33 protein-coding genes are annotated in these 49,643 nt (G+C 49.8%); 17 read left to right on the top strand and 16 right to left on the bottom strand.

What is annotated here, in order from left to right; genetic code table 11:
- The coding region (locus HGH92_RS33040) for a gliding motility-associated C-terminal domain-containing protein (RefSeq protein WP_168875100.1) at window positions 1–7,391 on the top strand (7,391 nt) is incomplete at its 5' end.
- Between the two features lie 132 nt (window positions 7,392–7,523).
- Entirely contained in the window at window positions 7,524–9,755 is a 2,232-nt protein-coding gene (locus HGH92_RS33035; RefSeq protein WP_168875099.1) for a family 20 glycosylhydrolase, read from the top strand.
- A gap of 62 nt (window positions 9,756–9,817) precedes the next feature.
- On the opposite strand, the gene HGH92_RS33030 is transcribed toward HGH92_RS33035, so the two are convergent.
- From HGH92_RS33030 to serA, 3 genes are all read right to left on the bottom strand, one after another.
- Entirely contained in the window at window positions 9,818–11,404 is a 1,587-nt protein-coding gene (locus tag HGH92_RS33030) for a S41 family peptidase (RefSeq protein WP_168875098.1), read from the bottom strand.
- A 26-nt stretch (window positions 11,405–11,430) separates the two neighbouring features.
- Window positions 11,431–12,219 (bottom strand): hypothetical protein, encoded by a 789-nt coding sequence (locus tag HGH92_RS33025; protein WP_168875097.1) that lies wholly within the window; start codon window positions 12,217–12,219, stop codon window positions 11,431–11,433.
- Window positions 12,220–12,441: 222 nt separating this feature from the next.
- Window positions 12,442–13,677 (bottom strand): phosphoglycerate dehydrogenase, encoded by a 1,236-nt coding sequence (gene serA / locus HGH92_RS33020; RefSeq protein WP_168875096.1) that lies wholly within the window; start codon window positions 13,675–13,677, stop codon window positions 12,442–12,444.
- A 322-nt stretch (window positions 13,678–13,999) separates the two neighbouring features.
- Here serA and HGH92_RS33015 point away from each other — a divergent pair, with 322 nt between their 5' ends.
- Window positions 14,000–15,211 carry a serine hydrolase domain-containing protein gene (locus HGH92_RS33015; protein WP_247655114.1) on the top strand — a complete coding sequence of 404 codons (1,212 nt, stop codon included), beginning with the start codon at window positions 14,000–14,002 and terminating at the stop codon, window positions 15,209–15,211.
- Window positions 15,212–15,303: 92 nt separating this feature from the next.
- Here HGH92_RS33015 and HGH92_RS33010 read toward each other — a convergent pair whose 3' ends face one another.
- Window positions 15,304–16,281, bottom strand: a complete 978-nt coding sequence (locus HGH92_RS33010) for a cation diffusion facilitator family transporter (RefSeq protein WP_168875095.1) — start codon at window positions 16,279–16,281, stop codon at window positions 15,304–15,306.
- 163 nt (window positions 16,282–16,444) lie between these two features.
- Between HGH92_RS33010 and HGH92_RS33005 the strand changes: the two genes are divergently transcribed.
- Entirely contained in the window at window positions 16,445–17,032 is a 588-nt protein-coding gene (locus HGH92_RS33005; RefSeq protein WP_168875094.1) for an HD domain-containing protein, read from the top strand.
- A 17-nt stretch (window positions 17,033–17,049) separates the two neighbouring features.
- Window positions 17,050–17,565 carry a hypothetical protein gene (locus HGH92_RS33000; protein ID WP_168875093.1) on the top strand — a complete coding sequence of 172 codons (516 nt, stop codon included), beginning with the start codon at window positions 17,050–17,052 and terminating at the stop codon, window positions 17,563–17,565.
- 163 nt (window positions 17,566–17,728) lie between these two features.
- On the opposite strand, the gene infC is transcribed toward HGH92_RS33000, so the two are convergent.
- The gene (gene infC, locus HGH92_RS32995) at window positions 17,729–18,388 is read right to left on the bottom strand and encodes a translation initiation factor IF-3 (protein ID WP_168875092.1); all 660 of its coding nucleotides are present in this window, start codon (window positions 18,386–18,388) and stop codon (window positions 17,729–17,731) included.
- Between the two features lie 167 nt (window positions 18,389–18,555).
- Window positions 18,556–20,496 carry a threonine--tRNA ligase gene (thrS, locus tag HGH92_RS32990; protein ID WP_168875091.1) on the bottom strand — a complete coding sequence of 647 codons (1,941 nt, stop codon included), beginning with the start codon at window positions 20,494–20,496 and terminating at the stop codon, window positions 18,556–18,558.
- Window positions 20,497–21,387: 891 nt separating this feature from the next.
- Between thrS and HGH92_RS32985 the strand changes: the two genes are divergently transcribed.
- Together HGH92_RS32985 and HGH92_RS32980 are read left to right on the top strand one after the other, a co-directional pair.
- Entirely contained in the window at window positions 21,388–21,738 is a 351-nt protein-coding gene (locus HGH92_RS32985) for a hypothetical protein (RefSeq protein WP_168875090.1), read from the top strand.
- A gap of 143 nt (window positions 21,739–21,881) precedes the next feature.
- The gene (locus HGH92_RS32980; RefSeq protein WP_168875089.1) at window positions 21,882–22,247 is read left to right on the top strand and encodes a hypothetical protein; all 366 of its coding nucleotides are present in this window, start codon (window positions 21,882–21,884) and stop codon (window positions 22,245–22,247) included.
- A gap of 3 nt (window positions 22,248–22,250) precedes the next feature.
- Here the strand turns inward: HGH92_RS32980 and HGH92_RS32975 are convergent, their stop codons facing one another.
- Together HGH92_RS32975 and HGH92_RS32970 are read right to left on the bottom strand one after the other, a co-directional pair.
- Complete coding sequence (locus HGH92_RS32975) at window positions 22,251–24,611, bottom strand: TonB-dependent receptor (protein ID WP_168875088.1); 2,361 nt, start codon at window positions 24,609–24,611, stop codon at window positions 22,251–22,253.
- A 43-nt stretch (window positions 24,612–24,654) separates the two neighbouring features.
- Window positions 24,655–25,245: a DUF3347 domain-containing protein gene (locus HGH92_RS32970; protein WP_168875087.1), complete on the bottom strand. Its 591-nt coding sequence runs from the start codon at window positions 25,243–25,245 to the stop codon at window positions 24,655–24,657.
- A gap of 218 nt (window positions 25,246–25,463) precedes the next feature.
- On the opposite strand from HGH92_RS32970, the gene HGH92_RS32965 reads away from it, so the two are divergent.
- The 6 genes from HGH92_RS32965 to HGH92_RS32940 all read left to right on the top strand — a co-directional run bounded on the left by HGH92_RS32965 (window position 25,464) and on the right by HGH92_RS32940 (window position 35,231).
- Window positions 25,464–27,428 carry an ABC-F family ATP-binding cassette domain-containing protein gene (locus HGH92_RS32965; RefSeq protein ID WP_168875086.1) on the top strand — a complete coding sequence of 655 codons (1,965 nt, stop codon included), beginning with the start codon at window positions 25,464–25,466 and terminating at the stop codon, window positions 27,426–27,428.
- 123 nt (window positions 27,429–27,551) lie between these two features.
- Complete coding sequence (locus HGH92_RS32960; protein ID WP_168875085.1) at window positions 27,552–28,238, top strand: response regulator transcription factor; 687 nt, start codon at window positions 27,552–27,554, stop codon at window positions 28,236–28,238.
- Between the two features lie 6 nt (window positions 28,239–28,244).
- A complete protein-coding gene (locus tag HGH92_RS32955) occupies window positions 28,245–29,615 on the top strand; it encodes a sensor histidine kinase (RefSeq protein WP_168875084.1) in 1,371 nt (456 codons plus the stop codon).
- Between the two features lie 98 nt (window positions 29,616–29,713).
- On the top strand, window positions 29,714–30,991 hold the full coding sequence (locus tag HGH92_RS32950; RefSeq protein WP_168875083.1) for a TolC family protein: 1,278 nt from the start codon (window positions 29,714–29,716) through the stop codon (window positions 30,989–30,991).
- 4 nt (window positions 30,992–30,995) lie between these two features.
- Entirely contained in the window at window positions 30,996–32,087 is a 1,092-nt protein-coding gene (locus tag HGH92_RS32945) for an efflux RND transporter periplasmic adaptor subunit (protein WP_168875082.1), read from the top strand.
- A 48-nt stretch (window positions 32,088–32,135) separates the two neighbouring features.
- Window positions 32,136–35,231, top strand: a complete 3,096-nt coding sequence (locus HGH92_RS32940) for an efflux RND transporter permease subunit (protein WP_168875081.1) — start codon at window positions 32,136–32,138, stop codon at window positions 35,229–35,231.
- Window positions 35,232–35,409: 178 nt separating this feature from the next.
- Here HGH92_RS32940 and HGH92_RS32935 read toward each other — a convergent pair whose 3' ends face one another.
- Together HGH92_RS32935 and HGH92_RS32930 are read right to left on the bottom strand one after the other, a co-directional pair.
- Window positions 35,410–36,426 carry a rhodanese-related sulfurtransferase gene (locus HGH92_RS32935; protein WP_168875080.1) on the bottom strand — a complete coding sequence of 339 codons (1,017 nt, stop codon included), beginning with the start codon at window positions 36,424–36,426 and terminating at the stop codon, window positions 35,410–35,412.
- A 211-nt stretch (window positions 36,427–36,637) separates the two neighbouring features.
- Complete coding sequence (locus tag HGH92_RS32930) at window positions 36,638–36,865, bottom strand: helix-turn-helix domain-containing protein (RefSeq protein WP_168875079.1); 228 nt, start codon at window positions 36,863–36,865, stop codon at window positions 36,638–36,640.
- 290 nt (window positions 36,866–37,155) lie between these two features.
- On the opposite strand from HGH92_RS32930, the gene HGH92_RS32925 reads away from it, so the two are divergent.
- Window positions 37,156–37,539 carry a response regulator gene (locus tag HGH92_RS32925; protein ID WP_168875078.1) on the top strand — a complete coding sequence of 128 codons (384 nt, stop codon included), beginning with the start codon at window positions 37,156–37,158 and terminating at the stop codon, window positions 37,537–37,539.
- Between the two features lie 114 nt (window positions 37,540–37,653).
- On the opposite strand, the gene HGH92_RS32920 is transcribed toward HGH92_RS32925, so the two are convergent.
- From HGH92_RS32920 to HGH92_RS32910, 3 genes are all read right to left on the bottom strand, one after another.
- Window positions 37,654–37,860 carry a hypothetical protein gene (locus tag HGH92_RS32920; RefSeq protein ID WP_168875077.1) on the bottom strand — a complete coding sequence of 69 codons (207 nt, stop codon included), beginning with the start codon at window positions 37,858–37,860 and terminating at the stop codon, window positions 37,654–37,656.
- 471 nt (window positions 37,861–38,331) lie between these two features.
- Window positions 38,332–40,851: a DUF5686 and carboxypeptidase regulatory-like domain-containing protein gene (locus tag HGH92_RS32915; protein WP_168875076.1), complete on the bottom strand. Its 2,520-nt coding sequence runs from the start codon at window positions 40,849–40,851 to the stop codon at window positions 38,332–38,334.
- 78 nt (window positions 40,852–40,929) lie between these two features.
- Entirely contained in the window at window positions 40,930–41,286 is a 357-nt protein-coding gene (locus tag HGH92_RS32910; protein WP_168875075.1) for a hypothetical protein, read from the bottom strand.
- A gap of 142 nt (window positions 41,287–41,428) precedes the next feature.
- On the opposite strand from HGH92_RS32910, the gene HGH92_RS32905 reads away from it, so the two are divergent.
- On the top strand, window positions 41,429–41,836 hold the full coding sequence (locus tag HGH92_RS32905; protein ID WP_168875074.1) for a DoxX family membrane protein: 408 nt from the start codon (window positions 41,429–41,431) through the stop codon (window positions 41,834–41,836).
- 72 nt (window positions 41,837–41,908) lie between these two features.
- On the opposite strand, the gene HGH92_RS32900 is transcribed toward HGH92_RS32905, so the two are convergent.
- Together HGH92_RS32900 and HGH92_RS32895 are read right to left on the bottom strand one after the other, a co-directional pair.
- The gene (locus HGH92_RS32900; RefSeq protein WP_168875073.1) at window positions 41,909–43,096 is read right to left on the bottom strand and encodes an O-succinylhomoserine sulfhydrylase; all 1,188 of its coding nucleotides are present in this window, start codon (window positions 43,094–43,096) and stop codon (window positions 41,909–41,911) included.
- Window positions 43,097–43,120: 24 nt separating this feature from the next.
- Window positions 43,121–43,540, bottom strand: coding sequence for an OsmC family protein (locus HGH92_RS32895; RefSeq protein ID WP_168875072.1), 420 nt, complete (start codon window positions 43,538–43,540; stop codon window positions 43,121–43,123).
- A 192-nt stretch (window positions 43,541–43,732) separates the two neighbouring features.
- On the opposite strand from HGH92_RS32895, the gene metX reads away from it, so the two are divergent.
- A complete protein-coding gene (gene metX / locus HGH92_RS32890; protein WP_211092817.1) occupies window positions 43,733–44,746 on the top strand; it encodes a homoserine O-acetyltransferase MetX in 1,014 nt (337 codons plus the stop codon).
- A gap of 97 nt (window positions 44,747–44,843) precedes the next feature.
- Complete coding sequence (locus HGH92_RS32885) at window positions 44,844–47,717, top strand: TonB-dependent receptor (protein WP_168875071.1); 2,874 nt, start codon at window positions 44,844–44,846, stop codon at window positions 47,715–47,717.
- A gap of 72 nt (window positions 47,718–47,789) precedes the next feature.
- Here HGH92_RS32885 and HGH92_RS32880 read toward each other — a convergent pair whose 3' ends face one another.
- Window positions 47,790–49,361 carry a reverse transcriptase domain-containing protein gene (locus HGH92_RS32880; protein ID WP_168875070.1) on the bottom strand — a complete coding sequence of 524 codons (1,572 nt, stop codon included), beginning with the start codon at window positions 49,359–49,361 and terminating at the stop codon, window positions 47,790–47,792.
- Between the last annotated feature and the right edge of the window lie 282 nt (window positions 49,362–49,643).

The raw sequence follows: 49,643 nt of genomic DNA, 5'->3' as shown, positions 1-49,643 counted from the left end.
AGATCTGCGAAGGCCAGGCCACTACACTCAGCATCGACAACAGCAATACCGGTTACACTATCAAGTGGACACTTGATGGTACCGCCCTCCCTGCTGCTGACGGCAAAGTATCCTTCTCTCACACGCCTACCAAAGTTGGTGATAACGTATATGCGGTAACCGTGACCAACGGCGCTTGTACCGTAACCGACAACGTGACCGTGAAAGTGAGGTCTATGCCGACTGCTGATGCCGGTGATCCGGAAATTAAACAATGTGCTAAGGGCAACTTCACCGTAACAGGTAACCAGCCTGCCGCCGATCAGAAAGGCGTGTGGACTTTTGTAGGTGCTGACCTCGGTGCACAAATCACCAATCCAAACAACTACACCACCACTGTAACAGGCGTGCCTGCGGGTAAATCCGTGACACTGCAATGGACAGTGACCAATACCTTCAAGTCTTCCTGTACCGCTTCTGATCAGATCATCCTGACCAACACCGAAGCACTCACAGAAAGCAAAGCAGGCAGCGATATCACCCAGTGCGGTAATAACGTCTTCCAGCTGAATGCCAACGCACCGAAACCTACCGAAACAGGTACATGGTCCGGTACCGGCGTATCCTTCAGCAATCCAAATGCTCCGGATGCGATCGCAACACTGACCACCAGCACGCCGCAGACGGTAACGGTAACATGGACGATCAGCAATGGCGTGTGCGACAACAGCACCTCCACTATTAAATTGGTCCTCAATGCCGCACCAACGGTAGCCGTAGCTGCTGTGCCGCCGGTATGTAACGCAGACGGTTCTTTCAACCTGGTACTGTCCAACCCGACCGGTAACATTACCAAATACTCTATCAAAGCAGCTGCTACCAACGCGCTGCCTGGCTTCACTGACATCGTGGACGCTGCCTGGACCGGTGCTGGTACTATCAAGGTTACCTACCCTGCTACCACAGCAGCTGGCACCTACGATTTCGTACTGACCGTTCAGGACGCCAACAACGCAGGTTGCGTATTCACTAAAAACTTCTCTGTGAAAATTGATGGCAAGCCGAACGTGAAGATCACCGCTAACCCGGATGAGATCTGCGAAGGCCAGGCCACTACCCTCAGCATCGACAACAGCAATACCGGTTACACTATCAAGTGGACTCTTGATGGTACCGCCCTCCCTGCTGCTGACGGCAAAGTATCCTTCTCTCACACGCCTACCAAAGTTGGTGATAACGTATATGCGGTAACCGTGACCAACGGCGCTTGTACCGTAACCGACAACGTGACCGTGAAAGTGAGGTCTATGCCGACTGCTGATGCCGGTGATCCCGAAATTAAACAATGCGCTAAGGGCAACTTCACCGTAACAGGTAACCAGCCCGCCGTCGATCAGAAAGGCGTGTGGACTTTTGTAGGAGCTGACCTCGGTGCACAAATCACCAATCCAAACAACTACACTACCACTGTAACAGGCGTGCCTGCGGGTAAATCCGTGACACTGCAATGGACAGTGACCAACACCTTCAAGTCTTCCTGTACCGCTTCTGATCAGATCATCCTGACCAACACCGAAGCGCTCACAGAAAGCAAAGCAGGCAGCGATATCACCCAGTGCGGTAATAACGTCTTCCAGCTGCACGCCAACGCACCGAAACCTACCGAAACAGGTACATGGTCCGGTACCGGCGTGTCCTTCAGCAATCCAAATGCTCCGGATGCTATCGCAACACTGACCACCAGCACGCCGCAGACAGTAACGGTAACATGGACTATCAGCAATGGCGTGTGCGACAACAGCACCTCCACTATTAAATTGGTCCTCAATGCCGCACCAACGGTAGACGTAGCAGCTGTGCCGCCGGTATGTAACGCAGACGGTTCTTTCAACCTGGTACTGTCTAACCCGACCGGTAACATTACCAAGTACTCTATCAAAGCTGCTGCTACCAACGCCCTGCCTGGCTTCACTGACATCGTGGACGCTGCATGGACCGGTGCTGGTACTATCAAGGTAACCTACCCTGCTACCACAGCAGCTGGCACCTACGATTTCGTACTGACCGTTCAGGACGCCAACAATGCAGGTTGCGTATTCACTAAAAACTTCTCTGTGAAAATCATGCAGCCTTCCACACCGCCTACCGGCATCAGTGTGAATGCAGCTGAGATTTGCGACAAAGGAGACGTAGTGTTGACTATCCAGGGTGGCAGCCTTGGCACAGATGAAAACGGTGCCACCAATGCTACCTGGAAATGGTATATCAACGGCTGCCCGGGAACTGCCGGCAGCACAGCGGTAACTCCTGATGCCATCAGCGCAGACGGCCGGACCGCAACCTTTAAAAATGTATCTGTCACCACTACATGGTTTGTACGTGCTGAAAGCACCGGCGCCTGCGGTAACACTGCCTGCGCTTCTGCCAAAGTAATTGTGTACGAACTACCTGCCAAAGCAAATGCAGGAGAAGACAAAACTTTCTGTAACATTACAACAGACCTGAAGCTGGAAGGTAATGATCCGAAAGCTGCCGGCGCAACCGGTACCTGGACGACCAACAACCCGAAAGCCATCATCCGCAATCCGAACCAGCCGGTAACGAACGTATACCTGCCGATAGGAGAAACGGCCACCTTCACCTGGACCATCACCAACGGTGTCTGCGCAGTGACCAGCGACGATGTAGTGCTGACCAACTACGAAACGCCTGCCGTTGCCAATGCCGGTGCTGATCAGGAACATTGTGATGATGAAAACTTCACCCTTGACGGTAACGCACCTACGCAGTTTGGCGCTTCCGGTACATGGACAGCCTCTACTACTACCGGTGTTACCATCGATCAGCCAAACAACGCTAAAACCAAAGTGACCGTGAAAGCCGGTACCACTGTAACCTTCACCTGGACCATCACCAATGGTACCTGCGCGGCTACCTCAGACAACGTGGTTGTCACCAACTACGCTACCGCAGCAGACGCCAATGCCGGTCCGGACCAGGAAGCATGTAACCAGGCAGGCGACTTCGTGATGAGCGCCAATGCGCCAAGCGTACCAACTGCTACAGGAATGTGGAAAGACATCAGCCGTATACCGGGAAGAGCGGTGATCAAACAACCGACCAACCCGCTGACCGCTGTAACAGTGCCCGTTGGCGACACCGTGGTACTGGAATGGACCATCACCAACGGTACATGTAAAACCACTTCCAGCAGAGTAACTATTATTAACTACAAAGCAGCTGCCGTTGCCTACGCCGGTGCTGACCAGGAAAAATGTAATACCAATGCCGACTTTGTAATGGACGCCAATCAACCCGGCTCCTCCAGTGCAACAGGCACCTGGACAGATATCAGCCGTGTACCAGGCAGAGCTACTATCTACGAGCCGAATAACCCGGCCACTAAAGTGAAAGTGCCCGTAGGCGATACCGTTATCCTTCAATGGACCATCGCCAACGGCAAATGTGCCAGCTCCTCCAGCCAGGTGACACTGATCAACTATGCGAAAGCACTCGATGCCAACGCAGGCCCCGATCAGGAAGCTTGTAACCAGTTGATGGACTTCACCCTCGCAGCTGACGCTCCAAGCGTACCGAGCGCAACAGGTTTCTGGTCTATCATCAAAGGAACAGCTGTCATCAGGTCTATCAACAGCCCTGTGTCAAAAGTGAAAGTAAATCCGGGCGATACCGTAACCCTGCGCTGGACCATCACCAACGGTGTATGTAGCTCCACCTGGGACGATGTGACCCTGATCAACTACCTGACACCGGTAGCTGCTAACGCCGGCCCTGACCAGGAACATTGCAACGACGCTACCTTCATTATGAATGCCAGCGATCCGGGCGTACCAGGCGCCAAAGGCGTATGGGTAGTCACCAGCAACAACGCTTCGCTGATCACTATCAGCAACGCCACTGACAGAAAAGCAACCATTACCGTACCTGCCGGTGAAACAGCACAGCTGACATGGGTAGTAAGCAACGGTAAATGTGCTGCCACCAGCTCCAGTGTTACACTGATCAACCGTAAACCGATTCTGGGCAATACCATCCTGGCGGACCAAACGGTATGTATGACTGAAACGCCAGGCGCTATCCGTGGCAACGCCCTCTCCGGAGGTAACGGCACCTACACTTACGTATGGCAACAAAGCACTGCCGGTGCAGCCGGACCGTTCACCAACATTCCGGGCGCTACCACTGATACCTATCAGCCAGGTCAGCTGTCCGCAGATATCTGGTACAGAAGACTGGTATCCTCTGGTGCATGTATCAACAACATCAGCAACGTGGTGAAAATCACCGTTGTCAATAAAGCACCGTTCGCAGTGTCTGAACCTCCTGCTATCACTACTGAATGTGTACAGGGTAAAGACTACACTGCCCTCTTCGGTAAACCGGTGTTCAGCCACGCACCTTATGATGACGTGTCCCTGAGTGTGACCTATAATGATGTGACCACCGTCACTTCACCATGTCTCACGACCATCACCCGTACATGGACTGCCATCGACAGATGCGGCCTGTCTGCCAAAGCGTCTCAGACTATCACCATCGTGGACACCAAAGCACCGGTGTTCATCACCCCTGCTCCGGCCAACATTACTGTTGACTGTGACAAGGTGCCTGCGAAAGTAGATCTGATCGCAAAAGACGACTGTTCCGGCAACATCACTATCCCTGTGGTGGAAGTACGGAAAGACATCCCGGGCGCCTGCGGCAATAACTACCAGCTGATCCGCACCTGGACAGCGAAAGATGCCTGCAACACCGGCGTGACACTGACACAGATCATCACCGTGAAAGACATGACTGCTCCGGTATTCACTATGCAGCCACCAGCTGACGCTACTGTGGATTGCGATAAAGTACCGGCCGGCATCAACCTGACCGCTACTGATAACTGTACTCCAGGCATCATCACCGTTGCCTCCAGAGACTCTATCGTTCGCAAGGCAGGCATGTGCAACAGCAACTACACCATCTTCCGCAAATGGACAGCATTGGATGAATGTGGCAACGGTAGCACTGTACAACAGATCATCCGCGTACAGGACACCACCAGACCAGTATTCTCCATGCCTGCGCCAAAAGACACTGTGGTAGATTGTGATAAAGTACCGGCATGGCCAGTGATCTCCGCTACAGACAACTGCTCCGGTAGCATCCAGGTGATCACCAGCTCCAAAACACAAAGAACACCGGGAGATTGCGCCGGTAACTACCTGGAAATCCGTACCTGGACAGCGACTGACGATTGCGGCAACAAAGCCACCATGCAGCAGACCATCCGCGTACAGGATACTACTAAACCGGTATTCACCGTACTGCCTCCAAGAGACACCACGGTGAACTGCGATGCTATCCCCGCCCCTGTTACCAATGTGACAGCTACGGACAACTGCAGCACCAACGGCAGCGGTCTGACCGTAACACGTCAAACTATTACAGAAACCATCGCTGGCGCATGCGGCAACAACTACCGCATCATCAGAACATGGACCGCGAAAGACGCTTGCGGTAACATCGCAACGGTAAAACAGGTAGTAACCGTACAGGATACCACCAGACCAGTGATCATGCCTGCCCCGGCAGATGTGACCATCTACTGTCAGGACCCGATCCCGGCGCCGGTGACCTTAACCGCCACCGACAACTGTGACCCGGCCTTCCCGAAAAAAGCAGTATACAGCGAGGATCCGTTTGTGAAAGACATCTGTAACGGCTATACGATCGTTAGAAGATGGAGCATCACAGACGCCTGCGGTAACAAAGCCAACGATGTTATCCAACGCATCATCATCAAACCTTGTCCGAAACCGCAGCTGAACGCTACCCTGCCGGCCAACTGCTCCGATAACCCGAGAGTAGCCCTGCAACCGGTAGGCAACGTGAACCTGCCAACCTTTACCCTGGTGGCGGTAACACCTGCCAACGCAGTAACAGGCCTGCCGTTGACACAACGCAGCAATCAGTTCAACCTGAACGGTGCGACTTCTGCCTCCTTCATCATGACGGACGGTAAAACAGGTTGCTCTTCCGATACCATGACTTACCAGCTGAATTACATTCAGAAACCGGTAGTCGACCTCGGCAAAGACACCACCATCTGCGGCGGCAACAGCCTCGTACTCGATGCAGGCGCTTCCAACTTTGCCTACACCATCAAATGGTCTACCGGTGAAACAACACAACGGATCAAGATCACCAAGGCAGGCACTTACTGGGTTAACGTCAGCAACGGCCAGTGTATCACCAGCGATACCATTAAAGTAGGGCTCATCCCCACTCCGCTGGTAACCATTCCGGACACCACCATCTGCCGTGGCCAATCCGTGAAACTGGACGCTTATGTAGACGGCGCCACTTATCTCTGGAGCACCGGTGCTACCACCTCTTCTATCCTTGTCAGCACACAGGAACAATTCTGGGTGAAAGTGATGAAGAGCGCCTGTATCACTATCGACACCGTGAAAGTGAGCGTAAATCCGCCACCGGACATCACCCTGAGCCGCGACACTGCGATCTGCCCTGACCAGTCCATCATGCTCACCGTTACTTCCAACGGCGGCCGCATCAAATGGCAGACAGGCGAAACCAGCAACTCCATCATCGTCAATAAACCTGGCGGTTACTGGGTGGCTGTAAGCAGAGACAACTGCGTGGTAAAAGATACCGTTAACGTAAGAATGAAACCGGGTATCCAGGTAGACCTCGGCCCTGACAGGAACATCTGCCCTGACGGCACCGTTACCTTCAACGGCACCAACACAGACGCAATATCCTACCTCTGGAACGATGGCGACACCAACCCTGTCAAACAGGTAAGCCAGGCCGGCAAATACAAACTGGCCGTGATGGACCGCTTCTGCCAACGGGTATATCTCGACAGCGTGAACGTAAACATCACCGGTGTACCGAAAATCAACCTGGGCAACGATACCGTGATGTGTATAGGCGAAACCCTGACACTCCGCGCTGAGGGCAACGGCATCACCAGCGTTCGCTGGGATAACGGCAGCACCTCGCCCACCCTGCAGGTTACCAATGGTGGCACTTACACAGTGACCGTGTTCAATGATTGCGGCAGCGCAACAGACGACATCAGAGTCAACTTCACACAGTGCGAACCGAAACCGCAGTTCCCGAACGCCTTCTCACCAAATGGTGACGGACGGAACGATGTGTTCAGACCAATAGTACGCGGACCTATGTTCGACTACGAACTGCGGATCTTCAACCGTTGGGGCGAACTGATCTTCATCTCCTCCGACAGCCACAAAGGATGGGACGGTAAGTTCAAGGGCAGCCCGGTAGATATCGGCACCTACGTATGGTGGCTCACCTACAAAAAAGTAGCCGGCGGCGCTTCCAATGTTATCAAAGGCGAAGTGACCGTGGTAAGATAAAAGTGTAATCGAATACTCCTGTTGCAGAAAGCATAAGGCCTCCGGGCTTTATGCTTTCTGCTTTTAAGACACCCCGCCATTCCCTTTTTTGTAATTCTTTCCCTATCATTGTCCTTTAATTTTATCAGGCTTATGTTTAAGTATTGTGTCAGTGTGTTGTTGTTGACAGCATGCAGTGTGCTGCCAGGGAAAGCGCAGTATACCGGTAACCTCGACCTGGTCCCACGTCCCACACAGGTGACGGCAGGTACCGGCTTTTTTCATCTCAACGGCCAGGGACTTATTTTCCCGGGAAAAGATTTCCGTCAGGCCACACAGCTGCTGAAAGAAATGGGCGCCTTCCCCGCCAATGGAAAAACCCGTTCCACCATTATCTTCAGAAAGGCGAACGCCCACGCTATACTCCATCCCGACGGATACCGCATCCGGATCTCTCCCACAGCGGTAACCATCGATGCCCGCAGCAATGCCGGCGCTATCAACGCCGCGCTGGCCATCGTACAACTCAGCTGGCTGCAGCCAGACCGCTCGCTGCTGCCCTGCGCAGACATCGCAGACCAACCACGCTTCGGATACCGCGGCGTACATCTCGACGTGTCCCGCAACTTTTTCCCGGCGACATACATCAAACGATTTATCGATCTGATGGCGCTTTACCGGATAAACACTTTCCACTGGCATCTCACCGACGGAGCCGGCTGGCGGCTGGAAATCAAAAAGTATCCGGCACTGACCCAACAGGCTGCATGGCGCACCGCCGGCAACTGGAAAGACTGGAGAAAAGGCGACCGCCGCTATTCCCATGAAGGCGACCCTAACGCCTACGGCGGATATTATACACAACAGGAAGCAAAGGAAATCGTGGCCTATGCCGCAACCAGGGGAATCACCGTGGTGCCGGAAATAGAAATGCCCGGCCACTCAGAAGAAGTGCTGGCCATGTACCCTGAGTTCTCCTGCTCCGGTATCCCTTATAAAAATTCAGAGTTCTGCCTCGGTAATGACTCAACATTTTATTTTCTCCAGAACATACTGGACGAAGTAATAGCCATCTTCCCTTCCAAATACATTCATATCGGCGGCGATGAAGCTTCCACCAAAGCGTGGAAACAATGCCCCAGGTGCCAGCAGCGCATCCACACGGAACATCTTAAAGACGAAAAAGAATTACAGAGCTACGCCATCCGCCGGATGGAAAAATTCCTGATCTCCCGCCATCGCAAACTGCTCGGCTGGGACGAGATACTGGAAGGCGGCCTTGCTCCGGAGGCTACCGTCATGTCATGGCGCGGTGAAAGCGGCGGTATCGCGGCAGCGAAAGCCGGCCACGACGTGGTCATGACGCCCGGCGCCTATTGTTATTTCGACAGCTATCAGGCCGATCCCGTTACACAACCGGAAGCTATCAGCGGATTCCTTCCGTTGGAAAAAGTGTATAGTTATGAACCGGTGCCCCGGGAGCTGGACAGCACGGCAGCAAAACATGTATTGGGCGCACAAGCCAATATCTGGACGGAATACATCCCTAATTCCTACCACCTGGAATACATGTCCTATCCCAGGGTGATAGCATTATCCGAGGTCGTTTGGTCAGATACGCTGCATAAAAACTGGGAAGACTTCCATCGGCGGATACAGTCCCACTACCTCTTACTGCAACGGCTAAACGTAAACTATTACCGACCCTCCTACGCGGTGAACATCCATCCGGAAATCAATACCGCACAGCATGAAGCGGCCATCACTTTCAGCACGGAACAATATCAGCCACAGATACGTTACACGCTGGACGGCTCCACGCCTACTCCACAGTCAACGTTGTACAACGGCCGCTTTATGGTAAAAGGCTCCGCTGTGGTAACGGCTGCCATCTTCCAGGACACAGTGCTGCAAGGCAAACCAGCGGTGCTGGCAGTAGACGATCATATCGCACTGGGCAAAAAAGTGATCTATAACAGACCCTACAACGAAAAATACGCAGCACAGCGCGAGGCCACTTTAGTGAACGGATACAAAGGTTCGCTGACCTACGGAGACGGCCAGTGGCAAGGGTTTCTGGGCGACATGGACGTCACGGTGGACCTGGGAAAAGTAACGCCGCTGCATAGCCTGTCCCTCAATTTTATGCAACTGACCGGACCCGGCGTTTATATCCCGGCATGGGTGGAAGTGCAGCTATCAGATGATGGTCAAAACTTCCGGACGGTACAACAGGTCAACAATGATGTCCCGGTCACCTTGTCTACACTGGCTTTTAAAGATTTTAAATTCAATCTCAACCAGCAGCAGGCACGTTACGTGCGCATCCACGCGAAGAACGAACAACGTGGATTTATGTTCACCGACGAGATCATCATCTACTGATAAAAAAAATCCCCGCAAAGCACTGTCAGCGGCTTTGCGGGGATATATAATTTTAATCTTTCTTAGTGGCTGGCGCGAATAATGCGGCTGCGTTCATAGTCCACCATGCCGTTAAAACCATTCACCGGTTTCAATGACGGGATCGCCTGACGCAGGTCACTCAGTTCGGTACTGGCCACGCGGGCGCCGGATGTATAACTGCCGGTGGTCAGATAATTGACGATTGCTATCAGATTAGCGTCTTTCTGTGTATTTCCCCAGGCCACGTCCACGTAATCGTTGGCAGGTGCATCCACGTTGATACCTGTAAAATATCCTCCCACGCCATTGGCATTTTTTGTCTCGAAGTTAATAGCATAAAGGTCTGCCAGGTATTTCTTATTATGATTCTGGTCATAAACAGAAATATTAAAATCGATAAAACCGACCGGTTTACCATATGTTTTAGATCCCACCAGTTTTACAGGCATATACGGTTTCAGGTTGTTCAGCGTCAGCTCACTGGCCGATGCTGTGTTACCGGTTGTAATGAAAAACACATTGTCCAGATTGAGTTTGCTGGTAGCGGCTGCGAATTTGGTGGTGGTGGTCAGATTAACTTCCGATATATGCGCCATCAGTTTGTCATTGAAGATGGTGTTGTACATCAGCTGACCGGCTGCTGCAGGCGGAGCGATCGCATTGTCGAGATATTCCGCTGTAGACACCGCGCCTCCCCCATTGTAGCGGAAATCCACCACCAGGTTGTTAATTCCCTGCGATGCAAATTTGGCGAACAGCTGGTCCAGCACCGTCCGGGTATAGGTGTCCTGGCCGTTACTATTGATAATGCTGGAGAAAGTATACATGGAGAAATATCCCACTTTCTTCGCGATGTTATTTTTATCGATCACCGTAAACACCGTGTCAAACACTACCGGATTGATACTATAGCTGGTAGTGGTGAGGGTTTTGGTGATAGTGCTGCCATCGGGCCGTTTGAACCCGAGCGTTACCGAAGTACTGTTGAAGATAGCGTTGTACAACGACTGCAGGAAGGGCTGACTGGTGGATATATTGCTGTTACCGTTCACCGAAATGATTTCCCATCCGCGGGTAACACCGATTTGTCCGGCCGGGCCGTTCTTGTCGGCGTACAATATAAATATGCGGGCGTTGTTGCTGTTGTCCAGTGCCACGCCATAATCCAGTCCGTAATCGCCGTTGTTGGTGGCAGCAAAGGTCTGTGCAGAGATGCCGTTCATCAGTTTGTTGGTCAGCACGCCATTGCGGTCCAGGAAGCTGTAATGATCATACGGCTGTGTGGTGGCCGGATTAATGGCATATGATTTCATGACGGACAGCAGGCTGTCGGCATTGGCATATTTAGTGTCCAGCGGGTTGAGGGCCGGCACCTGGGAATACCAGTAGTAGGTAGGCAATCCGGCAGATGCGTTGCGGCCGCCGTCTGCATAGGAGACTTGCATGATCTGGTACGTCAGGTACTTCAGGGAATCTTCATACGCCGATGCAGGCTTACTGGTGGTGTCTATACCCGACGGTGTGGGCTGCGATCCCTTGTTGTCTTTGCGGCACGCCGTCCATAAAAGCACACAGGCAGCGCCGGCAAGGGCTATCCTGGCTCCTGAGGTAAACAGATTTCTATGCATAATAACGGTTAAGACTAATTGAAATGTTACGGATGTGCCGCCAATGTCTGTCTCGTCCAGAATTCTGTTGAAAAGAACAGCATCATTTTCATGCGGGTCTCTTCATCCGGCATCGCTGGCGCACCGCCATCCTTACTTGCTTTGGCTTGTTTCTCCCGCAGGATTTTCTCCTGTTCACGACGTTCGGTCGCGCTCAGGGAGTTTACTTTAAAACGGTAAGCTACCGGTTTATCGTATCCGGCAGGGATGCCTGCCACAGAAAGTGGTACGGCCAATTCGCAGACCAGGTTGCCTGCCGCGTCAAAAGCAGCCGCAGTACGGATGCCATTGGTATTATTGACCGGTATGTTACCGTCTGTTACACCGGTAAGCCCTTCCACCCTGATCTCTTTCACATTTGCAAGGGCCTGTCTTCTCCACTCCTCCGCCAGCTTCTGGCGGGATTCCTGAGGTACGTCGGGGGCATTATTGATTTCCCCTACCAGCGGGAAAGTGATCATGGCGCCTCCCTTCTTTTTCCCTGTGGGATTGATGGAGACACTCAACCCGGATCGCAAAATACGTTGCTGGCTTATCTTATCAGGCACGCTCACGATCAGGAACAGGGTGTCCTTGTTATTGGCGATCGTATAAAAGAGTTTGGTATCGTTGTTATAAAACTGCAGTGGCTTGGGCCATTCTGTTGCCTGGCCATCGATGTGGATGTTCTCAGGGGCCCATTTATTAGGCTCACTGTCCTGCGCGTTTACATTTACCTGCCATAGCAGTGCGGCTGTTAGTGCTACCCCTGCCATGCGTACGTTGATACTGTTCATGCTTTTGTTTTGATTGCTGTTTACGCTTGCAAGGATAACAAACAAATCTGAAACAATTTACATAAAAAGCGGGGAAGGCAGGAAAAAGAATCGATGAAACGGTCAGTCGGGAAGACAGAACCGGTATTTGGGGATTTAAAGATTTTGTTATTTGATTATTTACAGGCTGCCACGGAAAGGTAGCCCATAAATAACCAAATAACAAAATGGGAAAATATTCAATTAATAGAGCAGTCTGGCTTTGATCGTATGTTTCACGTCTTTCAGCAATGCCAGGGCTTCCTGGGACAGCTGCCGGTCTACATCGAGTACTACATAACCAATCTGATCATTGGTTTTAAGGTACTGTCCGAGGATATTGATTTTATTTTCAGACAGGGCGGTGTTGATGGCAGACAGTACGCCCGGCACGTTCTGGTGTACGTGCAGGATACGATGGGTGTTTTCTATTGGCGGCACGCTGATGGCAGGCACGGTATGAGACCCAAAGCTGGCGCCTTTCTCGAGATAGTTGAGCAGTTTGGCGCTTACGTCCAGGCCGATGTTATGCTGCGCTTCTTCCGTACTGCCACCGATATGCGGTGTCAGGATCACGTTGGACAATTTCTGCAGCGGGGTGCTGAACGCAGCACCGTTTTTTTCCGGCTCTACAGGAAACACGTCTACTGCGGCACCGGACAGCTGACCGCTTTCCAGCGCTTCTTTCAGGGCTTCGAGGTCAACTACTTCTCCCCTGGCGTAGTTCAGGAAGATGGCGCCTTTTTTCACGTAGGAAAGGGTTTCCCGGTTGATCATCATCTCGGTGGACCTGTTGGAAGGCACATGGAGGGAGATGATGTCCGCCTGTTCAAACAGCTCTTTCAGGGAGCGCTGCTGTACAGCGTTGCCCAGCGGCAATTTGGTTTCTGCGTCATAATACATCACGTTCATGCCCATTCCTTCGGCCAGCACGCTCACCTGGCTACCGATGTTGCCATAGCCGACGATACCGAGCGTTTTACCTCTCAGCTCATAACTGCCCTTGGCTTCTTTCATCCAGATGCCGTTATGCGCGGCCGCATTTTTATCAACGATACGACGGATCAATACAATAGACAACCCAATCACCAGTTCAGCTACAGAACGGGTGTTGGAATAAGGGGCGTTGAAAACGGCCACACCATGTTCTGTGGCTGCTTTAAGGTCTACCTGGTTGGTACCGATACAAAAACAACCGATGGCCTGCAGCTTTTTTGCAGCCTCCAGCACTTTGCGGGTGACTTGTGTTTTGGAACGGATACCTAATAAATGAACATCCTTGATTTCGTTGATCAGATCTGCCTCACTGAGCGCTCCGGCCACTTTGCGTACCGAATAGCCCGCAGCGGTGAATTCTGCCACAGCGGCGTCACTGATATTCTCCAACAATAAAATGCTGATCTTTTCTTTCGGATAACTTGTAGACTTTACCTGTTCCATAATATTATTAAGAATTATATGTATATTTTATCCTTGCAATTGGCTTAATAATTGCGGTTACGCGGGACAACAAACAAGGCACAAACCTACTCTATGTTGGGGAATAATCAAATACTGCCATAGTCAAATTCGATTTTTATCAAAAAAACAGGTATCTACCCCTCGTTTTTTTGATGATTTAATAATCAACGGGCTTAAAAATATATTAAAAGCGGGTTGGATGCCTGGTAATATTTGGTACACATTGACAATGAGTATAATTTTAACGCCTTGAAAATATTGAGAGAGAATAAGCATTAAGTAAGTCAGTGAATCACCTCTAATGAAGCGATTGAAAGCAGTAAGCATCATCTTATCTATCACGGGAATTGCCATTATCTCCAGCTGCCAGGGCAATGCAGCACGCAAGGAAGCGAACAGAAAAAAAGCCATATCAGACAGCACGCTGTATACGCTTAATTTAACAGAAGCACAGCGGGAAGCCGTTCTTAAAGCACCGCGCACCGTACAATTACAACGGGAACTGAATGCATTTTATACCGGGAAACTCTTGCGCAGCGGCTTTAACGGCGCTATCCTGGTAGCTAAAAAAGGTGTTATCATTTTTGAACAATACCATGGTTTGGAAAACTACCGAACTAAAACACCGGTAGTAGACAGCTCCGCCTTTCAATTGGCATCAGTCTCCAAAACCTTTACCGGCGCGGCTGTGCTGTGGCTGGCAGAAAAAAAGAAACTGAGCCTCGAAGATTCCATTCAGAAATTCTTCCCCGAATTCCCCTACAAAGGGATCAATGTACGCATGCTGCTGAACCACCGCAGCGGCCTGCCCAACTATCTTTATTTCTGCGACAGCCTCTGGAAAGACCAGGCAGCTTTTATCACTAACGATCAGGTGATCCGCCTGATGGAACAACACAAGCCGCCCATCCAGCACTTGCCCGACACACACTTCCAGTATTGCAATACCAACTATCTCCTGCTCGCCTCCATTATAGAAAAGGCCACCGGGCAGAAATACGCCGACTTCATGCAGCAAACTTTTTTTAAGCCGCTGCAGATGGTCAATACTTTTGTTTATGACCCGGCTTCAGCGACACGGCGTCATCAGACCCAAAGCCATAAATACAATGGCCAGGCTGAACCAGATACATACTTCGATGGCGTAATGGGCGACAAAGGCATTTACAGCACTGCCCGTGACATGCTCAAATGGGACCAGGCGTTGTATTCCGGCCAACTGCTGGATTCTGCCACGCTGAAAGCCGCCTATACCCCCTACAGCCATGAAAAACCCGGCATCCGCAATTACGGCCTGGGATGGCGTTTGATGGTATATCCTGACAGCACCAAAAACATTGTGTACCACAATGGCTGGTGGCATGGTAATAACACCGTGTTTTATCGCTTTGTACAAGACACTACTACCCTGATCATCCTGGGCAACAAATACAACCGCGGTATTTACCAGGCGGTGAAGCCTATCCGCGAAATGATGGGCCATGGCGATGGTGAAGAAGCCGGTGCAGAATAGATCACGTAGTATAAAATGTATATAAACCAAGGGGCGAAGATCAGTAATGACCTTCGCCCCTTGGTTATTTTATGTTGATGGATATTCGTCGTTTACCCGTGTTTGCGGTTCGGCAGCACGTTGTCCCGCGTCCACGTGATTTCTCCGGTAAAAGCATGTTTCCTCACAGGGCATGCTTCCTTCAGGCAGTAATGGCAACAGGTGGGAATGCAGGGGTCCATATGAATAAAGAATTCCACCTCGCTCCCTTCAAATCCTTTATTGACGAGCACTTCCACCCGCTTCATTTCATCATGTGCTTCCGTCAGCGTGAGGTAATAGGGCATGGTAATATGACAATCGATATGGTAATTGTTGCCGTATTGTTGCACCCGCATGTTGTGAATGTCGATCCAATTGGGCACCCTTTCGGCGGAGAGAATGGCAATTACCTTGTCCACCACCTGCATGTCTGTTTCATCCATCAGGCCGGAAATAGAACGCCGCATGAGCTGATACCCGTTGGTGAGGATAAGGACGCCCATCAATACGGAAACGGCCGGGTCCAGCCAGTTCCAGCCGGTGAAATGGATTACGCCCAGCGCGATGATCAGGCCTACGCTGCTGTATACGTCGGTCATGATATGCTGACCGTTACCCCGCAGGGTGATAGAACCCAGCTTGCGGCCGGAACGGATCAGGTACAGCCCCAGCAGCAGGTTGGCCAGTGTGGTAGAACCCAGCAGCCATAAGCCGCTGCTCATTTCGTGCAGTTCCTTCGGTGAAATAAAATACTGTGCGGCTTTAACAAGGATGAGCACCCCCGCAAAGAAAATCATGGCGCCTTCAAAACCGATGGAGAAAAACTCTACCTTGCCATGCCCGTAAGGGTGATTGGCATCTTTGGGTTTACCGGACAGGTAGATGCTGTAACTCGCAAAACCTCCCGCCACCACGTTAATAATAGACTCCATAGCATCAGAAAGAATGGCCACGGAATGGGTCAGATAGTAAGCCAGGAATTTGGCCATGGTCAGGATGAAACTAACGACAAGCGACACCAGGATGACGCGTAATTCTCTTCTTAGCAAGTAGATCAGATTGTATGGGTGTGAAAGTACAAAGGTACGGTTATTACCGTATTGCTCCCACTGCGGCAGCAGTGAAAATTAATATTCCCGTAACACCGGCCCGCCAAATTTTTACGAAATTAATAGGCTGAAATTTGCCCCCTAACGTAAACCCATAAACGAAATGAACAGTAGAGAAATCCGGGCCAATGCTGTGGTAGACGAACTTTTTGGTTTGTACGAGCAATACGGCCACCATGCCTACGGAGAACAGGTGACTATGCTGATGCACATGATGCAATCCGCCCTCATAGCCGAACAGACCGGTTCAGATGATGAAATGATACTGGCCGCTTTTCTGCACGACATCGGCCATTTCTTTGAAAATGACGACCAGATGGACATCTATGGCGCGCAGGCACACGATACCATAGGGTACCGTTATCTTACTTCCTGCGGGTTTCCCCCAAGAATGGGCCAGTTGGTGGCCAGCCATGTGGCTGCCAAAAGGTATCTCACGTGGACAGACAGCGCCTACTATGATACGCTCTCAGAAGCGAGCAAGGAAACTTTGCGGTACCAGGGCGGCCCCATGACAGCTTCCGAAGCAAAAGTCTTCCGTGCCGATCCGTTATTCGAACAATACATCCAGTTAAGGATCTGGGACGATATGGGCAAAGATCCGGACACTCCGGTGCTTCAGCCCGACCTGGACAGAATGCGTATGCGTATGCAGCGTTACCTGCTGGCATATGGACAACTGGGAGATTAATTCTATATTGCCGTAGTATGAAACTCAGAGAAGAAATACTATCGGCCCACAGCAAGGAACATTCCCTCTATATCGCCGGCTGGATTGGCGGTGATGCCAAACGGTTCTCGCAGCTGATGCAGCTGTTTCTGGAGGATGAATACCGGGTGGTGCAACGAAGCGCCTGGATCATCAGCCTGGTGGCAGAAAAACACTCCGAGCTAATGACTCCGCACCTGCCGGAAATGGTGGCCCGTATGGAGACAGCCGGGCTGCCCTCCGCTGTAAAACGAAATGTGCTGCGGGTGATGCAGCACATGCCCCTCCCGCCCGAGCTGCATGGCCCGGTAATGAACGCCTGTTTTCAGTACCTGGAAGACCCGAAAGAAATGATTGCCATTAAGGCCTTTTCCATGACCATACTATCTAATCTCGCACAGGCCTACCCTGACATCAAGAATGAAATACGCATACTGCTGGAAGACCTGCTGGAGCATGACCCTTCTCCCGGTATTCGTTCACGGGCCAAAAAGGTAATGAAGGATATCAGTTGAGAAACGGGCATCGCTTTCAGGGGGTTATGGACAGCACTTTAAACTACGTACAGCTGTCGTACGAGCGCTATCTGCAATGCTGCCGCAGCCGTATTTATCCAACAAAAAAGCGGCACAGCAGGTAGATGATACCTGCTGGTGCCGCTGTATAAATTTGATACCGTTAAGCTTTGTCTTCGGGTTTGCTTTCAGCAACGCGAGGCTCTTTCGGCTCTCTTGGTTCTTTAGGTTCCTTTTCTTTTTTCTTGGCAGCTTTTGGTGCGAAGATGGCGATCATGCGTTTACCTTCCATGGTAGGCATGCTTTCCAGGCCACCTACTTCAGCCAGCCTTTCAGCGAACTTCAGCAGGATCAGCTCTCCACGCTCCTTAAACATGATAGCACGGCCCTTGAACTGTACATAGGTTTTCACCTTGTTACCTTCTTTCAGGAAGTTCTCCGCATGTTTAGCTTTAAAGTCAAAGTCATGATCGTCGGTGTTAGGCGTAAAGCGGATTTCTTTCACCTCGCTTTTGTGCGCCTTCGCCTTCATTTCCTTTTCCTTCTTTTTCTTTTCGTAAAGGAATTTATTGTAGTCGATGATACGGCATACGGGGGGCGCAGCATTAGGGGATATTTCCACGAGGTCGAGGCCTTGTTCCTCGGCCATACGCAGGGCGTCCTCCGTTCTGTAAACGCCGACCTCCACATTTTCACCTACCAGTCTGACCTCAGGAACACGGATCATTCTGTTGGTCCGGTGTTCTTGTTGTTGTTCCCTGCGGAAATTCGGGTTTCTGCCCCGATTATTACCGCCAAAATTTGGTCTGGGTTTTTGTTGCATTAAAAAAATTAAGATTTATTAATTATTGTTCATAGTCCATGGTCCATATCCCACACATGGACCAAAAACAACTTCTACAAAAATAAGGGGAAAATTCCGTGCAATTAACATACCTGAATTCAGGAATGTTCATTGTTTTATATACTTCTTTTCCACATTTAAGTATGTTACTCGATTGGCTTGCGGTTGATCACCTCTTCATTAACCAGTGCAGTAAACTGTTCCAGGGTCATGGTTCCGAGGTCACCTTTGGCTTGCCGGCGAACAGCCACGATATTATCGGCTGCTTCTTTTTCACCGAGAACGAGCATATATGGTACTTTAGCGAGTTCCGTATCGCGGATTTTCTTACCTATTTTTTCGCTTCTGTCGTCAATCTCAGCGCGAATTTCCGCTTTTTTCAGCAATTCTGCTACTTTTTCTGCATAGGCCTGGGTTTTCTCGCTGATGGGCAGGATTTTCACCTGGGTAGGTGCCAGCCATAGCGGGAATTTACCTGCGCAGTGCTCGATCAGCACGGCGATGAACCTTTCCAGGGAGCCAAACGGTGCGCGGTGGATCATTACCGGACGGTGACGCTGATTATCGGCGCCGATGTATTCCAGTTCAAAACGTTCCGGCAAGTTGTAGTCTACCTGGATGGTGCCCAGCTGCCATTTACGGCCAAGGGCGTCTTTTACCATGAAGTCCAGTTTCGGGCCGTAGAAGGCAGCCTCACCGTATTCGATCACGGTGTTCAGTCCTTTCTCCGCCGCAGATTCAATGATCGCCTGCTCCGCCAGGTTCCAGTTCTCTTCCGTACCGATGTACTTGCTGCGGTCTTCCTTGTCGCGCAGGGAAATCTGGGCAGTATATTCGGTAAAGCTGAGGCTGTTGAACACGTACATTACCAGATCAATCACTTTCTGGAATTCTTCCTTCACCTGGTCAGGACGGCAGAACAGGTGCGCATCGTCCTGAGTAAACCCTCTTACGCGGGTAAGGCCGTGCAGTTCACCGTGCTGCTCGTAGCGGTATACGGTGCCGAATTCAGCGAAACGTACCGGCAGGTCTTTGTAAGACTTCGGAGACCCTTTGTACAATTCGCAGTGGTGTGGACAGTTCATGGGCTTCAGCATGAACTCCTCGCCTTCTTCCGGTGTGTGGATAGGCTGGAAACTGTCTTTGCCATATTTTTCGTAGTGACCGGAAGTCACGTACAGGTTTTTGTTACCGATGTGCGGCGTTACTACCGGCAGGTAGCCGCTGGCCAGCTGTGCTTCCTGGAGGAAACGTTGCAGGCGTTCACGCAGCATGGCGCCTTTAGGCAACCACATAGGAAGGCCCAGTCCCACTTTCTCAGAGAACATGAACAGTTCCAGTTCCTTGCCCAGTTTGCGGTGGTCGCGTTTTTTCGCTTCTTCGATCAGGGTCAGGTATTCGTCCAGCTCTTTCTGGTTAGGGAACGTGATACCATAGATGCGGGTGAGCATCTTGTTTTTCTCATTACCACGCCAGTAAGCCCCTGCGATGCTGGTCAGCTTAATGGACTTGATAAAGCCCGTGTTCGGGATGTGCGGGCCACGGCACAGGTCTGTAAAACCGCCCTGGGTATAGAAGGTGATGCTTCCATCGGGCAGTTCATTGATGGTTTCTATTTTGTAGGGATCGCCTTTTTCAGTGAAATAAGCCAGTGCGTCGGCTTTGCTCACGTCTTTGCGAACGTATTCGCTGTTCTTTTTGGACAGCTCTACCATCTTGGCTTCTATCGCTTTCAGGTCCTCTTCGGAGATGGTGCGGTCGCCCAGATCAATATCGTAATAAAAACCGTTTTCAATAGAGGGACCGTAACCCAGTTTCACACCGGGATACAGTGCTTCCAGGGCCTCGGCCATCAGGTGCGCGGAAGAGTGCCACATGGTGGATTTACCATCTGTATCCGTCCACGTCAGGAGCTGCAATGTAGCATCCGTTGTAACCGGGCGTGTAGCGTCCACTACCTGCCCATTAACTTTTGCAGCCAATACTTTACGTGCCAATCCTTCGCTGATGGATTTGGCAATGTCCAATGCAGTTACTCCTGATTCATACTGACGAACTGCGCCATCCGGAAAAGTGATATTTATCATACGTTTTACTGTTAGCGTCATACTTTTTCATATGCGCTATATTTCCTTTATAAAATGTTTGCGAAGTTAAGAAATAGTTTGTTAGCTTTTTGCTTAGTCCGCCAGCGAATTCCAAGGAATTTAAAAATAATGGTCCGCGCAGCGGTGGGGTATCAGTCCGGAAAGTCAACAAAGTCTACAAATATAATGAATTAATGCCACTTTACAAAGCTGTTGACAGGCGAATTATCAGGAAGTTGACAAAATCGTTATTGCGGATCGGGGGTTGGTGAGAATTCGCGGACCATACGGCGGAGAAGCTGCCGATGACAGAAATAGTCTTTAAATACAGCCACCATGGCAGCATAATTGCATTTTTCCCAGCTGTGATACATGCCTTCCCTACCCCGTTTTTATCTTCCCAAAACAAGATTTTAAAAAATTGTTGTGCAAAAAATTGGACGTCGAAACGAGAGACAGTAATTTTGGATTATCAATTAAAAATATTCATTCTGTATAATTAATCATTAAAATATGATTTATATTCCTAAACCAGAACGTAAGTCCATATTTGCCGGCGAACACCCGTATCACTTACATATTAAGAGAAGAGTTGAAAATGCTCCCTTCCACAGCCCGCGAACTCCTGTTGGAAATGGACAATGTACTAAACGAGCGACTTCAGGAAATAATACGTTATGAAGATGCATTGCATAACGAGATAAAGCGTCTTGAAAGTCAAATAGACCGCGTTGATCGGGAAGTTTTCAGAGATTTCGGAGGAATTACCTGGCGAATTGTCTATTGGATTATAATATTTGGTATACCAGCGTTTTTATTCTTGCTGGTATTGTTGGGCAACGCTAAACATTAGAAGAAGGCGATTATTTTACCACCATAAATACTTAACATATGTCTGTAAATAATATCAAAGTCTACGACATTCTAAGAAAAGACCTCCACCTGGGAGATAAAAAAGCACAGGAACTTATATCCGAAATGGATGCAATCTATGGTAAGGAATTATTAAAAACTGACGTAAAGGAACTTTCCACCAAACTTGATAAAGTAGATACCAAAATGGATGAGGTTAAAAAAGACCTTGTTAGTTATCAAACGAAATTAGGTAGCCTACAAACCCAAATGCAAACAGACTTTAAAGAAATTTGCTCCAAAATAGGTAATACAGGGCTGATACAATATGTGACCATTACAGGCACTATTCTGGGCATCATTTGGACCTACATCAAATTTTTTAAATAAATTCAAAACTGACAACCGCAGGTCATCACACGATAACTATCAACACCTGCTTACCCATGACTTTCAGGGACTCATCCGCCATCTTTCCTCCCAAATCAATCCATACAAATGGAGAATTCACAATCTTAATAAAAACATGTACTATGCTCGCAAGTAACGACGAAATCTATTATATCTTCAGGAAAGATCTTCATCTCAGCGAAGAAAAAACCAGGGCACTATTATTGAACATGGATATTGCCATTGGTGAAACGCTCGCTAAAAATTTCATAGCCCCAACCAATGTTTCAAAAAGCTACTTGAAATTGGACAAGGTAGCCCACAGTCAGCATTCCATAAAAGAAGAAGTAGAAGAACTAAAAGAGGAGGTAAATCAGCTAAAAAAAGAAATAAAACGATTTGTGGGAACCGTCTGTACAAGAACAGGATATTTCATAGTCGGCACCGTTGGCATTCTAATAATTTTGAATATTGTCCTCAATATTGTTATAGTTACCTACAAAAAATAACCCTCAAAACTGAAAATTATACGTCACCGCGGGAATAATCGGAAACAACGACACTTGCTTGGCCTTGACTTTCAGCGATCCATCCACCGCCTTTCCCTCCTGGTCGAAATAAATGAAATATGGATTTTTTCTGCTATATACGTTATAGATCGAGAAAGCCCAGCTGCCCCGGAACCGCCTGTTCTCCCGCTTAGGCTTCGGTGTATAGATAGCAGATAAATCCAGCCGGTTATAAGGCGCCATACGATAAGAATTGATCTTACCATATCCCTGCACCAACGCTCCTTCCATAAAATAGAACTGCTCAGGCATCGTGGTGGTATTACCCGTACCATAGATGAACACGCCGGAGAAAGTCCACCGTTTATTTAATTCATACGTCGCTACGGCCACGAGGTCATGCCTCCGGTCGTATTTCGCCGGGAAACGCTTGCCTTCGTTCAGCATCGGGAACTGCCGCCAGGTCCACGCCAGCGTGTATCCCAGCCAGCCGGTCAACGCGCCTTTTTTCTTATTCACAAAAAGCTCCAGCCCATAAGCCTGCCCCCTGCCGAAAACAAAATCCAGTTCCGGATCGGACAACGACGGCGTATAGCCCTCCCGGTATTCTACCTGGTGGTACATTTCCTTATAGTAAACTTCCGCAGAGGCTTCGTAGGTATTATTTTTAAAATTACGGAAATAACCGGCGGAGTATTGCCACGATTCCTGCGGCCTCACCCGGTAAGTACTGGGTACCCACACGTCCGTCGGCAACGTGGTGCCGGCATTGGACACCAAATGTATAAACTGGTAATTGCGCGTAAACGATGCCTTGACAGCGTTGTCATTATTCCAGGAGTAGCGCAGGATCAGGCGTGGCTCAAAACCTCCGTAATGGGTGACCGGTCGGCCGCGGCCATATTTAACACTGTCCGTCTTCTGACCGGCCGCATCGCGGATATAACGGGTATAAGGCCCTATCTGCATAAAACCACTGAAACGCACACCGGCATTAAGTTGCAGATGAGGTGATATCTCCCAGTCGTCCATCAGGTAAGCCCCCACTTCATGCGCATATTTCTTGTAGGCGTTTTCCGGTGGGGCAAATACCGTAGAGTCCTGCCCTCCGCTGACAGTGCTCGGCGTAAACACATGGTAAATATAGTTGCCGCCAAATTTAATGTGGTGGCGGGGATTGGCATAATAATCAAAGTCCAGTTTGGCATTGCCGTCGCTGATGCCGGATGACAGGCGGAGGTTAAAATTATTCTGGAGCGCGCTGAACTGGAATTTATAATCGTTATAAATAAGGGACAGGTTCGCAAACAATTTGCTGTTGAACACATGGTTCCAGCGCAAAGTGGCCGTACTGTTGCCCCATGGGATCTTCACCATGAACTTGCGGTTATCGCTTGAAAAGCTGAAAACATCCCGGCCAAAGTAACCGCTGAGATATAACCGGTCTTTATCAGACAGGATGTAATTCACTTTCATGTTCAGGTCATAGAAATAATAGCCGGTGCCTTTGTAGGATGAATTATTGACAAAGGGTTTGGTGAGCAGATCGATATACGTACGGCGGGCTGAAACGATAAAAGAAGCCTTGTCTTTTTTAAGCGGCCCCTGTAGTGACAACCGTGAAGCAATCAGCCCTATCCCACCCTCTCCCTGGAAGTTTTTGTTGTTGCCTTCCTTCATATTTACATCCACAACGGAAGACAGCCGGCCGCCGTAATTGGCCGGCATCCCACCCTTGATCAGCGTTGTATTTTTGATCGCGTCTGCATTAAACACCGAGAAAAAACCAAACAGGTGGCCCGTATTATATACCGGCGCCTCGTCCAGCAGGATCAGGTTCTGGTCAGGTCCGCCGCCACGTACATAAAACCCGGCATTGCCTTCCCCGGCGGCCTGCACACCGGGCATCAGCTGCAACGCCTTCAGGATATCTGTCTCCCCCATCAGTGCGGGGAGCTTTTTTACCTGCTGTGCAGACATTTCCACCCGGCCCATGTCAGTGCTTTTCACATTGGCATGCTGCTGCTGGGCCGTCACCACGACTTCTTTTGCCTGATAGGACCGCGGCAGCAGCTCCACATAACGTATAGTGTTGCCTGTTAGGGTCAGCTCAAGCGGTTTACTTTCATAACCCACAAAAGAAAAAATGATGGTGTAAGTGCCCGGCGACAAAGTGAGGGAATAAAAACCATAAGCGTTGGTCTGGATACCGGTGCTGGTGCCTTGTACGTGTACCGTAGCGCCGGGGAGCGATTCGCCGTTGGTACTGTCGCGCACATAGCCACTGACAGTAAAATGCTGTGCCCTGGCAGACAAGCATAGAAGGGTCATCAGGAAAGTAACTACATATCTGAAGAATTGCATATTACTGTCTATTGTCGTCCGGCAATAGACAGTAATTTACAATTTACTGATAACTTAAAGTGTCTTTTGTTTCTCCACAATGCAACATTTTATTACCGAAGTAAGGGTTTAAAATGTCCGGTTTGTCGCTTAACCAGTAAGCACCTTTGTCATCAAAGGCCATTGGGCAATATTGGTGATAGACGGTTTTGCCTTTGAGCCCGGTATTTTTTACGAGGTCGAACAACATATCAGAAACCATCTGGAAGGAAGAACGTTTGCCTTCCAGGTCCTGTTCACCCTCGAAGCCCGCCAGTTCAGCGCTGATACTGCCGGTGGTGCCGGTAATAATGCTTAGGTGGCTGCTGTCCATCTGAAGGGTATTCACCGGCAGGCTGTCCATATGCAGCTTCAGGGAAGCCGCCGCAGTATTGGCCGCAAGGCTGTCTGCCTTTACCAGTGCGTCTGACAGCTGGTAGTAAGCCTGCATGACCAACTGAAGGGAATCATAATATTGCTGGCTGTAGGGCGCCTGTAAAGAGGCCGCCGGTTTAGCTGCCGCCTCTTCGCCGGATTTGGTGGGTGACGGCTGACAACCAAACAAAGCTGCCACTATGCATAATGTTCCTACGGGAACGCCTGATCTGAAATTCATGGGCATTTATTTTCTTCGTCCGCAAAAGTAATAATAATCAGTGGGCACAGAAACAGCGATCAAAACGTTAAAATCTAATTTTCATTAGAATTTTATAATCTACAATTAATTATTTATCAATAGTTAATATATACATAAAATACAAAAGCATAGGAAACATTAAAATGACATAAGTTCTGGTTACCTTTGCACGTTTTTTATCCAATTTTTGAACAACTATGTTAATCGCATTACAGGACATTACATTTGAGTTTGGGTCCAGGGTCATCCTGGAAAATTCCTCCTGGCATATTGAGCCGGGAGACCGCGTTGGCCTTATCGGATTGAATGGAACAGGCAAATCCACCCTGCTGCGTATTATCAACGGCGAATATTCCGTTTCCAAAGGAAGCGTTAACAAAAGCAAAAACCTGACGATCGGTTTTTTTAACCAGGACCTGCTGAGCTTTGAAACCGATGAATCTATCCTCACCGTAGGTATGATGGCCTTCGGCAAAGCGCTGGAACTGGAAAAGGAAATAGACAGGCTTACCAAAGAACTGGAACACGACCAGACAGAAGAGCTGCTGCACCAGTTCAGCGACGCCCTCCACGAATTTGAAGCGCTGGACGGCTATAACATGAAACACAAAACGGCACAGGTATTGGAAGGCCTCGGCTTTACCACCGCCGACCTGGACCGTCCCTATAGCGAATTCTCCGGTGGATGGCGCATGCGCGTGCTCCTCGCCCGCCTCATCCTCCAGCAGCCGGACGTGCTCATGCTCGATGAACCGACGAACCACCTTGACCTTCCGTCCATCGAATGGCTGGAACGTTACCTCGTTGGCTACAATGGTGCCGTGATCATCGTATCGCACGACCGTTATTTCCTTGACCGCATGGTAAACGGCATCGTGGAAGTGTACCAGCAGCAACTGCACCACTACTCCGGCTCCTATGCCGACTATGAAGTGGAAAAGGAACTGCGCCGCGAAATGCAGCAGCGTGCCTACGACAACCAGCAGGACTATATCCGTCAGCAGGAAAGATTTATCGAACGTTTTAAGGCCAAAGCCTCTAAGGCCGCACAGGCACAGAGCATCGCCAAAAGACTGGATAAACTGGAACGTGTGGAACAGGTGGACAGTGGCCCGTCTAAAATCAAGATTAACTTCTCCATCGATAAAACACCGGGTAAAATCCTGTGTACGCTGAACAACATCAGCAAAGCCTATGGCGATAACCAGATCCTGAAAAACACCAGCGCTGAAATCAACCGCGGCGACAAAATAGCCCTGATTGGTGCCAACGGTAAGGGTAAATCCACCCTGCTGCGCATCATCTTCGGCATGGAGCCCATGGAAGGCGAAAGAGTGCCGGGCCACAACGTGGTGACCAGCTTCTATGCCCAGCACCAGCTGGAATCGCTCGACCTGAACAGCGAAATCCTGGACGAGCTGAAAAATTTCGGCTCCGGCCGCACCGAGCTGGAATTACGCCAGTTGCTCGGCTGCTTCCTCTTTACCGGCGATGACGTATTCAAAAAAATCCGTATCCTTTCCGGTGGTGAAAAAGCCAGGGTGGCGCTCGCCAAAACGATAATCAGTCAGGCCAACTTCCTCATGCTCGATGAGCCCACGAACCACCTCGACATGAACTCCGTGCAGATGCTGATCGACGCGCTCGACAAATATGAAGGCAGCTTTGTACTCGTATCGCACGACCGTTATTTTGTAAGCCAGACAGCCAACAAAATCTGGGAAATCGTGGATGGCGAAATCAAGGAGTTTAAAGGTACCTACACCGAATATGAAGAGTGGAAAAAGAGAATGGCTGCCCAACAGGCGCCCGCTCCCGTAAAAGCCGCCGCCGACAAGAAAGAAACCAAACAGGCCGCCCCCGCCAGCAATAATAATGCTGCCGCCTCCAAAGGCGCCATCAACAAAGAAGTGCAACGCGAACTGCAAAAACAACAAAAACAGTTTTCACAGGTAGAGGGACAACTGGCCAGCCTTAAAGAACGTAAAGCCCGCCTGGAAGCCAGCTTAGGCGACCCGGCCACCTATAACGACCGAACTAAATTTGCCCAGGTGGAAAGCGAATACCAGGAAGTGCAAAAATTTATCGATAGGGCCAACGAACAATACGAACAGCTCTTCGAGAAAATCATGCAACTGGAAGCCAACCTGGTAACCAATTAGAAATTACGAATGACGAATTACGAATGAAGGGATTCCTTATATAGCGGTTGCTTAGTACCCTTTGGAAAAGAGGCCCTCAATTCGTAATTCGTCATTCGTAATTAGTCATTTCAAAAGTCCTATATGCAGAAAATACTGGTGGTAGAAGATGAGGTCAAAGTAGCCAATGCCGTAAAAAAAGGCCTTGAAGAAAACGGCTTCGAGGTAGATGTGGCCTACGACGGCCGCATGGGCAAAAGCCTCGCTGCCAGCAATAACTACGACCTTGTCATTCTCGATCTGAACCTCCCCCATCACAACGGCTATGAACTGTGCGAAGTCATCCGCCGGAAAAACAACCGTGTGCCTGTCATCATGCTCACCGCACTGGGTGGCGTGGAAGATAAAATGCAGGCGTTTGAGCTGGGGGCGGACGACTACCTGGTAAAGCCCTTTGATTTCCGTGAGCTGCTGGCACGTATCCGCGTGTTCCTAAAGCGCGCCGGCTCTGAAGCGCCGCACAGCACCCAATACAAAATCACCATCGCCGATCTGGAAATAGACAGGGAGAAGAAGGAAGTCTCCCGCGGCGGCAAAAAAATTGCCCTCACCGCCAAAGAATACCAGCTGCTCGATTTTCTGGCGCTGCATAAAGGCAAAGTGATCTCCAAACTCACCATCGCGGAAAAAGTGTGGGACATTGACTTTGACACCGGCACCAACGTGATCGAAGTATATATGAACTTCCTCCGTAAAAAGATCGACAAGGATTTCGAGCAAAAACTGTTGCATACCAAAACCGGCATGGGATATTACCTCTCCGAAGAGTAATCCTGCATGAAGATCAAATATAAAATAGCGCTGTATTATACGCTGTCGGCCTCCCTGATGCTGATCGCCTTTGCCGTGCTGGCCTATTATTTCTCTTCCAAATCCAGGCGTGCCGAATACCTCGAAAGGCTGGAATACCGCGCCCGCTCCATCGCCAATGTGATCATCGAAGACGGCAATGTAAAAGTGGACCTGTTACGAAAACTGGACCGCACCACTTTCCAGGACCTTTATAAAGAGACAATCCTCGTATACGATCCCAACTACGACCTGCTTTACAGCAACCTTAAAGACACCACCATCCGCACGCACCGCAGCCTGTTGGATTATATCAAACAAAACAAACTATACAGCAATATTAAAAGCAGCGGTGAACAGGTAGGCGTGTACTATACCGAAGGCGATGTGTCCGTGATCGTGATCGTATCCTCCTTTGACAAATACGGTTTCCAGAACCTCCAAAACCTCCGCCAGATATTGCTGATAGAGCTGATCACCGCTGTGGCGATACTGGTGGGCGTTGGCTATTTCTTCGCCCGCAAAATGATGGAGCCTATCGACAAACTGGTACAGCAGGTAGATAACATCAACGCCAGCAACATGCAGGACGCACAGGTAGCCGTGAAAGGGAAAGATGAAATTGCCACGCTGGGCTCCAACTTCAACACCATGTTGCAGCGTCTCAGTGACTCCTTTGACCTGCAAAAAAGTTTCGTGAGCAATGCCTCCCATGAGCTGCGTACCCCGCTGGCAGCTATTATCAGCCAATTGCAGGTGACACTTTCCAAGGAGCGTACCAAAGAGGAATACCAGTCACTGCTGATTTCCGTACTGGAAGACGCGGAAAACCTGTCTGACCTGTCGAATGGACTACTGCAGCTGGCACAGTCAGAACTTAACCAGGAGCAGTTTGTATTCAACAGCGTCCGCATCGACGAGCTGCTGATGGACATGGCCAACCTGATACGGCTGAAACACAAGGCGCCCGCCAAAGTGGATATCCAGTTCGTCAAAGTACCGGACATCGACCTGCTGGTCACCTGTTTCGGGAACGAGAGCCTGCTGAAAGTGCTTTTCCTGAACCTGATAGACAACGCCTGCAAATTTTCTCCCGACAAAAGCGCGCATGTGTCTATCGATTTCTTCACCCAGTATATCACGGTGCAGATCAGAAACCAGGGCGCTCCGATCCCTTCCGGAGAGATCAATAAAATCTTCGAGCCCTTCTACCGCGGCGATAATGCCCATCAAACCCGCGGCCATGGCCTTGGCTTGTCGATCTGTAAAAAGATCGTGCAGATACATAACGGCCATATCACGGTAACTTCCACTGCTGAAGAGGGTACTACCTTCACCGTGATACTCCCCCACCTCTGAACAAATCTGCCATTTACTCATTTTTAATGCGTTTTTAATTTGTCTTAAAGCCGTCTTTAATCTCACTTGGGGAGCTTTGTGTCATAAAAATAGGCAATATGCGAACCAAGACGAAACTGATTCTGTCAGTATGCGTTGCCAGCCTGGGCTTTACTCAACCTATAAAAGCACAAGCTCCGACCCGGACGGTTACCTTACAGGCCGTCGAGGATTCTTTCCTGGTCAGGAACTATGTACTGTTGGCACAACGTTATCAAATCGACGCGTCCAAAGCACTGGTGCGTCAGGCAAAAATGTGGAACAATCCCTCCTTCAGCACGGTATTGGGCTTCGGTAGCACCGATAAGTTCCAGCCTTTTAAGGTAGGCTCCGGAGGTGAAACACAGTATACCATTGACCAGCTGATACAGCTGGCGGGCAAACGCAACAAGAATGTGCAGCTGGCGGCCACCGCCACTAAAATGAACGAGGCCACCTTCGACGAACTGGTGCGCACGCTCCGCCTGCAGCTGCGTGAGAACTTCTACACGCTCTACTACCGGCGCCAGACCGGCAAAGTGCTCAAAGAACAACTGGAAAACCTGCAACGTATCGTTGACGCCTATGTGACCGCCGATAAAAAAGGCAGTGTGGCCCATTCCGACCTGATACGCTTACAAGCCTTACAGGTAGGCATCGAGAACGATTATGCCGACCTGAAACAGGAAGAACTGGAAGCACAGAAGAACCTGCAACAGCTGCTGCACACCCAGGATTTTTATGACGCCGTGGTAACACCCGCCGACCTCACCGCTTACCGGCTGGACCATGTGGAATTATCGTCCCTGCTGGACAGTGTGGCCACTAATCGTCCGGACGTACGCATCGCCGCCACCCAATACCAGACAGCAGAACTGAACTACCGCCTGCAAAAAGCGATGGCCGTGCCTGACCTGCACGTAGGCGCCACCTATGATAAAAAAGGCAGCTACATCGATAACTTCGTGGGCCTCACGCTGGGAATAGACCTGCCGCTGTGGAACCGCAACCAGGGCAATATCCGGGCGGCACAGCTGCAAATAGGCGCCGGCAAACAACAACTGCAACAACAACAGTCCGTTGCCCAGACAGAAGTGATCAACGCCTATCAGCGTATCGTAGCGCTGGAAAAGCGTTACAAAAGCTTCGACCTGCACCAGTTCCAGGATGAGTTTGACACCCTGATTGCTGAAGTCGCCAAAAACTTCAGCAAAGGCAATATCTCCCTGTTACAATTCATCGACTATTTCAACAGCTATAGCGACAACGCTAAAAACATCAACAAGTTTTTATCCAACCGGGTCAACGCTTATGAAGAACTTAATTACGCCACAGGACAAGAATTATTTAAAAACTAAGCACATGAAACAGCCTATATTGATCGTTGGCTTTTCGCTGCTGGCAGCAGTTATCTGGAGTGGATGCAAACACACACAGGCAGAAGATTCAGAGAAGAGCACATTTGTACTCAGCGATACCATGTTAAAAAATATCCGCATCGATACCGCCCATATGGTGCCCGTGATGAACGAAGTGCGGCTCTCCGGCAAGGTAGCCCCCAATGGCGGCAAGGTACTTAAAGTATACCCGCTGGTGAGTGGTTATGTGGAAGATATCAAAGTGCAGCTGGGCGACTATGTGCAGAAAGGCCAGGTACTGGCCGTGATACACAGTGCCGAGATCGCAGACTATGAAAAACAACTGGCACAGGCCCGCTCCGACCGCGGCGTGGCAGAGAAAAACCTGAAAGTGGCGCAGGACCTGTATGACAGCCGCCTGAGCACAGAAAAAGACGTGGTGAACGCCAGAGGCGAAGTACAGAAAAACAACGCGGAAATCAACCGTCTCAACGACCTCTTTAAAATATACCGCAAAGGTAAAGGCGCTACCTACCTGGTGACAGCCCCCATCTCCGGATATATTATTGAAAAGAACATCAATAATAACATGGAGATCCGTACAGACAACAGCGCCAATATCTTCACCATCTCCGAACTGGACGATGTATGGGTAATGGCCAACGTGTTTGAAACAGATATCGCCAAAATCAAGGAAGGCTATGAAGCAGACGTGGTGACCGTAAGTTACCCCGATGAGCCCTTCCATGGCAAAATAGACAAGATCAATAATTTCCTGGACCCTGCCACCAAAACCATGCAGGTACGTATCCGGATCGACAACAAAAACATGTTGCTTAAACCGGAAATGTTTGCCACGGTATACGTGAAGTACACCGACCACGATGAGAAAATCGCCGTGCCTTCCGCCGCCGTCATCTTTGACAACAGCAAAAATTATGTACTGGTGTTCAAAGACAAATTCAACATCGCGGTAAGGCAGGTGGAAGTGGCCAAAACCTCCGGTGACCTGACTTACCTCAGCTCCGGCCTGCAGGCAGACGAAAAAGTGATCTCTAAAAATCAGCTGCTGATTTACGACGCGCTGAAAGACTAAGCTATGTCATGGCATGAAACACCAGCCTGGCCCTAAAGAAGAGGAATTATGAATAAATTCATCAGAAATATTGTCGCTTTTTCGCTCAAAAACAAACTCTTTGTTTTTATCGGCGTGGTCGTACTGATCATCGCAGGCGTGTTCTCGTTCCTGCACACGCCTATTGAAGCGTTTCCCGACGTTACCAATACACAAATCGTCATTGTTACCAAATGGAACGGCCGCAGCGCCCAGGAAGTGGAGCGTTTCGTGACCCTGCCCATCGAAGTGTCTATGAACGCCGTACAACGCAAGACCAGCGTACGTTCCGTAACCATGTTTGGTCTCTCCGTTGTAAAAATCATTTTTGAAGATGACGTAGAAGACTTTTTCGCGCGCCAGCAGGTAAACAATATGCTGGCAGGCATTGGCCTGCCCGAAGGCGCGGAACCGGAAGTACAGCCGCCCTACGGCCCTACCGGCGAGATCTTCCGCTACTATCTCAAAAGCAACAAACGCGATTCCCGCGACCTGCTGACCTGGCAGAACTGGGTCATAGACCGGCAGATACGCAGCGTGCCCGGCGTGGCAGACGTAGTGGCCTTCGGCGGACAGGAAAAGATCTATGAAATCTCCGCTGATCCGGTACGCCTCGCCAAATACGACATCACGCCGCTGGAACTCTACCAGGTGGTGACCAAAAGCAACGTCAACGTAGGCGGCGACGTGATCGAGAAAAACGGCCAGGCTTACGTGGTACGTGGTATCGGCCTGCTTAACAGCATCTCCGATATCCAGAACATCATTGTACAGAATATCAACGGCGTACCGCTACTGGTAAAAGACCTCGCTAACGTACATGAGTCTTCCGCCCCAAGGGTAGGACAAGTGGGCCTTGATAAAGCCGACGACCTGGTGGAAGGCATCGTGGTGATGCGTAAAGGCGAAAACCCGTCTGAAGTGCTCAAACGCCTGAAAGATAAACTGAAGGAGCTCAACGAAACCGTGCTGCCGGACGACATCAAAATGGAAACCTTCTACGATCGTGACAACCTGATGGAGTTCTGTACCCATACGGTGATGCACAACCTCGCGGAAGGGATCATTTTCGTGACCGTGATCGTGTTTATTTTCATGGCCGACTGGCGCACCACGGTGATCGTGTCGATCATCATCCCGCTGGCGCTGCTCTTTGCCTTCATGTGCCTGCGCATAAAAGGTATGAGCGCTAACCTGCTCTCTATGGGCGCCATCGACTTTGGTATCATCATAGACGGCGCCGTGGTAATGGTGGAAGGCATCTTTGTGATGCTGGACCACAAAGCCCATAAATACGGTATGGAGCGGTTCAATAAGATGGCCAAGCTGGGATGGATCAAACAGACCGGCGGCGAACTGGCCAAAGCCATCTTCTTCTCCAAACTGATCATTATAATCTCCCTGATACCAATCTTCTCCTTCCAGAAAGTAGAAGGTAAAATGTTCTCTCCGCTGGCGTGGACACTGGGCTTCGCGCTGTTGGGCGCATTGCTGTTCACCCTAACGTTGGTGCCTGTACTCTGTTCTATCCTGCTCAACAAAAACGTGAAGGAGAAAAACAACTTCGTGGTGAACTTCTTCGACCGCATTGTCACCAACGGGTTCAACTGGACCTACCGCAATAAACGCCTGAGCCTCACCTGCGCCCTGGCCTTTATGGTGGTGACCTTTATGTCGGCCAAGTTCCTCGGTACAGAGTTCCTGCCCCAGCTCAATGAAGGTTCTCTCTGGGTTACTACCGAGCTGCCTATGAGCATGTCGCTGACAGAGAGCACCCGCATGGCCCACAGCATCCGTGAAGACCTGGGCGGTTTCCCTGAAGTGAAAAGAGTGCTGTCGCAGGTAGGCCGTTCCAATGACGGAACCGACCCCAACGGCTTCTACTTTGTGCAATACCAGGTGGACCTGCTGCCTAAAGATGAATGGAAACGCAAGATCACGCAGGATGAACTGATTTCGCAGATGGAAAGCCGGTTAAAAAAGTACCCGGGCATTATCCTCAACTTCTCCCAGCCTATCAGCGACAACGTATCAGAAGCTGTGGCCGGTTTTAAAGCCGCCAATGGCGTGAAAATATACGGCGCAGACCTGTCCCAGCTGGAATCATTGTCACAACAGGTGATCACACAGCTGAAAACAGTACCTGGCATCAAGGACCTTGGCGTAATACGGAATATCGGTCAACCAGAGATGAGTATTGACCTGGACAACAACAAGATGGCCCAGTACGGCGTATCTACCGGCGACGCACAAGCCGTAATTGAAATGGCGATTGGTGGTAAAACCGCTACGCAATTGTACGAAGGCGAGAAAAAATTCGATATCCGTATCCGTTATGACGCCAACTACCGCAAAAATGAAGAAGACCTGGCCAATCTGATGGTGCCTACTATCAATAACAACAAAGTTCCGCTGAAAGAAATCGCGGAGATCAGGACCATTACCGGCCCGGCGTTTATTTACCGCGATCTTAATAAACGTTTCATCGGTATTAAGTTTTCCGTGCGTGACCGTGACCTTGGCTCTACCATTAGCGAAGCGCAGCAAAAAATTAATAAAGTCATCAAACTGCCTAAAGGGTATAGTGTAGGGTGGACCGGTGAGTTTGAAAATCAGGTACGCGCCACCCAAAGACTCGGTCAGGTAGTGCCTATCAGCCTTGTCGCCATCTTCATGGTGCTGTTTATTATGCTGGGTAACGTGAAAGATGCCGGACTGGTTTTAATGAATGTTCCTTTTGCACTAATAGGGGGAATTCTCGCTTTGCACGTTACAGGTATGAACTTCGGTATTTCTGCCGGCGTAGGTTTTATTGCCCTGTTTGGTATCTGTATCCAGAATGGTGTTATTCTGATTTCAGTATTCCATAAAAACCTGCAGGCTAAACTCGATCTGAACGAGGCAATTAAGCTGGGTGTTCAGAGCCGTATCCGGCCGGTGGTGATGACCGCGTTGATGGCTGCTATCGGCCTTGTGCCCGCAGCACTTTCACATGGTATTGGTTCCGAAACACAGAAGCCGTTGGCCATAGTGGTGATTGGAGGTTTGATTACCGCGACCGTATTGACATTGCTGGTGTTCCCGATTATTTTTTACCGGGCATATAAAAACAATACAGCCATATAAAGATATTATATCGCCTTCCGGCGGATGATCGACCGGGAGCAGATTAAATTTTAGTTCGCATATAGGTTGATAGAATGGTTATGAAAAAGGAAAAGGCCGGACGACGGTCCGGCCCATACTGATTTTATAATTATATCTACTCCGCCCTGCCGAGAAGAAACAACGCGGGGCGGATTTTTTATTTTATTCTTTTCCTGCGGGATTTGTTGAACATAAGTCCTTTGTCGACTCCTTTGCGCAAGGCAGCTTTTTCTTCTTCCGGCAATGCATGTACGTCTTTACAGGCATCACTGCAGCAGCCATTATATTTTGCGGCGCAGGACTCGCACTGAATAAATAAAAGGTGACAGCCGTCATTTAAACAGTTGGTGTGGGTATCACAAGGTTCCCCACATTGATGACATTGGCTAATAATATCCTCACTTATTCTTTCTCCCAGGCGGTCATCAAACACAAAATTTTTGCCTTTAAACTTAATGGGCAGTCCTTGTTGTTTGGCTTTGTTCGTGTATTCGATAATGCCCCCTTCGAGGTGGAAAACATTTTTGAATCCGTGGTGCAACATATACGCAGATGCTTTCTCACAGCGGATTCCCCCGGTACAATACATGATGATGTTTTTGTCTTTCTGGTCTTTCAGCATGTCTACCGCCATAGGTAGCTGATCGCGGAAAGTATCAGAAGGCACTTCGATGGCACCGTCAAAATGTCCGACTTCATATTCGTAGTGGTTACGCATGTCCACGATCACCGTTTCCGGGTCGTCCGTCAGTTTGTTGAACGACTGTGCATCTACGTACCTGCCCCGGTTGGCCATGTCGAAGGTGGGATCATCAATACCATCGGCCACAATTTTTTCCCGTACTTTGATTTTAAGCACGAAGAAAGATTTTCCATCGTCGTCCACGGCGATGTTCAGACGGATGCCATTCAGAAAGCTGACCGCGTAAAGCGTTTCGCGAAATGCCTCAAAATGATGTTCCGGTACGCTGATCTGCGCGTTGATCCCTTCATGGGCCACGTAGATACGTCCGAAAACGTCCAGTTTAAAGAGGGATTCGTAGAGTTGATCGCGGAAAGCCTGTGGGTCTTCAATTTTCGCGTACTGATAGAAGGAGACGGTGACGCGTTTGAATGTTTCCAATAATAGCCGCTTCCTGAGCTCGGCGGCGGAGACTCTGTTGTGTAATACCATTTTGTTTGAAATTTTAGGGACACTTGCCTTGTGAACAAAATTCCAATCACTACCCTGGTCCTCCCAGGTGGTTGATCGATTCGTCTTAAAAGTATGTCAATGACGCCTGTTTTTTGTCAGGCTGCGCAAAGATAGGCAAAAGCCGCGGGAAATGAAGCGGAAACAGGTGGGAACAGTCGTACAGGCATCACGCATAAGCGAAATACCATATCTATAAATCCTTCAAAAGTGTGGATGTATCAGTGCCGAGAGCTTTGGCTATCGCTTCCAGTGTACTTAAAGTTGGATTGCCTTTTCCGGATTCAATGGTCCATACCTGGGAGTAGGCAATGCCGGCGGTATCAGCAAATTCGCGTGTACTCAGGCCTGTTGCCTCACGCAGTTCCCGGAATCTTTCACCAAATCTTTTGGACAGTTCTTCGTTGCGGACACCATTCATTCGCACAAATTCAAGAAAAGGTGTAAAATTATTGACTTGATATATCAAGTCAATTGAAAAAAAATATTATATTCGGTTATCTTTGCCTCCCCAAAAAAAATATTACGAGGCATCGCTTTTTTGATCTGTCCAGCCGACCAAGCAAAGGGATACAGGAAAGGAAGCGAGCCCGCCACCTTCGTGCGCGGGCTCTTCTTTGTCTGATCCCGTCTTGGTCGGCTGGCAGCAAGGATAGAGTTCCGCGCTTTTTTTCTGCGCGTTGCTAAGCCCCTGACCCAAATCAATATCCCATGGAAACCTGTCAGCATAAACGCTACAAAATATTTTGGGTAGATGATGATCCCTTTTTTCTGAACTGGATAACACCACAGGTAACAGCCTTTGCCTGCTTCACCATACAGACCTTCGATAATGCCCGGGGCGCGCTGGAACAGCTGAAAAGCACCCATCCGGACATTATACTGACCAATCTTGTAATGCCCTATATGTGCGGGCTGGAGATGATCGCCACTATCCGTTGCGAAGACACGGACATTCCGATCGTAGTGGTGTCTAACCGGTTTCAAAAAAGCGACAGGCAGGCGGCCCTGGAGGCAGGCGCCAACTCATTCCTCTGTAAAGCGGGGATCAACGGACTAGCCATCAGGGCCGGCATATGGCCCTACCTGGCATGAAGACACTCATTTTTTTCACAGCATGCCCCTCGTTTGTCTAAACCAGGGTTTTTTCATAATCCTTATTAAATAACAGAACGCAAAACGCCGGATATCTATCCGGCGTCTTTTATTTTACAGCTGTGGTGTCTCGGCCTTCCTGCCCCATTCGTACAGGCGACGCAGCAACAACCACGCGATAGCGCTGATAATCAATATGTAGCCAATAAATCCGCATGTCCGCCATTCCACTGCGCCAGGCAGTTCATTGATTTCGGTGACGTAAGCAGCGATGGCCAACAGGATGCCCGCCATTAATGCCGTCCAGGCTAACTTTTTCATTGCATTGGTTTTCAGGGTAATGGTTAAAATCCCACTTCAGTGTGATAAAATCCACAAAAAGTGTATCTCGTTGGATATCAGTTTTACAACAGATGGTCACTGCCAAATGTTCACAAAGTGTGAAAAATTTAGTTATGGATTTATAACTATTTGATATTTATTGTATATATCTTTGCCATTAAGTTACGAACCCCTAGTTGGCACCCTTTTTGAAAATATCGTTTTGACAAAAAATTGATTAACCCGAAAATGTTATGTTATGAGTATTTACCTTACTTACTTTATGTACGCCATCGTTGGCATCTGGGTCTACAGACTGTTGGCTTATTTCTTCGATGAACGCAAAGAAATGAGAAGCAAAAAAAGATAGGCTATGAAGAAGACATCGGTAATTTGGTTATTTGGAAATTTGGTTATTTGTTCTCCCCAATAAAAAGCCAGTCCAAATAACCAAATATGTTGTCAACACCCCTACTGGTCCAGCTTTATTAAATTTCCGAACACCCCTCCCATTCCCACTCTGACGCCTATACGTGTATTGTCCTGGCTCTGATAACCGGCCACCACATCAACCCTGAGCACTTTCAGAATATTTTCCAATCCGAGGAACGCTTCCACATAGTTGTTTTTATCATTTACATAAAATGCATTGGAACCAGCTACCAGATTCCATTTCAGCCTGTTCAGCAAAGGTATTTTATTGGTCAGCAGCCCATTGAAATGGTGCTCCACATTGGCTGTCATAAAAAACGGCGCTGTAGTGCTATAACGATAATACGGCGCTAACTGGAAACTGTTCAGGTATTTGGTATTGTAAAACGTCTGGTTGCCATTGAAGTGCTGAAAGTCAGGTATCTGTACATTACGGTCATTTAGGAAACCGCCGGCGGTAACACGGTAACGGAATTCACCAAACAGTTTGAAGTTCATATTGTCAAACACCGATAACTTCCATTTGTCGAAATCCACCACACTGTTGCCCACATTTGGAATGCCTTTGCTGTAGGCCAGCTCAAAGGTCGGATATTTGGAGCCCAGCGGCATCTTGCGGTCCGGCAACTCCACAAACTGTTGCCCCGGCTGGTAACGGAAGCTCAGGTCCACAATAAAGGCCTGATGCCGTTCAAACGGCACCTGCGCCAGTTCTTCCGGATGATTGGGCGTAAACTGCTTTTTATCGTTTTTAAAGAAGGTAAAGTCTGTGGTATTCTCTACCGGGATGCGGCTTTCATAACGCACACCGGCAGTCAACCGGTCGTTGGTCTGAAACGTGCGGCTGTAGCGCAACTGGCCAAACCAATTTTCATACAGTTTCATATAGTTCTCCTTCAGCAGCAGCGTATAAAATTCATTGGCGATGTTATCAATCGGGTTATCCTGGTTGAACTGACTGACACGTTTGCCACCGCCCAGCGTCCAGTCGTTGCGGCCATAACGCTGGCGCACACGGCTATTGGCACTATAGGTCAAAAACGTATAAGCGTTGAGGTGAGTATTGCTCAAACCGTAACGCACATACGGAGATATCCGTAGTTGCCGCTCCTCTCCCAGGTTCAGCTGCAGCCGCGGTTCCAACGCCAGCACCAAACCTTCCACCGTATTATATTTAAGGGATTTGGCCAAACCGTTCACATACAACATATGCGACGCAATAGCGCTGTCACGGCGGAAATACAACTTGCGGTTAACACCGCCCCACAACACGTCCATTACCTTCACCGGCTTTTGTTTTTTACGCAGCGAATCCAGCGTATTGCCATTCATGGCCGCCAGCCTGTTGGCGCGGGCAGTGCTGTCTTTCTGATGGTAATCGCGGGACTCGGCCTCCTCCAAGGGCACCGGCCGGATACTGTCCCAGTACACTGCTTCTTTTTTATCAAACGCGGAATCGTATTTCAGGAATGTGTTGTCAAAGTACTTCGGCCCGAAGTTCGGGTGCAGGTTGTAGTCCGAATATACGTTCACGAAATTACCGACCATACCGAAGCCGAATTTATCGACCGACATATACAGTACCTGGTCTTTAACGCGCCATACCTCGCCGGACACCGGCACATGCGTTTGACGGATGCGCAGCGTATCCATCAGCTCCAGCTGGTATTCGCTGGTTAGTACCAGGTCGGTGCTATGAATGCGCCAATCGCCGTCGGTGATAAAGATATAGCCGGCAAACAGCGGCTCCTGCTTCCTTTTAGGGATCACTTTTATCTTATTGACCATACGGCCGTCTTCCAGGAACTCGCCCTCGAGCCGGTATTTGTAGTATGACAGCGCATTTTGTGAAATGGGTGAGATATAGCCTCTGGGGCCCATCTGCGTGATAACGGCAGACACGTTATTATCATAAAAGCTGATGAAAGCCGGGAAACTCATACCGAAGCCGCCGCCGCTCTTACGGTCGGAGATCACTTCCAGCTTCAGTTTATCCGGCATACGGGAAGAAATTTTAGTCACCGATTCCGACAGGAACACCATGCCTTTACCGGCACTGTCCACTCCCATGTCTTCCTTATCGATTTTTTTGCCCAGGAACTTATTGGGCGTACCCGTCATTCTGATGGTGCCCTTGATATAGGACATACAGGTGTATTCCTGGACCTGTTGCTGATAGAAAGCCCTTTTTTTGATGGCCTGCCGGATGATGGCATAGGCGGGGTCTTCACCTCCTGCTTTCACCACGACCTCTTTGATCTGAAGGTTGACAGGCGACAGCGTGAAGTTGAGGACCTGGGGAGTAATATCGACCTGAATTACTTTCTCCGTCTTACGGTAACCGATATACTGGCAAACGAGTGCATGTTGACCGGACGGTACCTCCAGTTGGTACTGGCCGGCAGCGTTGGTAGTGGTACCGGTCGTCGTCCCTTTTATCAGAACAGTGGCAAAAGGTAGCGGGTTATTTTTGTCATCGGTCACCAAACCTTTGACAATAGCGGCTTCACAGTAGGTAGTAAACAGGAGTAAAAACAGGGTCGGTAAGTATTTCATCATATCTCAAAAATAACTACCAGGTATGTACGCAAATGAAGCACCTACCGTTTTACCACAAATTTAACAGCACATGATAAGCTAGGACACGATCTTCCTGGGAGCCCGGATAAAGGCAGCGCTGCTGGCTGCGAAACCGGCCACCAGTCCGCCAATGAGCGCACTGATAACTCCCAGTAACGGCGCGCTGCGCACCTGCAGGATCATTTCGCTCATCCGGTTGGCCAACAGGTGGTCGTTGCGTACATCCATATAAAATGCCAGCACCAGCCACAGTATGAACACGGAGAGGAACGCACTGAAGAAGGACTTGCCAGGAGACAACGGCAGCACCAATGTCACCACAAAGGCCACCAGGGCTACGCTCCACCAGGGAAGCACAGTGCCCGCCAGATACGCCAGTACAAGGACCAGCAGAAAATGAGAAAAGGATTTCATAATTCTAATATAACAAAATATCTTAAATATTCATTTGTGTTTTAAGCGGTATAACTTTCTTAAGCTGTCTTAAGAAGAAATCCTGTAATGGTAAATACCTTTGTTATCGCTCTGCATTACATCACTATCCATTTAAACAGTTATGAAATCTTCAGAAGAAAAAATAACAGCCTGGTTTTTACGTATAGCCCTCAGCGCAGGTTTTTTGTCCGCCGTGGCCGACCGGTTCGGACTTTGGGGTGCGGCACATTCCGCCTGGGGCAACTGGGACAAGTTCCTTCAATACACCACAACCTTGTTGCCCGGTATCCCAGCGCCGCTGGTTTCCATTGCCGCAGCGGTGGCAACAGCCCTGGAGCTGCTTTTCGGCATATTGTTGTTGGCTGGCTTCAAAACCCGGCTGGTAGCGCAAGGCAGCGGTATTTTGCTGATATTGTTTGCGCTGGCGATGACTTTTTCAAAAAGCATCAAGGCCCCGCTGGATTTTTCCGTATTCTCTGCTGCCGCAGCGGCTTTCGCGCTGGCCGGTTTATACAGGCAAAAGGCATAGGTGAACGAAAGGCTATAAATGACAATGCCCGGAGCGCAGGCCCCGGGCATTATTGTATAGATGCGTTGATAGTTACAGGGCGCTTTTTTCCAGTGCCTGTTTTATGTCCGCAAGGATGTCATTGACGTTTTCCAGTCCGACAGAGATGCGGATCAGACCCGGCGTGATGCCTACGTTGGCCCTTTCCTCATCGCTCAGTTTGGCGTGCGTGGTGCTGGCCGGATGGGAAGCGATGCTGCGGCTGTCGCCCAGGTTGGCCGTGAGGGACAGCAGTTCTAACGCATTGAGGAAACGCACGCCGCTTTCGAGGCCGCCTTTCAGTTCAAAGCATACGATACCACCGCCGCCGCTCATTTGTTTACGGGCGATATCATGCTGCGGATGGCTGGCGAGGAAAGGATATCTCACGCCGCTCAGGTGTGGATTACCTTCCAGCGACTGTGCCAGTTTCAGCGCGCTGGCAGCATGACGTTCCATCCGTACGTGCAGTGTTTCCAGGCTTTTGCTAAGCACCCATGCATTGAAGGGCGACATCGCCGGGCCGGTGCTTCTGCAGAAGGTATGTATTTCTTTGATCAGTTCTTTTTTACCAACGATAGCGCCGCCCAGTACACGTCCCTGGCCGTCGATCCATTTGGTGGCGGAGTGGGTAACGATATGAGCGCCTGCTTCGATAGGACGTTGCAGCACCGGTGTGGCAAAACAGTTGTCAACGTTGAGGATGACATTATGTTTATTGGCAATGCCGGCGAGGTACGCCATATCGATGATTTCCAGTCCGGGATTGGAGGGTGTTTCCACGAAGATCATCTTTGTATTGGGTTTGATCATCGCTTCAATGCCGGCGGGATCGTTGACATCGAAATAGGACCATTCTATCCCCCATTTGGGCAGGAACTTAGTGATAACGGTATGTGTGGAACCGAAGATAGAGCGGGCGCTCAGCAGGTGGTCGCCTGCTTTCAGCAGGGCCATGAAGCTGGCGAAAATAGCGCTCATGCCTGAAGCCGTGGCATAACCAGCCTCCGCGCCTTCGAGCGCGCACATCTTCTGTACAAACTCGTCCACGTTGGGGTTGCTGAAGCGGCTGTAGATATTAAAATCTGTTTCATCCGCGAAAGTGGCCCTCATTTCTTCCGCATTATCAAAGCAGAAGCTGGAAGTCAGGAACATTGGTGTGGAATGTTCCATTTCGTTGGTACGTGCCGTCTGAATTCTTACCGCATTGGTTTCCGGTTGGTATTGCTTGTTATTGCTCATGGACATGGTGGTTTCTCTCCGTTATTAAGCGTTCAGTTTCACTTCCCAGGTCAGTTTGGTGTTGGCCAGACGCAGCGTTTCAGCGACGGAGCAATATTTGTTCATCGACAGTTCCACTGCGCGGGCAGCTTTATCAGCGTCGATGTTTCCGGTAAAATGAAATACGATGTGGGCTGTTTCCCATAAAGACGGTTCTTTGCCTTTTTCCCTCTCCGCTTCTATTTCAATGCGGAAATCCTTCACTTCCTGACGTTGTTTTTTCAGGATCATCAGCACATCAATGGCAGAGCAACCTCCGAGGCCCATGATGACCATCTGCATAGGTCTTACTCCGTTGTTCTTCCCCCCGTTTTCCAGGGATGAATCCATCAACACTTTGTGACCGCCTTCATCAACGGCTTCCATGTTGAAACCATCGTCTACTCTTTGTAATGCTATTTTCATGATTAGGTGGGTTTCTTCCAACAAAGATAAATAATTCAATTACGAATTACGAATTAGGAATTACGAATTGAGGGCTGTTTCACGGAAAGGTCCGTTAACAGCCGCCCTGTAAAAGAACCCTCCATTCGTAATTCCTAATTCGTAATTTGTAATTCCTGATTGGTATTGTAGATTTGCAAAAATTTTGGATTATTGTCTGCACAGGTTTTTTACAGTAAAGCACCATTCCGGCTGGAGTCCGGCCAGGTATTACCTGAATTACAGATCGCCTATCATACTTACGGCACCATGAATGCTGACGGCAGCAATGTGGTATGGGTATGTCATGCATTGACCGCCAACAGCGACGTGGCTGACTGGTGGAGCGGCCTTATTGGCTATGAACGGGTAATTGACCCGGCCCGGCATTTCATTGTGTGCGCCAATATTATCGGTTCCTGCTACGGCAGTTCCGGTCCGCATACTGTAAATCCTGCTACCGGCGAGCCCTGGTACCATACCTTTCCGGCCGTTACCATCCGTGATATGGTGCAGGCGCACCGCCTGTTACGGGAACACCTGCAGATACAACAGATAAGCCTGCTGGTGGGTGGTTCCATGGGGGGGTACCAGGTATTGGAATGGGCATTGACTGAACCGGAGCGCATTGCCCGTCTGTTCCTGCTCTGCACCGGCGCCGCTGAAAGCGCCTGGGGCATTGCCATTCATACCGCGCAACGCCTGGCCATAGAAGCCGATGCCAGCTGGCAGGACCCGGCGCCCCATGCCGGCGCCCGCGGCCTCAAGGCTGCAAGGGCCATCGGCATGGTCACTTATCGCAACTACCAGACCTTTATGCGCACACAGTCTGATCCTGACAAGGAAAAGACAGACCATTTCCGCGCTTCCTCCTATATCGATTACCAGGGCGATAAACTGGTGAAACGTTTCAATGCCCAGTCCTACTGGCTACTCACCAAAGCCATGGACAGCCATAACATTGCGCGCGGCCGTCATGAAGACATCACCACTTCCCTTTCCCACATACAGCAACCGGTATTGCTCATCGGCATCAGCAGCGATCTGCTCTGTCCTCCCGAAGAACAACGCCTGCTGGCCACTTATCTGCCTGATACTGTTTATCATGAAATAGACTCCTCCTATGGCCATGACGGCTTCCTGATCGAGTTTGAGAAGATCGGGAAGATATTGCAGGATTGGCGGTAGCCGGCTCTCCCGGGAAATATTTTCAGTTTCGCAGTTGTATTTGATTTTTCCTTATATTTAGATATAACCGAGTCTAAATCAAAAACGTCCACTGCGTATGAAAAGCATTCTATTCAAAGTATGTTTGGGCTCCCTGTTGCTATTGATGTCCTTTTCCCTGGTACTCACAGCGCAAACGCCTATAACTATTACCGGTACTGTAACAGACAAAACATCCGGAAACGGTATGCAGGGAGTTACAGTTGCCGTGAAAGGCGCCACAGCCGGCACTATCACGGGCAACGGCGGTAACTTCCAGCTCAAAACCAACCATGCCCTGCCACTGACCCTCGTTTTTACCTATGTGGGTTATCAAACCACAGAGCAGGTGGTCAACAATGCCAACGAAAAAATCACTATTACACTCGGCACGACAGAAATACTCGGGCAGGAGGTGGTAGTAGCCGCCAGCCGCGTACAGGAAAGCATCCTGCAATCGCCGGTGTCCATCGAAAAGCTGGACGCCCGCGCCCTGAAAGCGTCTCCGGCCCCCTCCTTTTATGACGCCCTCGCCAACCTGAAAGGCGTGGAAATGAGCACCCAGAGCCTCACCTTCAAATCCGTGAACACACGCGGTTTCAACAGCAACGGCAACACCCGTGTGCTGCAACTAAACGATGGTATGGACAACCAGGCCCCAGGCCTTAACTTCTCCGTCGGTAATATGGTGGGCATTCCCGAACTGGACCTTGATAACGTGGAACTGATCCCCGGCGCCGCCTCCGCCCTGTACGGCCCCAACGCGCTCAACGGCATCGTGCTGATGACCAGCAAAAACCCGTTCCAGTACCAGGGCCTCAGCGCCCAGGTGAAAACCGGCATACTCAATGACGGCGGCCGCACTTCCGCCACCACCGGCTTCTATGACGTGGCGGTCCGTTATGCGCATGCGTTCAACAACAAATGGGCATTTAAACTGAACGTAGGCTATATCAAAGCGGACGACTGGCAGGCCCACGACTACCGCGACCAGAGCCTGGCCAACGGCCACGGTCTCCAGGACGGCACCCGCGCCAACAATGAAGGATATAACGGTGTCAACACCTATGGTGATGAGAACTCCGTTAACATGTACAACACGCTGAAAACCGGCGGTCTGCTGAACCAGCAACTGGCAGGCATCTCCGCCATGTTTGGCGGCAAGGTGACACCCGACCAGATTTTCAATGCAGCCATCCCCGCTCCCAACAGGGCCACTATCACCCGTACCGGCTACAATGAATCCGATGTGGTGGACTACAACACTAAAAACCTGAAGCTGAACGGCGCCCTGCACTATAAAATCACCGACAATCTCGAAGCCCTCATCCAGGGCAGCTATGGTTCCGGCACGACTGTTTACACCGGCGCTGACCGTTACTCCCTGAAGGACTTCAACATGGGTCAATATAAAGTGGAATTACGCCACCCTGACTTCTATGTAAGAGCTTATACCACCCAGGAAAGGTCAGGTGACAGCTATGCCAGCGGCACCCTCGCCGCCGGTATCAATGAAGCCTGGAAACCAAGCACTGTATGGTATTCCCAGTATTTCGGCACTTACGCCACGCAGGCACTGGGCACCTTCGCGCAGGCCTATGGCAAAGCGTTACAAACCGGTGCTACCGATGCTGCCGCTTATGCTGCCGCACAAAACGCCGTTTCCACCGGTATGCCGCTCTTCTTCCAGAATGCCCGCGCTAAAGCCGACTCCGGCCGCTTTATGCCAGGTACCCCGGAATTCAACAATGCAGCAGCACAGGTGAGAAGCAAGCCTATCCCCGGCGATGCCAAAGGCGTAGGCGCTAAATTCACTGATAAGACCAATCTCTACCAGCTGGAGTTTATGTACAACTTCCATAACCTGATCAAATTCGCTGAAATACTGGTAGGCGGTAACTATCGCCGCTATACGCTTAACTCTGAAAAAACACTGTTCGCAGTAGATGATAACGGCAAAGAGTTTCGCATCAATGAATATGGCGGTTATCTGCAGATCATGAAAAAACTGGTGGATGATCACATTAAGCTGACCGGTTCACTGCGCTATGATAAAAACATGAACTTCAAAGGTCAGTTCAGCCCCCGTTTATCCGCTGTATACACCTTCCTGCAAACACACAACCTGCGTGTATCCTATCAGACAGGCTTCCGCATTCCGAACAACCAGGACCAGTACATAGACCTCAACACACCGCAGGCACACCTGATCGGTGGTCTGCCCTTCCTGCGTGAACGCTACGGCCTGAACAACGGTCCGGTATTTACACTGCAGTCTGTGCTGGCAGGCAATCCTCAGGCATATACCTTCCGCGAATTCAAACCGGAACGTATCCAGGCTTATGAGCTCGGCTATAAAGCGCTGATCGCAAAAAGATTACTGGTAGACGCCTACATCTATAAAAATGATTTCAATAACATGAACGGCAGCCAGGTACTCGTGAAACCTGCCAGTGGCACCTCGCCGCAGCAGATCTTCTCCGTGCCGGTAAGTGCAGAAGAAACCGTTAAATCATGGGGATGGGCATTAGGACTGGATTACAGCCTGCCACTGAACTTTACCGCAGGTGGTAACATTTCGTACAATGAACTGAGCAACCAGAAAGACCTCGGCAGCTTCCTCGCCATGTTCAATACGCCCAAAGTACGTTACAGCCTTAATGTAGGTAACCGCAACATCGCTAATTCCAATATAGCCGTTAACGTTGTATGGAAATGGCAACAGTCCTATATCTGGCAATCCTCTTTTGTGGGGCCCAATGTCAATGCACTGGCACTGAGCGAAATTCCTGCCTTCGGCACGCTGGATGCCATGGTCAGCAAATTCTTCCCGAAAGCTAAAACCACCGTCAAACTGGGTGGGGTAAATATCCTCAACAAATCCTATGTGCAATCGTGGGGCAATCCTACCATTGGTTCACAATGGTATGTTTCACTGGGATACAATCTGTGATCTGTTATACACCACATAAAAAAGCCTGCGCTGTGTCCAGCGCAGGCTTTTTTATGATTAATGTGTGATCTCCTATAGCACATCCCACCATGGCTTATCTGGCTTATTAGTAGCCGCCGGTGTGTCTTTTACGATGGGAATACCTTCCGGATGTTGGGCCGTAGAAGGTTTATCAGCCGATGCAGGCGTATCAGCGGACGCAGGCGACGTAGAGCCGGTGGTCCAGAGGTTACGGGCTTCCGCCTTGATGTCTTCCCTTTGCAGCAGCAGCGCCAGTGTTTCCTTCAGCTTAGCGCCCTGTTCCGGTTTCACCATGTATACGTAGTTGGCGAAACCTTCCATGCTGCTAATAATATTTTTGCCTTTGCCCCAGCGTTTGCCTGCCAGGCCGGTTTTGGAGATCTGATGCAGCAACGCACGGAACTTACGCAGCGTATCACGGTCAAGGCTGATTTTTTCATTGACAACGATGCCGGTCACCTCTCTTTTGTCGCCGCGGCGCATCACCTTCAGTTTGTCCGGATGAATGGTGAAGCCTTCTTCTTTTACCACCTGTTTCACTGACCAGAGCAGCTGTCCGGCTTTATCGGCAGCCTCGCCTTTAGCGGAGAAAGTCATATCGTCCGCATATCGCGTGTAAGCGTAACCGTATTTAGCGGCCAGCCCCTCAAAACGGCGGTCCAGTTTGAAGCAGATCAGGTTCGTGAGTGCCGGGCTGGTAGGCGCTCCCTGCGGCAGGTGCCTTTCCGTTTTGGCCACATAGTATTTACGGTTGTCTAGCAGGATCTCATCCACTTCCGGTTCGGTGCAGATGAGGCCCAGGATGGTAGCCACCTGCTCTGCGTATCCCAGTTTACAGAAAAGGCCTTTCACCCTTTTGTAGGGAACGGAAGGGAAAAAGTCCCGCAGGTCGATATTAATGACGATGTCCTGGCCAACGTGCGGTGCGGCGTTGGTAACGATGGATTTGCCGGGTACGAAACCATGGGCAGCATCGCTGTTTTTGATTTTATAGAGAATGTTCTCCAGTATCCAGTGTTGCGCGGCTTTCAGTTGCGGCATAGGCGCTGAGATAACGCGGGTGCCACCTGATTTCTTGGCAATCTGGAAACGTTGATAGTGCGAAGTGTGCGCCACCTTCCGGTTGAACGCCAGGAAGCGCAGTTTACCGAGGGTGATGCCCATAGCGGCTGCCAGGGCTGTAGCATCTTTGAACACCGGCAGGCCGAATTTGGCCAGCTGTGTTTCATCAGGTGCAATTTTATTAAGGCCGGCGGAAACTTCCTCACCGAGGTAGATGATATCGGACTTCTTTTTCTCTGCCCAGGCTTCAGCGCGGGCTTTTCTTTTTTCTTCGTTGCGTTTTTTTGTCTCCGCGCGTTTCAGTTTTGCTTTGGCCATGCGTTCTTTGCGCATGTCTGCCAGCATTCTTTCCTTGTTGCGGTATTTTTGTTTTTCGGCCAGCAGTTCATTCAATTCGCGGCGCAGTTCTCCTTCCTTGCGTATCAGTGTTTCCGGTAAGGATGGCTGGGTGGTATTACGTGCCCAGAAACCCAGACGGGTCATTTCTTCCAGTATAAATTCCTCTTTGGAGGATGCACGGATTCTGTCGTACAGCTGTTGACGGGTTAAGCCTTCGGCCATAGTGTTGGCGTTTACTTTTTTAATGAATGTTTAGCAGCTAAACTGAAGCGGAGTAAAAAGGTCCGGCTTTGAAGCGGCTGCGGAAGCCATGCCTGACGCGAAGAGAAACAGGATTTTGTAAAGAGGAAAAGGCCTTCGTGCAAGCCATTGACTAAATCAATCAACTCCAGGGAGGGGCGTACCTATAGTGAATTTCAGCCCCCGGGGCTTGTACCGTAAATTCGCTATAGGTACGCCCCTCCCAAAGTAAAGATTGCATTTAGTGAAGCATGTATAGTCATG

Origin of the sequence: Chitinophaga varians (genome assembly GCF_012641275.1) — a bacterium.
GTDB lineage: Bacteria > Bacteroidota > Bacteroidia > Chitinophagales > Chitinophagaceae > Chitinophaga > Chitinophaga varians_A.
This window is presented reverse-complemented; position numbering and strand designations above follow the sequence as displayed.

What these genes read in the sequence shown, in the direction of transcription:
- HGH92_RS32955 (WP_168875084.1), top strand. Translation starts at nt 28,245, where the DNA reads ATGAAGATCAAATATAAAATAGCGCTGTATTATACGCTGTCGGCCTCC.
- HGH92_RS32880 (WP_168875070.1), bottom strand. Translation starts at nt 49,361, where the DNA reads ATGGCCGAAGGCTTAACCCGTCAACAGCTGTACGACAGAATCCGTGCA.
- HGH92_RS33030 (WP_168875098.1), bottom strand. Translation starts at nt 11,404, where the DNA reads ATGCATAGAAATCTGTTTACCTCAGGAGCCAGGATAGCCCTTGCCGGC.
- HGH92_RS33000 (WP_168875093.1), top strand. Translation starts at nt 17,050, where the DNA reads ATGAAACTCAGAGAAGAAATACTATCGGCCCACAGCAAGGAACATTCC.
- HGH92_RS32980 (WP_168875089.1), top strand. Translation starts at nt 21,882, where the DNA reads ATGCTCGCAAGTAACGACGAAATCTATTATATCTTCAGGAAAGATCTT.
- HGH92_RS32920 (WP_168875077.1), bottom strand. Translation starts at nt 37,860, where the DNA reads ATGAAAAAGTTAGCCTGGACGGCATTAATGGCGGGCATCCTGTTGGCC.
- thrS (WP_168875091.1), bottom strand. Translation starts at nt 20,496, where the DNA reads ATGATAAATATCACTTTTCCGGATGGCGCAGTTCGTCAGTATGAATCA.
- HGH92_RS32940 (WP_168875081.1), top strand. Translation starts at nt 32,136, where the DNA reads ATGAATAAATTCATCAGAAATATTGTCGCTTTTTCGCTCAAAAACAAA.
- HGH92_RS32910 (WP_168875075.1), bottom strand. Translation starts at nt 41,286, where the DNA reads ATGAAATCCTTTTCTCATTTTCTGCTGGTCCTTGTACTGGCGTATCTG.
- HGH92_RS33025 (WP_168875097.1), bottom strand. Translation starts at nt 12,219, where the DNA reads ATGAACAGTATCAACGTACGCATGGCAGGGGTAGCACTAACAGCCGCA.
- HGH92_RS33015 (WP_247655114.1), top strand. Translation starts at nt 14,000, where the DNA reads ATGAAGCGATTGAAAGCAGTAAGCATCATCTTATCTATCACGGGAATT.
- serA (WP_168875096.1), bottom strand. Translation starts at nt 13,677, where the DNA reads ATGGAACAGGTAAAGTCTACAAGTTATCCGAAAGAAAAGATCAGCATT.
- HGH92_RS33005 (WP_168875094.1), top strand. Translation starts at nt 16,445, where the DNA reads ATGAACAGTAGAGAAATCCGGGCCAATGCTGTGGTAGACGAACTTTTT.
- HGH92_RS32950 (WP_168875083.1), top strand. Translation starts at nt 29,714, where the DNA reads ATGCGAACCAAGACGAAACTGATTCTGTCAGTATGCGTTGCCAGCCTG.
- HGH92_RS32925 (WP_168875078.1), top strand. Translation starts at nt 37,156, where the DNA reads ATGGAAACCTGTCAGCATAAACGCTACAAAATATTTTGGGTAGATGAT.
- HGH92_RS32885 (WP_168875071.1), top strand. Translation starts at nt 44,844, where the DNA reads ATGAAAAGCATTCTATTCAAAGTATGTTTGGGCTCCCTGTTGCTATTG.
- HGH92_RS32975 (WP_168875088.1), bottom strand. Translation starts at nt 24,611, where the DNA reads ATGCAATTCTTCAGATATGTAGTTACTTTCCTGATGACCCTTCTATGC.
- HGH92_RS32915 (WP_168875076.1), bottom strand. Translation starts at nt 40,851, where the DNA reads ATGATGAAATACTTACCGACCCTGTTTTTACTCCTGTTTACTACCTAC.
- HGH92_RS32985 (WP_168875090.1), top strand. Translation starts at nt 21,388, where the DNA reads ATGTCTGTAAATAATATCAAAGTCTACGACATTCTAAGAAAAGACCTC.
- HGH92_RS32900 (WP_168875073.1), bottom strand. Translation starts at nt 43,096, where the DNA reads ATGAGCAATAACAAGCAATACCAACCGGAAACCAATGCGGTAAGAATT.
- HGH92_RS32935 (WP_168875080.1), bottom strand. Translation starts at nt 36,426, where the DNA reads ATGGTATTACACAACAGAGTCTCCGCCGCCGAGCTCAGGAAGCGGCTA.
- infC (WP_168875092.1), bottom strand. Translation starts at nt 18,388, where the DNA reads ATGCAACAAAAACCCAGACCAAATTTTGGCGGTAATAATCGGGGCAGA.
- HGH92_RS32960 (WP_168875085.1), top strand. Translation starts at nt 27,552, where the DNA reads ATGCAGAAAATACTGGTGGTAGAAGATGAGGTCAAAGTAGCCAATGCC.
- HGH92_RS32970 (WP_168875087.1), bottom strand. Translation starts at nt 25,245, where the DNA reads ATGAATTTCAGATCAGGCGTTCCCGTAGGAACATTATGCATAGTGGCA.
- HGH92_RS32905 (WP_168875074.1), top strand. Translation starts at nt 41,429, where the DNA reads ATGAAATCTTCAGAAGAAAAAATAACAGCCTGGTTTTTACGTATAGCC.
- HGH92_RS33035 (WP_168875099.1), top strand. Translation starts at nt 7,524, where the DNA reads ATGTTTAAGTATTGTGTCAGTGTGTTGTTGTTGACAGCATGCAGTGTG.
- HGH92_RS32945 (WP_168875082.1), top strand. Translation starts at nt 30,996, where the DNA reads ATGAAACAGCCTATATTGATCGTTGGCTTTTCGCTGCTGGCAGCAGTT.
- HGH92_RS32930 (WP_168875079.1), bottom strand. Translation starts at nt 36,865, where the DNA reads ATGAATGGTGTCCGCAACGAAGAACTGTCCAAAAGATTTGGTGAAAGA.
- HGH92_RS32965 (WP_168875086.1), top strand. Translation starts at nt 25,464, where the DNA reads ATGTTAATCGCATTACAGGACATTACATTTGAGTTTGGGTCCAGGGTC.
- HGH92_RS32895 (WP_168875072.1), bottom strand. Translation starts at nt 43,540, where the DNA reads ATGAAAATAGCATTACAAAGAGTAGACGATGGTTTCAACATGGAAGCC.